40 protein-coding genes (1 of these 40 running past the window's edge) are annotated in these 57,671 nt (G+C 55.8%); 21 read left to right on the plus strand and 19 right to left on the minus strand.

The annotated features are described in order from the left end of the window. Positions 1-740: 740 nt before the first annotated feature. Positions 741-1,205 carry a hypothetical protein gene (locus Pla52o_RS24445; RefSeq protein ID WP_146597269.1) on the minus strand — a complete coding sequence of 155 codons (465 nt, stop codon included), beginning with the start codon at positions 1,203-1,205 and terminating at the stop codon, positions 741-743. Positions 1,206-2,258: 1,053 nt separating this feature from the next. On the opposite strand from Pla52o_RS24445, the gene Pla52o_RS24450 reads away from it, so the two are divergent. The 3 genes from Pla52o_RS24450 to Pla52o_RS24460 all read left to right on the plus strand — a co-directional run bounded on the left by Pla52o_RS24450 (position 2,259) and on the right by Pla52o_RS24460 (position 4,410). Continuing rightward, positions 2,259-2,540 carry a hypothetical protein gene (locus Pla52o_RS24450; protein WP_146597270.1) on the plus strand — a complete coding sequence of 94 codons (282 nt, stop codon included), beginning with the start codon at positions 2,259-2,261 and terminating at the stop codon, positions 2,538-2,540. A gap of 104 nt (positions 2,541-2,644) precedes the next feature. Further along, a complete protein-coding gene (locus Pla52o_RS24455) occupies positions 2,645-2,845 on the plus strand; it encodes a hypothetical protein (protein WP_146597271.1) in 201 nt (66 codons plus the stop codon). Between the two features lie 296 nt (positions 2,846-3,141). After that, entirely contained in the window at positions 3,142-4,410 is a 1,269-nt protein-coding gene (locus Pla52o_RS24460; protein ID WP_146597272.1) for a PQQ-binding-like beta-propeller repeat protein, read from the plus strand. Positions 4,411-4,501: 91 nt separating this feature from the next. On the opposite strand, the gene Pla52o_RS24465 is transcribed toward Pla52o_RS24460, so the two are convergent. Together Pla52o_RS24465 and Pla52o_RS24470 are read right to left on the minus strand one after the other, a co-directional pair. After that, positions 4,502-5,506, minus strand: a complete 1,005-nt coding sequence (locus tag Pla52o_RS24465) for an alpha/beta fold hydrolase (protein WP_146597273.1) — start codon at positions 5,504-5,506, stop codon at positions 4,502-4,504. 649 nt (positions 5,507-6,155) lie between these two features. Further along, positions 6,156-11,204 (minus strand): PVC-type heme-binding CxxCH protein, encoded by a 5,049-nt coding sequence (locus Pla52o_RS24470; RefSeq protein ID WP_197169485.1) that lies wholly within the window; start codon positions 11,202-11,204, stop codon positions 6,156-6,158. 407 nt (positions 11,205-11,611) lie between these two features. Between Pla52o_RS24470 and Pla52o_RS24475 the strand changes: the two genes are divergently transcribed. Beyond that, positions 11,612-13,024: a hypothetical protein gene (locus Pla52o_RS24475; protein WP_146597275.1), complete on the plus strand. Its 1,413-nt coding sequence runs from the start codon at positions 11,612-11,614 to the stop codon at positions 13,022-13,024. On the opposite strand, the gene Pla52o_RS27170 is transcribed toward Pla52o_RS24475, so the two are convergent. After that, positions 13,013-13,171, minus strand: coding sequence for a hypothetical protein (locus Pla52o_RS27170; protein ID WP_197169486.1), 159 nt, complete (start codon positions 13,169-13,171; stop codon positions 13,013-13,015). The two genes, Pla52o_RS24475 and Pla52o_RS27170, sit on opposite strands and share 12 nt — an antisense overlap. On the opposite strand from Pla52o_RS27170, the gene Pla52o_RS24480 reads away from it, so the two are divergent. Next, positions 13,170-14,114, plus strand: coding sequence for a hypothetical protein (locus Pla52o_RS24480; RefSeq protein ID WP_197169487.1), 945 nt, complete (start codon positions 13,170-13,172; stop codon positions 14,112-14,114). The genes Pla52o_RS27170 and Pla52o_RS24480 overlap by 2 nt on opposite strands. A gap of 281 nt (positions 14,115-14,395) precedes the next feature. After that, the gene (locus Pla52o_RS24485; RefSeq protein ID WP_146597276.1) at positions 14,396-14,614 is read left to right on the plus strand and encodes a hypothetical protein; all 219 of its coding nucleotides are present in this window, start codon (positions 14,396-14,398) and stop codon (positions 14,612-14,614) included. 662 nt (positions 14,615-15,276) lie between these two features. Here the strand turns inward: Pla52o_RS24485 and Pla52o_RS24490 are convergent. Continuing rightward, on the minus strand, positions 15,277-16,569 hold the full coding sequence (locus Pla52o_RS24490; RefSeq protein ID WP_146597277.1) for an NAD(P)/FAD-dependent oxidoreductase: 1,293 nt from the start codon (positions 16,567-16,569) through the stop codon (positions 15,277-15,279). A gap of 431 nt (positions 16,570-17,000) precedes the next feature. Beyond that, positions 17,001-17,363: a SpoIIAA family protein gene (locus tag Pla52o_RS24495; protein WP_146597278.1), complete on the minus strand. Its 363-nt coding sequence runs from the start codon at positions 17,361-17,363 to the stop codon at positions 17,001-17,003. Positions 17,364-17,837: 474 nt separating this feature from the next. Here Pla52o_RS24495 and Pla52o_RS24500 point away from each other — a divergent pair, with 474 nt between their 5' ends. Then, complete coding sequence (locus Pla52o_RS24500; RefSeq protein ID WP_146597279.1) at positions 17,838-18,158, plus strand: hypothetical protein; 321 nt, start codon at positions 17,838-17,840, stop codon at positions 18,156-18,158. A gap of 185 nt (positions 18,159-18,343) precedes the next feature. Here the strand turns inward: Pla52o_RS24500 and Pla52o_RS24505 are convergent, their stop codons facing one another. Then, positions 18,344-19,375, minus strand: a complete 1,032-nt coding sequence (locus Pla52o_RS24505; RefSeq protein WP_146597280.1) for a class I fructose-bisphosphate aldolase — start codon at positions 19,373-19,375, stop codon at positions 18,344-18,346. Positions 19,376-20,150: 775 nt separating this feature from the next. Here Pla52o_RS24505 and Pla52o_RS24510 point away from each other — a divergent pair. From Pla52o_RS24510 to Pla52o_RS24520, 3 genes are all read left to right on the plus strand, one after another. Next, positions 20,151-21,809, plus strand: a complete 1,659-nt coding sequence (locus tag Pla52o_RS24510) for a LamG domain-containing protein (RefSeq protein WP_146597281.1) — start codon at positions 20,151-20,153, stop codon at positions 21,807-21,809. Positions 21,810-22,055: 246 nt separating this feature from the next. Continuing rightward, positions 22,056-22,397 (plus strand): 2Fe-2S iron-sulfur cluster-binding protein, encoded by a 342-nt coding sequence (locus tag Pla52o_RS24515; RefSeq protein ID WP_197169488.1) that lies wholly within the window; start codon positions 22,056-22,058, stop codon positions 22,395-22,397. Between the two features lie 518 nt (positions 22,398-22,915). Beyond that, positions 22,916-23,548, plus strand: a complete 633-nt coding sequence (locus tag Pla52o_RS24520) for a hypothetical protein (protein WP_146597283.1) — start codon at positions 22,916-22,918, stop codon at positions 23,546-23,548. A 219-nt stretch (positions 23,549-23,767) separates the two neighbouring features. Here the strand turns inward: Pla52o_RS24520 and Pla52o_RS24525 are convergent, their stop codons facing one another. From Pla52o_RS24525 to Pla52o_RS24540, 4 genes are all read right to left on the minus strand, one after another. Beyond that, entirely contained in the window at positions 23,768-24,232 is a 465-nt protein-coding gene (locus Pla52o_RS24525) for a carboxypeptidase-like regulatory domain-containing protein (protein ID WP_146597284.1), read from the minus strand. A gap of 134 nt (positions 24,233-24,366) precedes the next feature. Further along, positions 24,367-25,422: a DUF1559 family PulG-like putative transporter gene (locus tag Pla52o_RS24530; protein ID WP_146597285.1), complete on the minus strand. Its 1,056-nt coding sequence runs from the start codon at positions 25,420-25,422 to the stop codon at positions 24,367-24,369. 373 nt (positions 25,423-25,795) lie between these two features. Continuing rightward, positions 25,796-25,981: a hypothetical protein gene (locus tag Pla52o_RS24535; RefSeq protein WP_146597286.1), complete on the minus strand. Its 186-nt coding sequence runs from the start codon at positions 25,979-25,981 to the stop codon at positions 25,796-25,798. Between the two features lie 18 nt (positions 25,982-25,999). After that, entirely contained in the window at positions 26,000-26,938 is a 939-nt protein-coding gene (locus tag Pla52o_RS24540) for a DUF1593 domain-containing protein (protein WP_146597287.1), read from the minus strand. A gap of 442 nt (positions 26,939-27,380) precedes the next feature. Between Pla52o_RS24540 and Pla52o_RS24545 the strand changes: the two genes are divergently transcribed. Then, positions 27,381-30,020, plus strand: a complete 2,640-nt coding sequence (locus Pla52o_RS24545; protein WP_197169489.1) for a hypothetical protein — start codon at positions 27,381-27,383, stop codon at positions 30,018-30,020. Between the two features lie 69 nt (positions 30,021-30,089). On the opposite strand, the gene Pla52o_RS24550 is transcribed toward Pla52o_RS24545, so the two are convergent. The 5 genes from Pla52o_RS24550 to Pla52o_RS24570 form a co-directional block, all read right to left on the minus strand. Then, a complete protein-coding gene (locus Pla52o_RS24550) occupies positions 30,090-30,473 on the minus strand; it encodes a DUF6298 domain-containing protein (protein WP_146597288.1) in 384 nt (127 codons plus the stop codon). Between the two features lie 63 nt (positions 30,474-30,536). Further along, positions 30,537-31,340 (minus strand): polysaccharide deacetylase family protein, encoded by an 804-nt coding sequence (locus Pla52o_RS24555; RefSeq protein ID WP_231612630.1) that lies wholly within the window; start codon positions 31,338-31,340, stop codon positions 30,537-30,539. A gap of 514 nt (positions 31,341-31,854) precedes the next feature. Beyond that, a complete protein-coding gene (locus tag Pla52o_RS24560) occupies positions 31,855-32,826 on the minus strand; it encodes a DUF3500 domain-containing protein (protein WP_231612631.1) in 972 nt (323 codons plus the stop codon). A 353-nt stretch (positions 32,827-33,179) separates the two neighbouring features. Then, a complete protein-coding gene (locus Pla52o_RS24565; RefSeq protein ID WP_146597290.1) occupies positions 33,180-34,415 on the minus strand; it encodes an FG-GAP repeat domain-containing protein in 1,236 nt (411 codons plus the stop codon). A gap of 188 nt (positions 34,416-34,603) precedes the next feature. Beyond that, positions 34,604-35,533 (minus strand): LysR family transcriptional regulator, encoded by a 930-nt coding sequence (locus Pla52o_RS24570; RefSeq protein ID WP_197169490.1) that lies wholly within the window; start codon positions 35,531-35,533, stop codon positions 34,604-34,606. A gap of 333 nt (positions 35,534-35,866) precedes the next feature. Between Pla52o_RS24570 and Pla52o_RS24575 the strand changes: the two genes are divergently transcribed. The 4 genes from Pla52o_RS24575 (at position 35,867) to Pla52o_RS24590 (ending at position 47,081) form a co-directional block, all read left to right on the plus strand. Beyond that, a complete protein-coding gene (locus Pla52o_RS24575; protein WP_197169491.1) occupies positions 35,867-36,874 on the plus strand; it encodes a DUF1559 domain-containing protein in 1,008 nt (335 codons plus the stop codon). Positions 36,875-37,154: 280 nt separating this feature from the next. Beyond that, positions 37,155-37,526 carry a hypothetical protein gene (locus Pla52o_RS24580; protein WP_197169492.1) on the plus strand — a complete coding sequence of 124 codons (372 nt, stop codon included), beginning with the start codon at positions 37,155-37,157 and terminating at the stop codon, positions 37,524-37,526. A gap of 201 nt (positions 37,527-37,727) precedes the next feature. Then, positions 37,728-39,383, plus strand: coding sequence for a sulfatase family protein (locus Pla52o_RS24585; RefSeq protein ID WP_231612632.1), 1,656 nt, complete (start codon positions 37,728-37,730; stop codon positions 39,381-39,383). A gap of 2,259 nt (positions 39,384-41,642) precedes the next feature. Further along, complete coding sequence (locus Pla52o_RS24590) at positions 41,643-47,081, plus strand: Ig-like domain-containing protein (protein WP_390620925.1); 5,439 nt, start codon at positions 41,643-41,645, stop codon at positions 47,079-47,081. A gap of 105 nt (positions 47,082-47,186) precedes the next feature. On the opposite strand, the gene Pla52o_RS24595 is transcribed toward Pla52o_RS24590, so the two are convergent. Then, a complete protein-coding gene (locus tag Pla52o_RS24595) occupies positions 47,187-48,521 on the minus strand; it encodes a vitamin K epoxide reductase family protein (protein ID WP_231612633.1) in 1,335 nt (444 codons plus the stop codon). A gap of 757 nt (positions 48,522-49,278) precedes the next feature. Here Pla52o_RS24595 and Pla52o_RS24600 point away from each other — a divergent pair. The 3 genes from Pla52o_RS24600 to Pla52o_RS24610 all read left to right on the plus strand — a co-directional run bounded on the left by Pla52o_RS24600 (position 49,279) and on the right by Pla52o_RS24610 (position 52,495). Beyond that, a complete protein-coding gene (locus tag Pla52o_RS24600) occupies positions 49,279-50,442 on the plus strand; it encodes a sensor histidine kinase (RefSeq protein ID WP_146597295.1) in 1,164 nt (387 codons plus the stop codon). Between the two features lie 173 nt (positions 50,443-50,615). After that, positions 50,616-52,013, plus strand: coding sequence for a sigma-54-dependent transcriptional regulator (locus Pla52o_RS24605; protein ID WP_146597296.1), 1,398 nt, complete (start codon positions 50,616-50,618; stop codon positions 52,011-52,013). A gap of 122 nt (positions 52,014-52,135) precedes the next feature. Then, entirely contained in the window at positions 52,136-52,495 is a 360-nt protein-coding gene (locus Pla52o_RS24610) for a hypothetical protein (protein WP_146597297.1), read from the plus strand. A 25-nt stretch (positions 52,496-52,520) separates the two neighbouring features. Here Pla52o_RS24610 and Pla52o_RS24615 read toward each other — a convergent pair whose 3' ends face one another. Then, positions 52,521-52,763, minus strand: a complete 243-nt coding sequence (locus tag Pla52o_RS24615) for a hypothetical protein (RefSeq protein WP_146597298.1) — start codon at positions 52,761-52,763, stop codon at positions 52,521-52,523. Positions 52,764-52,786: 23 nt separating this feature from the next. On the opposite strand from Pla52o_RS24615, the gene rnk reads away from it, so the two are divergent. The 3 genes from rnk (at position 52,787) to Pla52o_RS24630 (ending at position 57,204) form a co-directional block, all read left to right on the plus strand. Next, positions 52,787-53,200 (plus strand): nucleoside diphosphate kinase regulator, encoded by a 414-nt coding sequence (gene rnk / locus Pla52o_RS24620; protein WP_146597299.1) that lies wholly within the window; start codon positions 52,787-52,789, stop codon positions 53,198-53,200. Between the two features lie 909 nt (positions 53,201-54,109). Continuing rightward, on the plus strand, positions 54,110-55,420 hold the full coding sequence (nhaA, locus tag Pla52o_RS24625) for a Na+/H+ antiporter NhaA (RefSeq protein ID WP_146597332.1): 1,311 nt from the start codon (positions 54,110-54,112) through the stop codon (positions 55,418-55,420). A gap of 620 nt (positions 55,421-56,040) precedes the next feature. Next, the gene (locus Pla52o_RS24630) at positions 56,041-57,204 is read left to right on the plus strand and encodes a right-handed parallel beta-helix repeat-containing protein (protein WP_146597300.1); all 1,164 of its coding nucleotides are present in this window, start codon (positions 56,041-56,043) and stop codon (positions 57,202-57,204) included. A 151-nt stretch (positions 57,205-57,355) separates the two neighbouring features. Here Pla52o_RS24630 and Pla52o_RS24635 read toward each other — a convergent pair whose 3' ends face one another. Next, positions 57,356-57,671, minus strand: partial view of a response regulator gene (locus Pla52o_RS24635; protein ID WP_146597301.1) — the 3' portion only. The gene runs 2,639 nt beyond the window's last position; 316 of the gene's 2,955 nt are visible here — the last part of the coding sequence; its start codon lies off the right edge, out of view; its stop codon occupies positions 57,356-57,358.

Raw genomic sequence — 57,671 nt, forward strand, 5'->3', positions numbered from 1 at the left:
GATCGTTCGAACCGTCAAAAACGAAGCGTCACCAGGAGTGCGGTCGCAGACGGTCTGCGCAGATCGCGAAAAACAAGGCCCGCAGCCGCACTGGCAGACAATCAGGAAACGCACAAAGCGGCCCAGTCGCTGGTTGCAACGTGGCACCCCGGGCCATCTCCGCCACCATCATCAGTCCTGCGGTCACGCGACAAGAAAGCAATACCCTTCTTGAATTCTCTAGGCAATCGCTGAATCTTCAAAGCGTTCCACCGGCCTTCTTGAACCAAGGCCTTGAACATCGGCTCCGCTCGTGCCTCGCTCCGCGATGTCAAAGCCTAAATTGTTCTACGCTTCGTGAGATCGTGAGTGTGGTGCATGCTGAGATGGACAGTGCATGGAATCGTGATGCAGTTCAGCGGGAGCATGTGCATCGCTGGGGCGGGATGCTTCGGGATGCACTAGGGAGTCAGTATACGGATTCGACGTGGCTGAAGTCTATCGGTTTCGTCGAGGATGTGAACAAGCACTACAGGATGAAGAACTGGCTAGTCCTGGTATGCGAAGCAGGGAAGTGGATGGCATACAGCGTCAAGTCGTCGCATTGGCATTTCCTTTGCGATGTTGAACGCAGGGAAGATGTAACCAGTCTAATTAGTGCGCTGAAGTTAAAAGCGTAGAACGGTTGCCATCACCGGGCACGGAGAGTGATGTATCCATTTGTGAAAACGCGCAAGCCGTGCTCCGTGTGAATGGCTTGGTTATCCGATCAATTGATCGAGTTCAGACGTGTCATCCCAGTCATAATTTGCGTATGCAAAATCTGAGTGTGTAACAACGCATATCTTACCGTTCTTGCAAAGGATTGAGACGCCGTGTTCCGGATCAATATCCGATGCGCCAACGAAGATGACATACGTGTCACTTGAATCGCGAAGGCGCGGGACAATTGCCGCATGGATGTCGATAGCAAAGTCCTCATCTTCCATGTCGTCGACTTCGTCGGGACCAAGGTACGCCTGTGCGTACTTGCGTGCAAGTTTCTCTGTCGACGGCAATCCTGTTTTTGCAAACTGCTCCACGACTGCGACAGATTTCAATTGGGAAGCGGTTGGTGGTTCTGGTTCCTCGTCGCTTAAGACTCGTAACTCAAGTTCGGCGAAGTGTTCGGAATCGATGAGTGCAGTCCATGCTTCCTCGTCAGGGCACCACTGAAGTTTCGCCATTTAGAATTGCCTCTCTTTGGCGGAAGATGGATTTCAGTCGGCGAACTATTCTTTTTACACCCGGTCAGTCGGGTGATATAACGGAATTGGACTTAATATCACGGGGTGAGTCAAGCGATTTGGGTTATATCACTCGAAAGCGTGTGACTCGAGTAATCGTCGGTTTTATTGCTCGGGAGCAGAGGGGGGCAATGGGCTGGATGTCCGAGCTGTGTGGACCTTCGGCCACTTGGGTGACGCCCCGATTGACCTCCATCGCAATGATCGCAAACAGATTGTTGGCGATGTGATGCGGAGTTGCAAGCAAATTCTCCGGAAGGTTTTCAGGGGTTGGCGCAGGAGTGGTTGAGCACGCCCGCTTGACGCTGTGCCGGTAGGCTAAAAAAACTGTCAGGACTGAATGGCACAGGCATAAGCGGGCAGAACCCACCTGTAGATGCGGACGGCCGCGACGACACCCACAGGCATCGCTAGTAAATGGTGGCGAATCCTGCTCCGCATTCAGAGTGCCAAGCATGAATTGGAAATTACGGTGAGGTTCCGTTGAAACGGAGATATGACACTTCCCGCTTCTTGGAGAGCTCACCGTGAACACTCCGTTTACGGTTGCCCCGGCAGACATGCGAAAGCAAATTGCGGTCCGCGAAAACGTTTTGCCTGGTTCTACTTCTGCCAAAGTCCGAAGTCGCCAAAATTTGTCGTGAAATCGGGCACCAATTTCGATACGGCACGTACACCCCGATGAATGTCGTTTGGATGTTCATTACTCAAGTGCTTTCAGCAGACTACAGCTGCCAACAAGCAGTCACTCGATTTAACGCATTTCGGGTAGCTCGTGGTTTGCTCAGGGTCATCAGCCAGACGACCTTCTATTGCAAGGCGAGATGTTGGTTGCCGGAAGAGCTCTTCGAGTGACGGTTGGCTTGGACGTCACGTCGATGTGAGGAGCCTAACAATGAGGTATGGTTGTTTCAGGAGCGGATCGTCGAGATGGTTGACGGCTGGATGGTGACGATGGCCGTTCGTTACTACCCCAGCTACCCCAGTTTCTAGTTGCTCGCTGCTGGAGAAATGCGAGGCGTCGACTTGGTCGCCCGCGTGCATCATCTTCGCAAAGTAGACTTTCGCCGTGGTCTCAAACAGGGCGATCTCGATCAACTTGTTGTCGATCGAACACCGCAACAACTAAAGTGGATGAGTGCAGCAGAATACGCAACGTTCCCAGACATAATCTTTGTTCGGCATCTGAAATACAAAGTCGAGCAGCGTGGCTTTCGGACCCGCGAGATCACGCTCGCCACGACATTGCTCGACTCTGAGCCTCTACGAGGCTGAAGAGTTGGCTCTGCTGTATTACGCTCTGCTGGAGCGTCGAGTTACATATCTGCAGTTTGAAGACCCAAATGCAGATGGATCATCTGTGATGCAAGAGTCCGCAGATGGTTCGTAAAGAAATTCACTGTCACATGATCGCTTATAACGTAGTGCGCTGTGTGATGTTTGCATCGGCTTTACGGTTCAAGCTATGCCTCTCGCGGCTGAGTTTCACCGATGCGATGCAGACGGTCGAAGAGTTTGCCGCATCGCTTCGCCTTGGATCGGGCGCCACCTTAAGCAGTGGGGCAATCTGTTGGAGGTGATCGGTGAAATTGAAGCTGGCAACCGCCCGGGCGACAAGAAAAAAGGGAACTCAAGCGTCGGCGGCAGAAGAACTACAAGCTGATGACGTGCCCCCGCAACCCGAACCGAAACCGTTGCGCTACAGCGGCGTAGGATTATGCCCGTGCCATTCAGGCCTGGCACATTTTTTGACACCTTTTCTTCACCATTCAAGCTCGCACCATGGCGGTCTGGTAGTCCGTTTGGTCATTGGTTCAATGCGCTGAACATCTAGGATGCTTCAAATCTCCGCTGTCCCCTACTCTGGAAATCGAACGTGAAAACGACTCACCACACCACGCTAATTCGGTTTGCTTTGGCATGGGGAATCGGTTCATCAATGCTAAACGGTTCATTGCTGTCGGCCAGCGACGTCGTTTGGCCGGGTTTCCTCGGCCCCGAACGCGACGGCTGGGTCGATCATTTTCAGCCGCCCGTTGAGTGGCCTAAATCATTGAACACGGTATGGCAAGTTGAAGTGGGCAAGGGATACGGATCACCACTGGTGGCCAATGGTCGCGTCTATCAGCACTCTCGTGAGGGAGGTGAGGAAGTGCTGCGGTGTTTAGAGTTGGCCACAGGAAAAGAGATCTGGAAGCAGACTTACGCGGTTCCCTTTCAAGCATCATCGGGCGGTGAGCGGCATGGGAATGGCCCGAAATCTTCGCCCATCCTTGCCGACGGCCGCATCTTTACGATGAGTAGCCTTGGTGAGATTTCCGCTTGGGACGCGAAGTCGGGCGATCGGTTGTGGCGTCGTGACCATCGAAAACGTTTCCCGAAGAATCACCCTAACTGGGGCGCTTCCACTTCGCCCATCGTTGACGGGGATCGCGTGGTCGCTCACTTTGGCAATGACGACGAAGGAGCTTTGATTGCGTTGAACGTGAAGACGGGCGAGGAAATTTGGAGTCAGGGTAGCGATGGAGCTTCCTATTCGTCGCCTCTCGCTGTCGAAATTCACGGTGTCCACCAAATCGTCGACTGGAACCATCGTGCCCTTGTGGGGGTGGACAGCGAATCGGGAACGATGCTGTGGGAGTTCCCCCTTCCGCAATTCACCAGCAACCAAAACATGCCAACGCCCACGTTCCACAATGGTCAAATTCTATTGGGCGGCGAGAATCGAGGCATCTATGGTCTGGAACCCGTGATCAAGGATGGCGAGTGGTCGGTGTCGGAACGCTGGTTCCAAAAGGACGTCGCTTTGGATATGAGCACCGCAGTGATCAACGGAGACCTGCTGTTCGGGTTCTCGCACTACAAGAAGGGGCAGCTGTTTTGCCTCGACACGACGACAGGTAAAGTGCGGTGGCGAGGGCCGGGACGAACGGGAGATAACGTCGCGTTCCTGTCGATCCCCGATCACGTTGTGGCCTTGCTGGACAATGGGCGATTGCAGGTGATCAAGGCAACCGAGAGTGCGCTTGAGGAAGTTGCCAGCTATCAGGTTGCCGACAGCCCCACATGGGCACCGCCTGTGCTGTTAGAAAACGGTCTGCTGATCAAGGATCAAACGAGCCTAGCGTTATGGTCATTCGAGTGATCCGGTCTTTGGGGGCGTTGCGTGCTCTACGGCGATGTCGCTTGACCGCGTTGCGGTCCTTAGAACCGCATTCTCTGGCCAATGTGCCGGATCACCGCGGCAACGCTTTCTCGAACTCGACGCGGAAACGGTCAAACGCTTCGATTTGAGGCATGTGACCGAGCCCCTCCAGTTCATACAGCTGACAATCCTCAATCTCCGCCGCGGTCTGCTTGCCGAGATTCTGATACTGGCCCAATTCCCGTTCGACGCCCGGCTTCTTCCAGCCACGCCCTGGCCCAGTTCGATCCCGAGTTCCGATAATCAGCCGCGTGGGAACGTTGATGTCTGCCCATTCGTTGCAAACCGGTTGCGAGAAAATCATGTCGTACGTCATCGCGTTGTTCCAAGCGACTCGCTCCCAATCGGGGCCGTTGATCCAGCCGACGTGAATCTTCATCCATTCGTCGTACGCCGGGTCCCATTTACCGTCGTAGTAGTTCTTTAGCTGGTACGCTTTGATGTCCGCAGGCGTCTTTTTGACTTCGTTCTGGTAGAAGAATTGAACGTCTTTGTACTGCACAAATTTCAAATAGTCTTCCAAACCAATCGGGTTCACCAATATCAAACGTTCGACGTCGCTTTGATACATCAGCGTGTACCGAGCTGCTAACATACCGCCCATCGAGTGCCCGACAATGACCGGTTTTTTGATCCCAAGCTTCTCGATCAACTGCCGTGTGTTGTGTGCAAGTTGAGGGAAACCGAATTGGTAGTAGGCAGGTTTAGACGACTTTCCAAAACCGATTTGGTCGGGAATCAAGACCGAGTAGCCTTTCGATTGCAGTAGCGTTGCTGTCTGCTCCCAATACGATCCCGAAAAATTCTTGCCATGCAGCAAAACGACCGTCGGCATTTCCTCCGATCCCTTTAAATGCATATAAGCCATCTGCAATGTTTGTCGCTGCGAGCTGAACTCAAACGTCTCAACGGGGAATGGATAGGGATAATTATCCAGTTGGGCATTGTAGGAAGGCGATTCTTGACCGACCGCCACAACCGAGGTGACTGCCATCACAAACAGACTGGCAAGTACGCATCGAGCCTTTTGATTCATTTGACGTTTTCCTATTGTGGCACGTTCGTATCGACTTGAATGGAGACATTTCTGGACGCGCTCGCCCAGGCGTTCGGCGGGCCGTGTCGAGCGTTGGCGGGCAATGTCCTTTTGGGTCTAATGACCGCACACGGATGCGCTCCGCCGTCGCTCACTTTCCGTTTTTCCTTTCACGGTGGCATCGTTTTCGGCCAGGGATGGACGCCTACCCCCACGTCGTCGACCTAGGTATCCGTTCGGCATTTCGTCTGCAGCTAAAGGTTGGTTGCCAATGCTTTCCAGGAACATCTGCCTGAATTGTAGTGGATGAGGCAACGAGTCCCTTCACGCCAGTGCGTCGGGGGAAGCTCCGGGGGACATAACAACTCCGGGGGGACATAGCTTACGGTTCAGTCCCTGCCCCCGTGAGCGGGTTCGCACCTCACCCCGCTAGGTGCGATGTCCTAGGTGCGATGTCCTAGGTGCGATGTCCTAGGTGCGATGTCCTAGGTGCGATGTCGCCGTATCCAATGTCGAGTCATTGGCTCGGGCAACGGATCTGCCACGCCTCGCTCCGGCACGTTCGGAGCGAGGTGACTGCGGAATCACTTGGATTGAAAAAACAGCCCGGATTGTCCTTTGTCAACAACGAACGATTAGCAACCCAGGCTTACGGTGCAACGGGCTTTAGCGTGATGCCGCGTAAATCGAGCAGCCAGTTTTTCAAACTAGGATCTGCCTTGAATACCGCGACGCTGGTGTCTTGGGGAAGCGTGATCGTCCCAAGTTTGACTTGTCGATAATCATCCCAACCGTTGGTGCTTTGCACCGTGCCGGTCAACGTTTGCTCGCCGAGAGTGAAGATGAAAGCGTTTCCGGCGGTATTCGCGGGACAGGCATAGTCGAGCCAAACTTCGTATTGACTTGGTTTGTCATTCGCAACGGTCCATTCGACTCGGTCGTTGATATCGCTCCAAAATCCGATGTTTTTATGTTTCGCTTCGAAGTTAATCTTGTCACCAAAAATTCGACATGCGGCGGCGGTCATTTCGAAGGTTCCTCCATCGCGTGCGGTGATCGTGATGGGTTCGTTTCCAGGAAAGGCTTTGGGGGCCGGTCCCAATTCGTCAAGAAACGCGAGCAAGTCGCTCATCTGCGACGGGGAGATTACTTTTTCAAACTCTTCAGGCATCAGTGACGTGCCGACACTTTGGACTTGGTCGATATCGTCTCGCAAGATGGTTTTGGATTTGCCATTTTGCATTGTCAATTCGATTGCCACCGTCGATTCGTTGGTGATGATACCTGCTTCGACGACTCCATCGAGTGTCAGCACGTTGTAGCTGAGGTACTTGTCTTCGACTGCGGCATTGGGAGCCAGGATTGCGGTCACCATCGCTTTAGGGGAGCGATCCTTGAGCCCGGCCAAATCGGGGCCGACTTGATTGCCGATACCTTTGACGCGATGACAGGTGGCACAATGCTGGGTAAAGATCGCTTGTCCGCGGCTCTGGTCCCCGTCCGCGGGATTCACGCTGCGATAGGTTTCGAGCAAGGCGTGTTTGTCCCCCGAGCTCATCGCATCGCCGAATAATTCCGTCGCCGCCGCACGCACTTTCTCGCTGACGTGAGTGGTCATCTTTTGGCGATGTTCCGAGCCTATCGTTTGCAGCGGGATCGTGTTGCTGCGGACGGCCTCGGCTAATTGCAACGCGGTGGATTCACGCGTCATCGAATCGTCTAGGATCGCCGAGCGGACGGTGGGGCTGATCGTGGTCAACCGTGACAACAAGGCGGCGGTTTCTTGACCCGCCAAGGCGTGAATCGCGGCGGTTTGAAGCTCAAGCGGTTCCGTTGAGGTGACTAGGTTAAGGACATCTCCGCGAAACTTAGCATCGATCAGCGTCAGGACGGAAACGGCGGCACGGCGGAGCGTGATCTCAGCGTCCGGGTCGGAGGCTAGCGTCGCAAGTTCGGCACCGAAGTCCGCCAGTTTTTTTTGTAGGTCGGGTTGCAGTGCCACGCCGCGTTTGCGAACGGTGCCCAATGCCGCAGCGAGCTCACCGATGTTCTCGACGCTGGTCTCTTGACGGCCTTGGTCGATAACATTGTAGAACAGCTCCGCCAAAAAGTCACTGTTTTGCATCCGCACGGCCATCTCAAGGACGGCGGCTTCATAAGGTGCCGCAGCCTCCTTGCCGTGAATCGCCGTTCGGAACTGGCGGAGGTTGTGCTCGCCCAGCGAGCTGATCACAGCGGCTTGTACATAGAGATCACCGGCGGAAAGCAAGGCAATCTCGGCGAGTCGATTGATCGCGCCGGTCGACGAGGACGCGCCTAGCGAATAGGCGAGTTGCAGTCGTACATGCGGATCGTTGATGTCACAGGTTTCCAGTGCCGAAATTAAGCGGTCGGAAACTTTTCCCGGTTCGTGAATGAATTTCTCGGCAATGCGAATCGCATGGCGGCGGACGGTGGCGTCCGTGTCGGCCAACGCGATGCGAAGCGTTTCGACGTCCATCTGCAGACCGTCCAAGGTGCACAACGCGTGCAAGCGAGCGAGTGGATTGGTCGATGAACGCACGACCGTTTGCAGCCGAGCAAGGTCCGGCGCCGAATTGCGTTCAATTAATTGTTGTTGGGCAAGATCGCGGACACGGCCATTGGGGGATGCGAGTTGATCGATCAAGGCGGGGCCGGCTAGATCGTTTAGCTTGAGGATCGGTCGTGGTGAGCTGTTTTTGGGATATGCCCGGTAGATCCGTCCACGGTCATGACCTGCACGCAAAAAAAGCTCTTTGGTACGTTCCCCAATCCATTGCGGATGCTCGATCACTAGTCGGTACATATCGGTCACCCACAACGCCCCATCGGGTCCAGTGGTGACGAACGAGGGGCGAAACCAGGAATCGGTCGAGGCCAAAAACTCAATTTCCGCTTCGTCTTCGGGGCGAACGCTCTCGAACGTGACTCCCGTGGCAGTCAATTGCCGGCGTTGAACGAGGTTGTGTACCGGTTCACAGGTGAAGGTGTTTTGTAGAAAGTCCGCGCCGAGCAAAGTGTCCCGATAAATGGTCGTACTGCATGCGGAGGTGAATTCATGTTCCATTCCCGCGGCGGGAGGTTTGTAGCCAGACCAATGGCTCAGTACGCGCGAAACCGGAAACACTTGGGTGTTGTCTAAACGGGCGATATTCCGTTGAGCCGCCGGTGGTGCTACCAATGGATTGCGACGCAGATAATGATCCGCCAAGACGTAATGACGCACTGGAATCGAGTTATTGCTTCCGAACCAATTGCCGTGATCGTCGCGATGACGACCGTATTGCGTTTGTCCCGATTGAGCTTCCAACGCTCCGTCCTCGGGACGGATGCGAACGTCGAGTCCGCGGATGTCGAGCTTCTTTCCTGTCTTCACCGACTCAATCACTCCCCCGCTATCCCCATTGGCGAGATACAACCAATTGTCTAATCCTCGGGTGATGCCATTGAAACGGTGTTGTTGATTGCCTTCGACGAATCCACGATAAAGTTCTTCACGCACTTCGGCTTTCCCGTCTCCGTCGCGGTCGGCGGCAAAGAACAGTGAGGGAGCGGCACAGACGAGCACTCCATCACGCCACGCCATGACGCCGGTGGGAAAGGGGATTTCATCTAGGAACAATGTCGATTTGTCATACTGGCCGTCTCCGGTGGTGTCTTCCAAATAGCGAACGCGACCGCCCGGTTTGCCCTTGTCATCGAGGCCGAGGGGATAGTCCGCCATTTCGACCACCCACAATTTGCCATCCGGGCCCCAATCCAGCGCGACGGGGTCCATCACGAGCGGCTCCGCGACGACCAATTCGATTTCGAAATCGGGACGCATTTGAATCGATTGGTGCGACAACTCCGCCGAGCGTGGTCCAGGCTCGGTGCGACCTAACAATTCCAGGAACGAACGGCGGTCGACGAGATCAGGTAAACGGTGGGTGTCTTCGTTCTGGACCCACATATGGTCGGCGGCGAACCAGACGCCATTGTTGGTTCCCTCACGCACGATCAAGGGGACGTCGTTCAAGTCTTTGACCCGACGGGTGAAACCGCCGGTGTCAACGTCGTAAAGCTGGATCGCGGTGTCCGCGCCGTTAGAAATGATCACATCGTCGTGGCCGTCCTTGTCAAAGTCGACAAACCGCACGCCGTTATCCCGGCCAAGATCATCGACAATTGCAAAGGGCATCGGATCGGGCGTCGATTGCCACGTGCCATCATCACGGCGTTTCAGAATTTGTCGGTCTTGGGAGTTGCCGACAATCACTTCCGAGACACCGTCGCCGTCCAAGTCGCGAAGCCGGACTCCTTGGTCGGCTCCCGCGACGGAGGTGCGAATGTCGAGCAGCGGTTGCGGTAGGGGAGTGGAAGTGACCCCATTGTCGGTCACTTGGTAGAGGCCTTGTTGGGTTTCATTGTTGACGAGTAGTGATACCGAACCATCCTTGGCCAGATGCCCGAACTTGACTCCCAAATCGACTCGTCCTTGGTTTCCCTTGGCGGTGATTTGCAGGTCATGATCAAACTCACGCCATTGTTTCGCGGCCGGTTGCCAAAGGCGTGCGGTTTTGCGAGTTTCGTTGCCAATGATGACGTCGACGTAGCCATCTTGGTTCAAATCCGCAATGCGGACCCCGTGGTCGCCGCCGTCTTTGGGAGCGCGAAGGGGTTGGTCGACTAACAGGTTGTGATTGATGCGATCGACGCATTCTTTGAACGTCAGAAATTTGACGCGTTTACCGTACTTTTTGTCTGCGTAGTCGATCAATTGGACGACTTGGTCGTTGCGGATCCAGCCATGGGGATGGAACACCAAGTTAAACATGCCCTGTTTGATCACCGTCGCATCGAGTGCCGCTTGCATGTCGGTGACGGTTTGCGGATTGTTGGGCTGCTGCAGATTTTGAGCTTCCCAGTCGCTTGGCACCATGCACGGGAACTGCCATCCGAGTTTGCCGACGACATACGGGTAGGGATAGTTTTGAATCTTATTGACGAACGATGGAAACGGAATGTACTTGTTGAATCGCGGGGTACCGTCAGGATCCAAGACGAGTTCACGCGGTAGATCGGGGTCGGTGTCGGTGAAGACGGTAAACACGCTGCTGTCGGCTTGCAGGAAATTGCCGGCTTGGGTGCGACGGTTGAAAATCTCTTCCCACAATCGGGGGCTAGGCGTATTGCGAGAATCGCAACAAGGGGTCCGGAAGGCCACGGGAGCGTTGCCAGGGATCGACGCCATGGTGTCAACACAGCGGTCATAGGTTGATTTGGCTTTTGCGAAATCGCTGCCTTGCAGACAAGGGCAGGGGTGATCGACGGTGTGGACTTCGATCGACAATCCCTCGTCGAGCCAGGTTTGCAACTGAGGATCGTTGGGGTTGACCTTGCACGACATGATGCTGACGGGGGCACGCCCGTCGATTTGTTTCAGTCGCTCGAGGATCGGCCGTAAATACGCTTCGTATTTTGCGGTATCCCCCAGGTCGTCGATCCCTAACGTGATCACGACATCGACTCCCTCGTCACCTACCCATTGCGGCGTCGTCAGCTTGGGAAACGAAGTGCCGGGATAATATCCGTCGGCGGATTCGTCCAAGTAAGTGAGCGTATTGGTCTGGGCCGCGAGTTCGCTGCCGAGGGAGAGGAGTAAGCCTGCGCAAAATAGGAGGGGCAATCGGAACATCGGAAGCATCTTTTTAAACGTTGCAATCAGGGAGGGATGCAGTGGGGGGAGGGCAAGACGCTATCATACACAGTCGAAATGCCGCATGTTGCTGCGAGCATTCGCATGCGATTTCAAATCCTTCGGGTTGAGATCGAGGCGAGCGAGATCATGAGACGGATTTCAACACGGATTTCAACACGGACGGGGGCGGTTCCACGGTCGCCACTGCATCGTCAGGGGCTTGAGCGGCGTTTCCGCCGGGGAATGTGCGGCGGGCTGCCTGCGGTAGGGAACGCTCATGATTTGGATCGCGTTACGGTCCCCATCGGTCCGCATCGTCGTCTACAATGATGCTTCGGGGCACTCGAAGCCTTGCACGTTTTGTACGATCGATGCTGATTTTTACCCACCGGAACATCCCACCTATGAATACGAAGCAACCCCACAATCTGAACCGCCGCGAATTTGTTGCGGCATCGGCAGCGACCGCAGCGACCGTCGCCAGCGGGATGGCGACGTCCGCAGCACTGGCTGGCCCGCGTGCGGGAAACCTTCATCTGGGCACGTTTCGGTTTGATGTCACGCCGCCGATGGGCCATTCGCTGTGCGGAGGCTGGATCAAGCCCGTTGTGGGGGTCGACGATCCGCTCGAAGCGATCGGCTATGTGTTGCTCGGCTCCGGAAAACCGATTGTGGTTTGTGTCGTGGATTGGACGGGGTTGCTCAATTCCGCCCACCTGCAATGGCGACAAGCGTTGGCCGAGGCGGCGGGAACCAGCATCGATCGAGTGACGGTTCATTGTGTGCACCAGCACAATGCCCCCTTCGCGTGTCTGGATTCGGAAGAGATCGTGTTGGCTCAAGGAGATTTGCCGCACATCGTCGAGCGTGAGTTCTTTCTCCGCTGTCTCGAGGCCGGTCGCGGCGCCGTCCGCCAGGCGATGGAGCAAACCACCCCGGTGACTCATGTCGCTCATGGCGAAGCAAAAGTCGAAAAGGTCGCCGGTAATCGACGAATCATAGGGCCCAACGGCAAAGTGATCTCTCAGCGCGGTAGTAGCTCGCGAAATCCCGAGCATCATGCGCTGCCCGAAGGGCTGATCGATCCGATGTTAAAGACGGTTGCATTTTACAACCACGACCAGAAGATTGCCGCGTGCCATTACTATGCCTGTCATCCGATGAGCTATTACGGCGATGGACGCGTGAGTGCCGATTTTTGTGGTTTGGCACGCAAACAACGTCAGCAACAGGAACCCGATTGCACGCACTTGTACTTTAACGGCTGCGGGGGGAACATCGGAGCGGGCAAGTACAACAACGGTTCCAAAGAGATGCGCGTTGTCTTGACCGAGCGGATGCTGGCGGGGATCGTCGCCTCCGAAGAAACATTGGAACGACAATCGATCGAGTCGATTCGCTGGGAAACCCAGGATATTTTGCCGCCCGTCAACCCGAGTTTTGACGAGGAGGCTTTGATGCGTCAGATCAGCGACAGCAAACAGAGCGTGGTCAACCGAAATCGGCCTTCTTATACCGTCGCCTGGATTCGCCGGATGAAGGCAAAGTTGCCAATCACGCTCAGCTGTATGCATGTGAATGATATCTCGTTAGTGCACCTGCCTTCGGAAAGCTTTATCGAATATCAATTGCGTGCCCAGGCATCGGCGCCCGATCGCTTCGTGGCTTGTGCTGCCTATTCCGATGGCGGACCGTGGTACATCCCGACTGCCGAGGCGTACCCGCAAGGCGGTTATGCCGTCAGCGTTGCTCATTGTGCGGCGGGCATGGATCCGATGATGACCGGCGCAATCAAAGGTCTGTTGTCACGCGTCTAATTGCGAAATCGTGATCGCAAAATGGGGTGCGTTGTTCAAAAAGGAAGCGGTCGAAAACTCGACCGTCGGGTTGGATAATCGTGCCCCCATTGTGTTTCCGCCACTGCGTTTCTGAGACGTACCTTCCCCTTGATGAGATTGAGTCATGCATGAATCGAATGATCGCGGCTTGAATCGTCGCCTGTTTTTGCAACGCACGGCGACGACTGCGGCCGTTGCGGGGGTGGCGTCGCCCTTTGCCCCCTCGGCGGCTTGTTGGGGAAGCACGATGCCCTACGAAAACACCCTGCGAGACCGGCTTTGGATGTGGGGGCATGATTCGGGATCGCTGAGGCCGGGCTATGACATTGGTGGCCCCAAAGACGTCGGGCCTGGCGAGGCGATCGAGTACATGGGGATTCCGAACCTCTGCATGGTGCGATTCACCGGCACGCCGCTGCCCCCCTTTGACGACTATGTAAAACAACTTGCTCATGCCAAGCGTTTGACTTGGAGCATCGTCGATGGAGCAAAGAATTTTACGAACGAACAGAAGAAAGATCAGGCGTTGGAGCTCGTCCCCAAAACTCCGAATTTAATCGGGTTCGACCTGGACGATTTTTTTGTCGGCAATGCCGCGCCGCAGACCGAAGGTGGCGAAGCGAATGCTCATCTGAGCGTCGATCAGCTGCGAGGGATTCGGAAGGAGATGGATGCCCAGAAACGAAACCTCGATCTTTCGCTTGTCCTGTACACGAGCCAGCTGAATCCGGCGATCAAATCTCACATCGACGAGGTGGACTCGGTTTACTTTTGGACGTGGCGTGCTAGCGATTTACCCAAGCTTGAGGAAAACTTCGCCATCTATCGTAAGATCGCGCCGAAAAAGCCAACCTTGTTGGGGATCTACATGTGGAACTTTGGGGAAAAGAAGACGATCCCCTTGGAGTTGATGAAACATCAATGTCGTTTGGCGCTGAAATGGCTTCGGGCTGGTGAGGTCGAAGGGCTGATTTTCCACTGCACGCCCTTGTGCGGAATGGACCTCGAGGCAGTGAAGTGGTCAAGGGACTGGATCGCGCGTCACGCCGATGAAGTGGTCCGGGCGTAAGTCCAATGCCATCGAGTTGAGTAGCGCCGCACCACTAAAGAACCACTCCCTCAGTTTCAAAGTCGATTGCATTGGGACGCGTAGATGGCATTGGGTTACAGCCCGGCGGTGGGATATTGCTGCCGATGCAATGAGTCCAGCCGCTGACAGATTCACTGCCGTGGCCGTGTCGAACGAAATTTTGCGATCCGCAAACCCCACTAACGGCCTCGGCATGTGGCCCGCGGTTTGCTGTTGCTATCGTCGCTTTAACAAATCCGCGACGAAGGAGGGACTGTTCGATGAGTGGACTTGCAAATAGGCCGCCAAGTGTACCCGAAGACGACGCTTCGGATCGCGTCGACGATCACGAGGGTGTTCCAGCAAGTGAACGAGGCAAAGAGGAGCGGATGTCGTTTGACGAAACACAACCGAGTGCCGTTTTCGGGATCGTAGGTGCAAGCTATTTGGTCATTTTGTTTTTGGTGTTGATTGCTGCTGCGGTCTATTGGTGGAAATAGGAGTTGCAAGAGAACGGCAGTGCGGTGTCTTCCTACGCAAAAAAGGAAGAGACGGTTGATGATCAGGGGGGGCAGATGCATACCGGTGATGGTATCTCGGTGCCCACGCGGCCATTGATGGAGGGGTCAGATGCAACGTCGTTGGCGCTTCGGACATGGATGGTGCCGGTAATCGTGACCCGCACCGCTGTACGTGAGTCGATGAAGCGGCAACCATTTTGGCGACGACGTATCACAGAGGCTCGAGTGTCTTGCTTGTCGCCTCACGCCGGCCTTTCCCAGAAAGCGTGATCCAAGCGTCACGCTCGGGGACACGATTTAACAGCGATCCATTGATCGCTTTCCACTCTTTTCCGTGCCACCTCCCTACGATTTATAGCGAGGCGATGCACTCGAGTTGGGTGAAGTGTGATGCGAGCATCGGTCGCGTCCAAACCCGAGTGCACCGTCGCCATTGGTATGTGTTTTGTCGATTTCGCGACTGGCTGACGCAGATCGTTGTAGCGTGCCAATACCGCACACAGTGTGACATTTGCGAGGTCGAGTCGACTCATTGCGGCCACGGATGTGCCCCGTCGATCTGCTCGTTCACGCCCTCGATATTCCAGCGAAGTAGGATACGTGTCGGCTGCACCGACGCGGAGAGGCACGCTGCGGAGTCATCACTCCGATGGGCTGGACGGTGTCTTTTTCGCTGAATGAAAATTCTGTTGTGAGTAATCACGACGAAAAAACAGATCGGCGGTCCAGTCCATTGCCACTCGCAGCTTGCGACCGTAGCCGGGCATGATGGTGAGGTAGACGGTTCTCCAGAGGAACCACGCGACGAATCCGGCGAGACGCATGCCGAAGACATTCGCGATCGCTTGTCGACCGCCCAACGGAGCCATGGTGCCCTTGCTGCGATAGTCCAGTGCGTGGGTGGGGCGACCGTCGATTGCCGCAGCCAAATTTCGTGCGGCCATCCGCCCTTCACGCAACGCATGTTGTGCGGTCGGCGGGTACGCTTTACCGTTGGCGTCTAGATTGGAGGCACAATCGCCGATGCCCCAGATATGGTCGCACCCCTTCACACGCAAGTCTCGCTCGCATTGAAGATAACCGTGCCCGTTGAGCGGCAAGTCCAAGTCCTTCAGTAATGGCGGCGGAGCGACGCCAGCAGACCAAATGACGGTATGGGAGTCGATTTTTTCGCCGCTGTTCAGCGTGAAGGCTGTTTCAAAAACTTCCGAGACGCTTTCGTTTAAACGGATCTCCACCCCGTTGCGTTGGAGCACCCCGCTTGCCTTTTCGGACATCGCTTCGTCAAGCATATCCAGGATCCGTCCCGAACGCTGAATCAACATCACGCGAATGTCCGATTCGCGGACGTTACGATAATCTCGAATCGCCTCTTTCAAAAACGCATTGAACTCACCCGCCGTTTCCACCCCGGTATACCCGGCTCCGACAACGGCAAAGGTCAACCAACTTTGGCGGTGTTCGTGATCGGGTGCAATGTTTGCCATTTCTAACATCCCGATCGCCCGATCCCGCAGCGCCGTTGCATCGGCGAGCGTTTTAAGTCCAACCGCATAGTCTTGAACACCGGGAATGACTGGCATTCGCGTGACGCTTCCCATCGCCATCACCAGTTGGTCATAGGGTACCGTCATGGGATCGCCAAACTCCGGCTGAACCGTGACCGTTTGAGAATTCAAATTGATGTTTTCGATTTCGGCCATCAGCAAGTCGCTCGATGATAGGAAACCTCGAAGCGGTACAATTACATGTCGCGGTTCGAGTGCCGACGTGGCGGCTTCGACTAGCATCGGCGTGAATACGAAATAATTCCGATCGTTGATCAGAGTGACGGTAACGTCACGTGCACGTATGTGTTTTTCGAGCTGCTTGACACAGTACGCGCCGGCAAATCCGCCGCCGAGGACTACGATTCTGGTGGGATGATTTGTCATGCATGAAATGGTAAGGGGATGCCTCACGTGAGCGAACGGGTGGCATTTACGGGTGGCATTGATGCCGTCGTGTTCCGCAGTTCAATAGGCAGCCCGAACCGCGACTCGCAAGTTTTAGGTTACATGCTTTTCATAACGCTCTTTGAAGCTGTGCTTTTGTATTGAGGGGCAAAGCCCCGGTAGTTTAGTGACCTCAGCAGAGCGGACTTGGATCGTGAAAACCAATGATTTGTTGGGCCAACGGTTCGCGAATGGTTCGCATCGATTGAGGACGCCTAACCATTGGCGTGTCGTTGGCCCTTTGGTTCGTTTGCATTGAAAATCTGGTCCGGCGCACACCGAATAACGCGACTGCAAAAGGATTCCGTGGCGAGGGACACCGTATGATGTGCATCTGCCTCTGAGGTGCTTCGCCCGATTTCCATCGCGGGTTATTCCTCTAGCCATACCGAAGCATCGTTATACGCAGATTCCGGAAAGTGCTTGACCTCCACATCGATTAATGGGCCGATCATCAGAGGCAACTCAGCCAGCAGTAGGCTATCGCTGACGACCGCCAATTTGCCGACCTTTGCATGGTGACTCTCAACGAACCGCAGGTGGGCGATTGCCGCGGCGAGATTCGCCCATCCGGGAAACGTTTTCGCGTGGATCAAGATTGCGGGTAACCTGCCTCGCTCGGCAATGTAAGGATCGATCTCAGCGGCGACGCTTTCAAAGTCCGCTGCTTCGAGCGGTGCATCGGGTTCGATCAGAAGAATGCCTTCAGGCAAAAGAAGACGGTGTTTTAACATTCCGTGTCGCTCTATGAACTTTCTGCGTGCCTCTTTGAGGCAACGCGATCGGGGTACACGGTCGGTGCTTGAGTGTGCGAGAGGTGCAAGACTTGTGCCACTGGTTCTTATTCGCGTCGCTTGCTGCGCTGGGATGATGCCGGGGACTTACCGTCGGTTATTTTTCCGCAAGACGGAATTTTCATGGCAAGACGGATCCCATTGCCCCCATTGTGACAAAATGATCCACCTCCGTTGGCGCGCCACCGGACGTCACAACGTGACTCGGATTTGCACCGCATCGGTGTCGGTAGAAACGCAACCGCGACAATGTGGCTGCGAACGTGCAACGTGGATCGGGCGGCGCTAAACAATCGGGGCTGAGAGCCGAGTGCGGTATCGATCGCTCGCCGTCCCGCATCGGGCATCTTACAATAGAAAGAGCGGCGTCTTATGACTCGGAAATCGATGTGGTAACGGAAAAGAGAAATCAAGATGTTTCACAAATCAGAACTAGACCATTTTGGCGATCAGTTCCCTCACGATTCGACGGGCTATGTGCCTGCCAAAGGCGATTGTTGGCGGCAAATGCAATTTGATCACGCCGACATGGATCCGAACGAAGAGGGAATCTCTGCGGAAGAAAAGAAACGGCGTCTGGAGTACTTGGATACCGTGTGGTGGCCCAACGTTTTGGAAAAGGTGCACGTCCAACGGCAACAGTTGGAAGCGGAACATGGCGAGACATTTATCAAACATTGGCATCGCGTCATCAATCGCGATCCGGCTCAATCGCACGGTTTTGGGAATGGGTAGTGCCCAATGGTGGGAGATTCTCCGGCTCCCGTAATGGTCACGAGTGAGTTCGCGGAGCGAGCGGCGAGGCGAACGCAATCGCAGTCGAGCGTGCCGGAGACGCACCCTCACCCCCAACGCCATCGGCTGCATGGTCAAACGGATTGAGTGCTAGAGACAAGGTTGTGTGCAAGCGATAGCGGCGTTTAAGACACTTCGACGCTCTCCATTTGGGCATTGTATTCGCCACGCCGCGCCATCCGGTTGCAATGGGCTCGATGCAACAGTGCTTTCTGTGCTGCGCTGCCGTTTGCGTCTTGGCCGGACCAGATTTCCAGAGCGGGTTGTTGGATGGCGCGGGCAAACGAAAACGCCAGCGGCCAGGGCGTTTGCGACGCGAGGCGAACATTCATCGCATTCAAGCGGGCTGAGGCTAACTCCGCGGGCTGCCCTCCCGATAAGAATGTGATTCCTCCGATCGCAGCGGGGACGGCCCGACGGAAACATTGAATCGTGGCCTCGCACACCTCGTCTACTGTGTCTTGCTGCGGACAAGCCAATCCCGGCAGCACCATGTTGGGCTTGAGCAGCATTCCTTCCAACATCATCCGTTGGACGTAGAGTTGGTGGAAAACCGTTCGCAAGACTTCCTCGGTGACCTCTCCACATCGCTGCATCGTGTGTTCACCGTCCATCAACACTTCCGGTTCGACGATCGGGACCAGTCCGGCTTCTTGACACAACGCGGCGTAACGAGCCAGTGCATGGGCGTTGGCTTGAATCGCAGATCGACTGGGGATGCCATCGCCGATCACGATCACCCCGCGCCATTTGGCAAAGCGGGCTCCCATTTGAACATACTCAGCCAACCGCTCGCGCAAGCCGTCCAGACCTTCGGTGATTTTTTCACCGGGAAACCCGGCCATGTTCTTGGCGCCAGTATCCACTTTGATGCCGGGAATGATGCCCGCCTTAGTGAGAGCTTGGGCAAACGGGGTCCCGTCTTTCAGCTGCTGGCGGATCGTCTCATCGTAAAGGATCGCCCCTGAGATGCTCTGGTCAAGTCCCGGTGTGCTGACGAGCAATTCACGATAGGCGCGGCGGCGCTCCTCGGTTTGCGGAATGCCCCACGCGGCAAAACGGCGGTTGCAAGTCGAGTTGCTTTCGTCCATCGCCAATATCCCCTTGTCGCCTGCGACTAAAGTCTGCGCCGTGTTCATCAATGTGTCGGAATTCATCTTTTGGATTCGCTTTCATGTTGAGGAATGGTCAGGAGGGCGGATTCAAGTCTCGTTTCGATTAGCTGCAAATGGCTCACGCCGAGGTTGGACATGGCGTTTGGATTTTCATGTCCGCTAATTCGGTGACCAACCGCTGCGTCTCCGGTACAGCAAGTGTCTGCGACTCAAGGAAGCGTCTTTTACCACGCAAATGATGTGCGACTTCGTAGCGATGGCGCCGTCGTGCGATGGCGATGCAAGCGGTGTGCCAAATGGTTCCTCTGCGCCGCGGCGGTATCGGGATGCTCGTCGTTCGGTATCGCCAACTCGTCGCGTTCGGGTTTGATTGACCTTCGTTGAAGACTCCAGCCAAAATGGAACCCGCCGTTTGATTCGGCTAAGCTGTCGGCGCTCATGCTTGCTGGCGATTCGGGCCGCGGTGATCACGCACCGCTAGCCTTTCGTTGCTTACCCTTCTCGTGTGTGTCGTGAACATCCTCGGGACCAACCATCCGCTGTTTTCATTTGGTGCCTATGGCGCGAGCTGGCCTCCAGACGACCGGAAATTGACTCGCTTCACGATAGGATGCCCTTGCCGAAGAGAATGGTGGTTGGTTTTAGGTGGGAGCACGCGCAGCTTGTCAAAGTGGCCGGCCCAAAAAATATCGACGGATCGTAATACGTGAGCCTGCAGTCTTTAGTATCCTGGTGCGTGGTCACGGCATTCGTTCGTGGTTATTGCAAACGCCCCTCGGAACACTTTTGGCCCGTCATTTTTGGTTAGGAATCGGTTATGAATCTATTGCGGTTTGGTTTGCGATTCGCCTCGCTTGCGTTGGTGTTGATCGGCTCGTCGCGGCTTCCTGCCGATGACGGTCTCGTGGCGCATTGGAAGTTTGCGGGCGATGCCAAGGATTCCTCTAAAAATGCATTGCACGCAAAAAATCACGGCGTCGACTTCGTTTCATCGGGGCCCAATGAAAACTCCCACGGCGGCGCACGGTTTGACGGTCGTGGTCAATACCTTGAGGTGGATGATGCGAAATCTCTCGATGTGGGTACCGGTAATTTCTCAATCGCGGTTTGGGTGCATACCGAACAATCGCTCGATGACTTGCCGGGAAACCTGCTCTCAAAATACGATCCGCAGTCTCGTCGTGGATTCCAATTGAGTATCGACAGCCGGCCGGGGGTGACCTCGAGCCAGTCCAATGCTGGTCAACTGCACTTTGGTATCGATAACGGCAAAAGCGAAGCAAAGTGGACCGATCATGGCCGTTTAGGCAATGCCGTGTTGGTTTATGGGATGGCGGTGCACGACGGTCAATTGTTTGCTGGCACCTGTGTGCCTGGGAATGAGGCCGGGCGTGTGTATCGATTCGACGGTGAGTCTTGGACCGACTGTGGCGCCCCCGACGCATGTAACGCGGTTTCATCGATGGCCGTTTTTCAGGGAGACCTGTACGTCGGCGTCAGCAAGTATCGTCTGGGCGGTTCGTCGTTGGCCGAATCGGAAAACCCCAATCTCGGTGGCAAGGTCTACCGTTATGTTGCCGACGGGAAATGGGAGTCGTGCGGCTCGCTTCCCGACGTCGAGGCCATCAACGGGATGGTCGTTTTTCGCGACAAACTCTATGCCAGCTCGATGTATGCACCGGCTGGATTCTTCCGTTACGAAGGAGGCACGCAGTGGACGTCATGTGGAACGCCCGATGGCAAGCGTGTCGAAGCGTTGGGCGTCTATAACGGGCACATTTACGCGAGTGGCTACGACGAAGGAGCCGTCTACCGCTACGATGGCCAGTCGTGGGCGCATATGGGACTAATTGAAGACGCGACACAGACGTACGGGTTTGCCGTGCATCATGGCGAGTTGTACGTCAGCGAATGGCCTCACGCGAAAGTCTACCGTTTTGCCGGGCCGGACAACTGGGGCTTTGCCGGACGGGCGGGTGAGGAAAAAGAAACGATGCCGTTGGCGGTCTATAACGGAAAAATGTACGTCGGCACGTTGCCGACCGGGGAGGTGTACCGCTTTGACAATGGGCCCACATGGACCCAGGTGGGCCGACTCGATTTTACCCCGGACGTGCGTTATCGCCGCGTGTGGTCGATGGCCGTTTTCCAAGGCCGGTTGTTCGCGGGGGCACTCCCTTCGGGACGCGTGCATTCGATCGAAGTCGGCAAGAATGTCACCCATGACCACGCCCTGCGTCCCGGATGGAGACACATTGCCGCTGTGAAAGGGGACGACCAACTCAGCTTGTTTGTGGATGGAAAGTTGGTGTCACGCTCAAGCAAGTTTGACGCGACCGACTTTGATCTCTCCAACGATCAACCCTTGAAAATTGGTTTCGGTGCCCAAGACTATTTCAACGGACGGCTCCGCGATTTGCGGATTTACAGCCGTGCGGTCGACCCTCAAGAGATCGCGGAGTTGGCGGGGAAGTGAAACGTCCTCGGAACGACGCGCAAGGTTTGGATTGTTTAGATACTCGGTTTCGGCAGGGGAACGACAATGTGATGGGGGTAATTCAACTGCGAGTCTGCTCTAAAAACTAAGCACCTCGGCAGAAGTCTTTCGGCATAACTCCTCAAAGCGGCGAAACTGCAAATCGTAGCCTAGGCTACGTAAAGCCCAATGAGTTGTGCGGAGGTGCTTACCTCCATCCTTTTTCATTTCCTGTCGACGACTGTGATGTCAGAACCATCCTTGATCCAGCAACGCTACTCGGTCACGATCATCCTGCTCGATGGTACGAAGCATGTCGTTGAATTTAGGCGGCACGCCTACAACAATCTGATGGAAATGATCGTCAACGAGTTGTACGAAAACATTGGCGATTGCAAAGGACACGCGTGGTGCGGAACGTGTCACGTCGAAATCGTCTCAGGCATGCTACACGAAGAGATGAATCGCGACGAAACCATGACATTGGATAAACTGCCCAACGCGGCCGCTTCGAGTCGGCTGGCTTGTCAGATCATGACGGACGAACGGATCGACTCGATGGTGTTTCGCGTGCTCGGCGACGTCTAATGAAGATAATGTGACGGGGGTAATACAACTCCCCGACTGTTCTGAAACCCACATCCGTCCCATCGGTTTCCCCACGACGCCCGGTCTTTGCGACCGGCCTACGGTGTGGGTTCTGTTGGGTCGCTACGCCCCGGCTAAGGCATTCGTTACTTAGATAGTTTTTTCGCAGAAGCGTCGCTTGCTAGCCCGGATAATGCATCCGACCGAGCAAAAAGGTCTTAACCGATTCATCATTAACGTGTTACGCATTTTGAATGATGTACGCAAACAAAACCATACCCCGAAGTGTGAGCGAGGGATTTTACGAAGGGTCCCTCGTATACGCGTCGGGTTATGAAATATCCGCGTCTAGTAGATCGCTCTCCTATTAACGCAGTTGATCCTGGGCGTCCTGGTAGGGGCCCCACACTGAATTCGGTGCCGTGAAACTGGAAAGGTTGATTTCGTAAGTTGACTCTCTTGATGGCGACGCGAAGAATCGATTCGGTTCGAACGGATTCCCTTGAGAGGTACTAAGTATGTTGGCTCGATTGTTGTATGGCGGTGGACTCGCGTTGGTGGCTGCCCAATTGTTTGCTCAGGGGCATCACTGTGGCCCGGGTTGCTCGGGATCGGGATCGGGAAATTATTATCAACAGGCACCTCACGCTGCGGACATCGCGCCGCTGCCATCTGATTTTGGCGCGGGTTACTCACATGATTATCATTCCGGTGCGTTGATTGACCCGCGGATGATGCGGCCCCCTGTGGACGCTTATTCTCAATCGCAACGGTCGCGATCGCCGAGGTCGTTTCGGTCGCCGGCGGCGGGCTATCAGTCTCCGGTGCAAGGCCACCTTGGCCACCACGATCACTGGGGTGAAGGGGATCTGCATCGGCGTCGTCCCGGGGGACGGCATGCCGCAACAGCCCGGCCGCAGGGAAATGACGCTCCGTCGGGAGCAAGTCAATTTCCCCCACGCAACTTCACCTCGCCACCAATGCAGTCGCCGAGCAACGAAGACATGCGACCGATGCCACAGCCGTCCTGGACGCCTCCATCGTCAGTTTTTCGTGAGCTAAATCCAGCACCGGAGACGTTACAGCAACCTTGGTCGTCACAACGTCCGGCAACGTCCCTGGATCGACCGATCCAGGCTTGGAACATCTAAGCATGATCCGAGAGTTGGCGGCTCTCGGATCATGGCGTCGGATGCTTCGTTTTACATTTCACTTCCGACGCGATCGGCGATGAACAACACAGCCCAGAGGGAAGGTTCTGCGCGTGAAGCGTTGCAATCCGTAACCCCGGTTTTGATTATCCCCGGGGGAAGATGAATCTCGCTGGATGCAAACGCCGCGCCGTTACGTGCGGCTCGCAATCCTTTCGATCACTCCGTCAGATCGAATGGGAACTGATTTTCGCCGCTGACGGATACTTCTGCGGTCAAACCCGATTGGTCCGGTCGCTTATATTTCACTGGCAGCAATTCCTTCTTGGAGACGGTCGGTGGTTGCCCGTGCTTTTCAAAATAAGCCCTTGCTTCTTCGGAGGACATCTCGGTCCCGTCCACCTCCGATTTTGAGATGGTGACGGTGTAGCTACCGGGCATCGCGCCGTCGTTCGCCTTGAGAGTTGTCAGCTCAAATTGGCCGCTGGCGTCAGTTCTGCCACTGGCCGGCCGGCTGCCATCGGTGGGGATGAACGCCACGACCGCGCCTTCGACTGGCTGGCCTTGCCAGGTCACGGTGCCGGCAGCGGGAATGGTGCCATCGAGCCCTGCGTCTGTACCACAGCCAACGAGGGAAGCAATCCCGGCCAGGAGCAGCACGTGCATTAGATTAAGACGTTGCATTATCAATCGTTTTCTCGTCGTAGTAAGTAGGAGCAAAGTCAGGAGATGACTAGCAAAAGCAGCGGATGGCGTGAGTGACGATTCGTTTGTCCCGACTCGTCACCGTGGTTATCAATTGCCGAGCCTCCGACACGTTACGGTAAATTGGCAACTTCGCCGCCCTGCTTCGATCCCAGGGCACCCCAGACGCCGTAGGGCGTGAGCCCACTACTCGTTGGAGCTGCGTAGATGTTTCCAGTATCGATCGAATCCGTGATGAATGCGACAGATCCGTCGCACATCAGCACTTGCACGCCTCCGGGGTGGTAGCTTGTGGGTGGCGCGAGCGTACGTCCGGAGTCCCATGTCGCCTCGGCACAGGAAGGGCCATTGGGAGCCAGGATGGTGTTGAACTGCGTGAATCCCGAAACGCCGTTGCTCCAGTACACTCCCGCCCATGCACGGGTGGTCAAGCTATCTAGATAGAAACCACTGACCCCCAGCGTGCTCATGCATGTCCCGGGGCTGGCGGGATCCAGATAACTCATCACGGTTCCGCCTTTGACTCTCTCACCCGCGCCGTTGGCGATGGCCCGTTCGCTCATCGCGATCGTATTGCTAAGTCCATCGATAATGGCGGAGAAATTGAAGGTCTCTAAATAGCCAAACGGGCCGCGAATGGTTTGCTTTGCGGTATAACCGGTCGGCATCCAGTCGCCGGCGCTGAAGACGTAATTCGTGCGACCGTTGTCCGTCGGTCCTTTTGTGCCTGCGCCTCCGTCCGAAGGGCATAGAAAAGCGGCGATTTGTACGTTCCACGGGTCATAGGTCGAGGTCGACCAGGGAATTGGGCCATACGGATTAAAGGCAACGCCGTTGAAGGTGTTGGGCGAACGGATCTGATCGTACACGGTGCCCTGCTCGATGAACGGCAGGATGGGTACCAAGCCGCTCACATACGGGTTGTAGCTCGGCCCCATCATCAAAGCAGGCAACGCCCTGTGAGTATCATGATAGTTGTGCAGCGCCAGTCCCAACTGCTTGAGGTTGTTCGAACACTGCATCCGTCGCGCCGCCTCGCGAGCAGCCTGGACGGCCGGCAGCAGAAGCCCGACGAGCACTCCGATGATGGCGATCACCACCAACAATTCAACGAGCGTGAATCCACGTGGGCGGGTCCGACTCTTAAAGACAAAAATTTCGTGACTCATGGTGGGGGTCCTTTCAAAAAAGGAACGAATAGGCAGGGGAATGCAGCAAAGACAAAATGGTGCTAGCGCATGAGGTCGCGGAGTTTAACGACGGGGAAGGCAAGGTTGCAACCACATGCCGTGCTCTCGTCAGATAGGGGGCGTTCAAAGCGGATGGGGGGCGAATAAAGGTGGCAGACACCAAAAGGAGGGTCGCCCAAATGCCAACGGTGTCGGACACGGAAATGGCACAAAATACGGTGCAATCGCGTCCTTGAGAGTGTGATTGTCCTGGCACATTTTCTGGCCCGTAGCCCCTTTGTTTCTCCAGAAATTCAGCCAGATTATCTAGGCTGTCTATTCGACTCCCGCGACTTTCCACCGCAGTCCTAGCTCAATACGTGGCGAGAAAGTCAGCCAATAGAATGAACCGCCATGGCCCCGCTCCGGTGGGGAACGATTGCTTTCGTCGGCGAAAAAAGCGAACGGTGACGGGCTGGAAATTGATCAAATACGCTGGCCGAGCATTCCGTCGCTTTGGCAACGATCGATTGCGAGTCCCTGCAGCCAAATACTGCATGATGACTCGGTCACTCGGTTACTCGGTTACTTGGTCCATTCGCTGCTTCCAGTCTTCGAGGAACTCGCGGCGCCATTGGCTGACGGTTTTGGCTCCGGCCCGTTTGCTGGTGGACAAACTGGGATCGGGGTTATCGGTCCAATAGTGTTTGCCGTGATCGGTCGCTACGAACGCGCCGCCCCAATGCGGCGCCGTGGGGTCATCGGGGTTGCCGCGAAGCAAGTACAAAAATGACGGTGTATCCCCCATCTTGATGTCGCGTTTTTTCGTAAAGAATAGATCTCCAAGCGATCCGTGTCCCTTCACGTGCTGTTGGACGAAACTTAGGTTGCCCCACTCGCCGTCCTGCACTCCGCCCATGTACATGCCTCGAAAGGAGGTGTCGCTCTCGATCCACCACAAATCCGCATGATGGTTGAACAGGTAAGCACGTGCCGCAGAATCTTGCGAGGTATTCCATGAGCCGATCGAATACACGCGGATATTGCTTTTAATCGAGGGATCGTCGTGGATCGCTTGCGCCACGTCGGTGATGCTGCCCCAAACGAGAATCCACAACGGTCGTTTGTCATCGGCTTGCGCCCGCTGGACAATCCATCGCGAGCCATCGGTGGGTTCGCTCCAACCTTGTTGCGGTGCCTTTTCGAGAGCACCCTGCTTTGCGACGCTACGCAACGCATCCGGTGCGGGGTAGTCTTTTGAGTGGCTGTGTAGATGCGAGTAGTCGTTGGCATAGGCATCGATCACTTCCATGATGTGCTGGGTGCGACCGGCGTCCGGCGGCGATGAAATAATGCCTTCCACATCGATAACGTCGGAGTAAAGAAGCAAATGGATCAGAGATTGAAAGTCGTCTGGATCGGATCCGCCAACATCCGACGAAACAATCACACGCGGCTTGTCGCCGTCCAAGGCGCCGCCCGGCGGTGAGGCGGTTACCGTTGTGCTATCACCCATAGCGAGAACAAAAAGAACCGTCAGCAAAACGATCCGATGATGGAGGTTGGTCTTCAATGCATGCTCCTTGGTGTGGTTTTCGATCGGTCGATAGTTTTAAGGCCATGCCTTGATTATCGCTGTGTTGAAGTCGTGTTGACAGAAAAAATGGCGACTAAACTCGACCTCCTCTGGGCACGTGCCTGTACGAGCGACTCGCGTCCCAATGTATCAAGCTCAGTCGCCATCATTGGTCCTCGGAACGAGTATTCGTGTTGGCTCACTCCATCACGCTTCCCAAGTGGTGAATCGTCGCGAATCAAGTTCATCTTAGTTTGTGCGGACATCGGAGGTTGGGGCCGCGGATGGCTATACTCAATCGTTGGGCGAATCACCCGTGCGGAACAACATGAACCGCGTTTGTTCGTTTTAGGTTTGTACTCCTGAGTAGGTAAGGTTATCCGTGGCAACAAAGATTTTCATGATCGGCTTGTGCAGTCTATGGGCGGGCCCTGCGTTGGCGGAAACGCTGCGGTTGGCCGCCACGCGGGACAATTCGATCGTAATGGTCGATCGAGAATGGACCGTCAACGCAGGGCAGAACTCGCGCATCCGCATCAAGGGAAATCAGCATATCGTGGCAATGGGCTTCGATGTGACGCCGCTCCGTGGTCGTCGGGTAACGCGGGCGGAATTGGTGTGCCAGGCATCGCAGGAGACGATCTCGGGTGTCACGATCTCGACGATTGCGACAACGTGGGACGAGAGGAAGTCCAACGGGGTGACCGCCGGTGTGGAGGGGTTGGATGGCTGGGGATACGCGGGGGCTAAGTTCCCGGCGGTGTCAGGCGGGAATGCGTTTACGTTGGTGCATCAGGCCGACTCCAACGTTCGCGATGGTGCGTATCACTGGGAAGTTCCCGCCGATATGGTCAATGCGCTGGCCACGGGGGTCGCGTTTGGGTTGGCGATCCATGAGCATGATGTGGACTACAGTCGCAACCCGACCATCTTTGCTCGCGAGCAATCGGGCAAGCAGCCGTATCTCAGCGTAGAGGTGACCGATGAGCCCGATGCAGCTCCCGCACCTCCCACCGATCTCAAGCTTGTGCCCATTGATGGATCCAGCGCACGGCTGACACTACAGGCACCCGCGAACGGCTTCGCGTACGAAATTGCGATCGACGGTCAAGCGCTCTCGCGTCACAACATCCCGCGGGTCCAGCCGGGGGCGTCACAATCGATTCCGCTGCGCGACCTGCCTGGGGCCATCGCTCGTCCAGGAACCCATCAAGTTAAAGTGGTGACGATCAATCGGACCGGTCAACGCTCGATGCCAGCTGCCATCACGTCGGAACTGTTTCACGTCGAGCCGCCCGTGTATCCAGAGGTCAGACTGCCGCCGGCCTCAACAAACCCAGTGGACGGTTTGGACGTTATTCCAGTCACCGACAAGTACGACCGGGCTGGTAAACCGGTGGGGGAATTGCCGACCGACTATCGCAGCCATAATGCGTTATTTGACGGCCAGCGTATTCAATTGACGGCTGCGGCCGGAGAAGTTGTGGGCTTCCAGGCACTGCTACGCGGGACCGGGGAAGTCGCCGTGTCTTTGCAATTCGATGGTCCACCAATGCGGGTTGATCTGTTTCGGGCGGTGTACGTTTTGGCGAACGGTCGACAGATTCCGGATCCATTATTGCCTCTGCCGGAACGCATTCGTTTGGTGCCGCACGCTGACGAGGCGTTGTTTGCCGACGTCTACGTCCCGTTCGACTCGGCGCCAGGCGTCCGTCGAGGAAAATTGACGGTCTCGGATGGTCGCGAGGTGCCGGTGGTGTTGACGATCCTGCCGATACAGCTGCCTCGCCAAGCATCCTTTCTGTGCGAGATGAACAGCTATGGACTGCCGGACCATGTGGACGACTTTTACGCATTGCAGCAAACGGCGTACGACCATCGCGTGCATGCCAACATCCTGCATTACTCGCACCACACCGCGGAAGCCGGTGCTCGCAAAAGCAACCTCGATATGCGGCTGCGGTCTGGTCGTCGGATGGACAACAAGCGGTACGATGATGTCGCTCCGGGAGCCACGCAGGCGTACTGGGACGATTTCGTGGAAGCGTTTGGGCCCTATCTGGACGGATCGTACTTTCGCGATGGTCATCGCGGTCCGATCCCCGCACCGGGGTTCTATCTGACGTTTCATGAAAGCTGGCCGTTGAACTGTCGGGCGTACTTCAACGGCGATCCCGACGCCTACCGGGCGTTCGCGGACAGTCCCGTCTACTCGGAAACGTACGTCAATGTGCTGGCCGATTTCTCCCGCATGGCAAAGCATCAGGGCTGGACCGAAACGGGTTTCCAGGTTTACTTCAACAACAAAGGATCTCTCAACGAGAAGACCAAGGCACCATGGATTCTAGACGAACCCACTGCGTACTGGGATTACCGGGCCCTGCAATACTACGGAGAACTAACGGACCGTGGACGCCGCGAGGCGAAGGATGTCCAAATTGACTATCGGATCGATATCTCGCGACCGGAATACTGCCGCGGACAACTCGCCGGACGAAACGATCTGTGGGTCGTCTCTTCGTGGGCGTTTCAGCATTATCGTCGGCTCGTCACCGATCGCGCCGAACGCGACGGGCTGAAAGTGTGGGTCTACGGGACCTCGAACGCGGTCCACGAAAGCAATCGTCAGGTACAAGCGTGGGCGCTCGATGCATGGCAATACGGAGCCACCGGTATCGTCCCGTGGCAGACCGTCGACAAAACGGGGAAGGCGTTGAAGAAAGCCGACCCGTTGGGGCTATTGATCTTCGACAAAGACGAACAAGGGAAAACCGTCATTCGCCATTCGACGCGACTCAAAGCCTATCGCGAGGCTGAGCAGTTGATTGCGTACCTGCAAATGGTGGGCGCCAAGCATCACTGGAATGCGAATCAGATGCGCGACTTTATCAGCCATTACACCAAGTTGACCGGCTCTGTCCGCAAGCAAAATGACGCGGATGCAGGCACGAGCGAATATGATCGCAACGGCTTGTTGGGCATAAGCGAACTTCGACAAGCAGCGATCGAGTTGTTGCGATAAGTGACGAAGCAGATAGGGAGGAGTCTTTCGGTAGATCGGCCGTTTTGGCGCTAGCCACGGCTGCAACGTTCAACCGGGGCTAGCCTGGAGATTACATCCGAACGTCCAAGAATGTCTTCGCCGTTTTCTCCAAAAGTCGTCTTGGTGAGCATGTGTCTCCAACAACGCATGCTGCATGTCGTGGTTGTGGAACAGAATTGTACCTTTGCGGTCGCAATAGCCCGCGAGCTGTTTCAACCGCTGAATGTACCCATCGTTGTATTGCGAGAGATCATACTTCGGCAGTCCGTCAAACATCTTTCCTTGTCCGCTGCGAACCCACGGTTGCTCGAGAAACGGCGGCTTGACATTGACGCTATTCCGTTGCGTATCGTTGTGCGCATCACGTCGCCGGATCGTACCACAGACCAAAATTGTGCTCGAAGCCAGGGCAGCCGAAACGGATGATGGCATCAATTAATTGTCGGGGCCCTCGGGCCGATTCGGGCCGATTTTTAATCTACCCCAAAGGCAATGCTACGGCAGTTCGTCGAACGTGTAGAACCGTAGTCCCAGTTCCTTGGCTTTGCCGAAGACGCGAGCGAGCGCTTCGGGAGTCACGAAATGCCCCGTGCCGTTTTCGCAAATGCGGTGCGCGTACAACACGATGATTTCTCGATTTTTGGCGGCTCGTTCAAACGCTCCGTCAATCTGTGCGTACGTGCGATCCGGCCGCAATGGGGCGTAGTCGATTCCCTTGCCATACAGGCATCCGTGCTCGGCGATTTTCGCAGCCGGTACAAAAAAGGCATCGTCTTCGCTGAGCCGTTTGTCGGCAGCGATCCCCCTGCCTGTTCGCACGTGCCGAAACACTTTTAGTAGCGTCTCGTCGGTCGCGGCGTTGTTGCGGCTCATTGGGTACGCGAACGACATCGCATGCACGTCTGCTGCCTGGAGCTTTTTCAGCTGGGGCGCGATCTCACGCTGCAGAAACGCTTCAGGCGAGTTTTCTTCGAAGTACTCCACCGCTTTGAGATGGTTGACACTGTGAGCCCCAATCGCATGCCCGTGAGCTCTGAGTTGTCGAATCGCGTCCAGCGCCGGGGCATCAATGTTCCCGCTGATGAAGAACGTTGCTTTGACTCCAAATTCGTCGAACAGCGGCAACGCCTTGATCCAGTCCTGGAAGTTCCGGTCGTCGAAGGTCATCACGACACCGCCTTCGGTTAACGTCTCTGGCGTCCGCGAACGAAGTTCATCGATCGTTGACGGCAGCGGTTCGTCTGCGTAGACGGACGCCGTTAGCAAGGGCATTAGAAACGCGAGGAGCAATCGATGCACGATAATATCTTTCGGTTTTTGTGGGCGGACGTTAGGGGGTGTGATTCTACGGTGTCGCAGTATTCGTCATCGGTTTCGATAAAGCGATAGGAGAGCGGGGACGCCACGGCATTAGGATTCGTGTCGGTGCCGAATCTACTGCGGCCCTGATCATTGATGAAGAACGTTCAACAGCTATCCGGTTGCCGCCCCAGTTCTGCGATGCGTGCATCAATATCGACGTCGACATTCGGGGACTTGTCCAACGATTGCCCCAGGGTTTCCTCGTTCATCCGGGACTAACGATGGACCGCCAAATCTTTGGGCTTGTCGTGGTTTTGCAGTTGCGCTGGCATTTTTGCCACTTCTCGCCCCCGACTTCGTCGAGGGCGAGACAACTGACGAATTTGCCGGTACAAACACTTGCCACCGAAGTCCTTTGTCATCCTCAAACTTTTAGCGGTCCGGCCCTAGCGTCCAAAGGGGGCATGAGAATTCATCCAATGATTCCTGCCTGCCTGGTTAGTGCGGGCGTTTACGACTTCACGCCGATGTTGACGTAAGCGTGAACGTGCGGGGCCCCGCGGAAATGCCAAACCAGCGACGGGCCTTCCACCCGCCAAATATCCCAGACCCGGTCATCATCGAGGTCCTCTTCTTGATAGAACGCCATGTGCAGTTGATCGAGTCCCCCGCTGCTTTTCAGGATCTCCATCACCTCATCAACATCGCCTTCTCGATAGGGCGCTAACAAAACCTTCAGTGTCGCCTCGACCAGTTCCTTTTGGTCACTGGAAAGTTTGTTGACGGCGATCCCTGGGAAATGCCCGCTAGCCCCTTGCAGCTGCACGGCTGCTTCTTTGGGAGCCTTCTTTTGCAGAGCCTGCTTTGCTTGGCCGGCATCCAGAGCCTGGAAAACCTTGTTCGTCTGTTGGGTTTGGTAATAGAAGAGATTGTCTGTGGGATTCTCTTCACCGTGCCCGTAGACAAGGGGGCCGCCGAACGCCGCCTTGTCGACTCGATTTCCGTCGGCGCGCATCGTCAGGTGCCGTCCAGTCATTTCAAATTGGAACTGGTCCGTTCCGGGTTTTCCAAACAGGGCGAAACTATAGTTTTCCATGCCACCGTCATCATCATCCATTTGTTGGATTAAACGCTGGTAACCGTCCTTCGTTGTGATGTTTCGAACGATCTGGTCGATCAGCGTCTTTTGCTGTTTGGAGAAAAGATCGTCCCCGATGGTCGCTTTGCTGATGTGCCAGTTCGCATTGATTTTGCCACGGTCGGCGTGATCAAACGGTCGCCAGACGGCTTCTTTCTGTTTCTCCGATAGGGAGGCATACAATTCTGCGACGACTGTCTCCGCGGATGTCTCAGACGAGCCCGCAGCATGAGCAAACCGAGCGTCGAATAGGCCAGCCGACGCCACGCCGACTGCGGCGGCCCCGCCAAGTTTGACAAATTCTCGCCGAGCAACTCGCTGGCCATGGGGGCGATTCATGTTCATCGTAAAGCTCACTGAGGGTATGAGGGAGGATCCTGGCGGGGGCCGCCTGAACGTGACGGTCGACACGCAACCATCTTACCAAATCCGCCACTTCGCAACACGGATTTGAAACCCTAACTCCGAAATGCCATTTTGAAGCAGCATGGACCGCAGCGGCGTGCTCTTGTTCCAGCCTCCTGTGACCCCATCTTTGTGTTAAAAATCTTGCAGCAAAACTCGACAGGAAGACGGGGGCTTGAATATGTCCAATACGCTGCTTCCCTCGACGGGGGATCGTCACTCGTAGCGATTGTCACTCGTAGCGATTGTCACTCGTAGCGATTGTGCAAGCCCGCGTGTTCGAGGATCGTTTGCTAAGGCTTCTGCAGAAAGACGAACGTGCCCAATTTGGATGCCGTAGCGACGTCGATACGCCCGTCTTGATTCAGATCGGTCGCCAAGATTTGAACGCCTACCCCTGATGCGTCATCAATCATGTGGGGAACATAGCGGACCCCACCCGCTTCGCGTCGCAGCTCGAACCAGTAAACAACCGGAAGCGCTGCCGGTTCGATATCACCATCGGGGCCATGAGCCCAGCGACGTTTGCCGGTGACAATATCCGGCAATCCGTCACCGTTGATGTCCGCCAATGCGAGCGCATGCGGCTGAGTGAATGCGACCCCATACTGCTTGATCGCCGAGCGATCGCCCATGATCAAGTGTTCTTTAAAAGTCGGGTCTGTATCGGTTTTGACATGCTCGTACCACGCCAATCCCCAGCCGTGGGCGTCAATGGCGGAAATAACGTCCTGATCCCCGTCACCATCGATGTCTTGCGAAAACATTTGCGCGCCTCCTCGACCTTGTGAGAACCGGCCGCGATGAAACTTCCACTGGGGGTTGCCTGCAACGATTTGGGGTTGTTCGTACCAACCGTCGTTGAGAATCAAATCCAATCTTCCATCGTGGTTGACGTCGCCGACACCCTGGCCGTGATAAAACTGTGGCCAGTCTTCGGGGGCACCAATCCGAATGAACCGCCACGGCTGAGTCGGCTGGGAAGGATCCGGTTGAATCGATCCCCAACACCCATCCCAGTGACAGATGACCTGTGGCACGCCGTCACCATCCAAATCGATCATGGTGGGTGATTCGCCTCGGACGCGATGAAAGGCAACGTGTTTCTGCCAAAGATCATCCGTCGTTCCCGGATTTTCATACCACACCGCTTCGTGCTTATGGACCCGACCGAGAACCAAGATGTCTTGGCGGCCATCGCCGGAAAAATCCGCGACAAAGCTGAACATGCTATTGCTAGGGCTTTCAGCCGGCGGCAATGGGACCGGTTCATAAAAAGCGTGCGACACTTGAAATTCCGGTCCCTCATACCAGAACGGTCCAGCCACAATATCCAGATCACCATCGCCGTCGATGTCGCCCGACGCAACCCCATCACAATAGTATTGGTCGCTCAGGACAAGGCGTTGAAAACCAATCGCGTCGCCGGTTGTGTCTGGCGACCCAGTGGACACTTCCTGAGCACTGGCGAAGGTCCAAATCGTCAGGGAGCAAGCGATCGAAAGCGTGACTGTTACCCAATGCGTCATGTCGTAACCCGTGTGGTAGAAGTTCAGGAACGCTTGATTCTACACACCCACGAGGGAGCGAAGGCATGCTTGTCGGACCAAACCCCGTTCGATCCACATCCTCGACGTTCGTTGTGTGGTTGCTGGGCACCTCGATCGGTCGTGTTTGCGTTCCATGCATGCGCATTGGATCACTGTTATGCCGAGCACTATGGGGCTGAGCTGAACCTCGCACGCACGAGTCGCACGAAATCTTCGGCTGCGGGTGGCCAATGAGCACCACGTCGGCGGATTAGTCGAACCGGGACTTTGGCGAAGCTCCCGTTCAGTGAACGCTCGAAGAATTCGGGATGGGGGGCGGTGGAGGAGGCAACGGCGAGCAGCGCAAGGCCGAAACCAAGCCGTACCAACTCGCGTTGGGATGATGCAAAGACGGCGGTTGCCTGCGGCACGATCCTCGGCCCCGTGGTAACTTGATCAAGCAGGCTTTCCAAATTCAGCCCACTGAACCCTTTTCCCGGTGCGTTGACAATGGGGTATTTTATCAAATCGTTGGGACGGATGACCCGCCGCCGAGACAACGGATGATCTTTGGGGCCGACGATTCGTATCTCAAGCAAGTAGCTGGCTTCTGAATCGAGCGTGCGAATTTGGTCTTGAGCAAGAGGCACCGGCGTGAAGCCGAAGTCAGCACGCCGCGTTTCAACCGCTGTGGCGATCTCACCTGCGTCCATCTCTAAGAAGGTGAGTCGCGTTTGCGGCGACTGTTTGCAGAACTCTGCCACCACTGGAGCCAGATCCTCGAGGAAAATACGCGGCGTTATCGCAATGGTGAAGTTGCAACCGAGGTCCGCCAGTGTGGTAGCGAACGTTTGTTGAAGACGGTCTGTCGTTTCGAGAACGGCATTGGCGAGTTCCACCAGCAGCCAGCCGGACTCAGTCATCGTGCATCCACGCTCATGGGGGTCGACAAGCTTCACCCCGAAACTCCGTTCCAATGCGTGAACATGTTGATGCACTGTTGCATGGCTGCTGTCCAACGCCGTCGCTGCTGCGGCAAAACTACCGCTACGGGCCGTCTCACAGAGGCTTCGGAGTTGCTGCAACGTGAGTTTTTTGTGCTGGCAGGCCTTGGACATAGACAACAATCGCAAGCGGAGTTTGGAACCAGCATCGGTCGTCATCTCTGCTGGCACGACTTTGGGATGTCTAGTCCAAATAGGGGAGGGGAAACGCGGATTGCAATAAGATAAATCGATTCCGCAGCGTTTAGTTACTTAACATGGGGTGCGAGAAGATTGACTATCAGAGAAAATTAGATCTCTCCGGTGTCTTGTGTTATAAACGTATTTCCTTGAGCGTCAAACTAATCGTTTCTGCGTCAAGGAAAGCTTGCGACGAGCGTCCTAGGAACTGCGATGATTTCGTCTGTTCCAAATTCTCTTCTACTTGATCTTATCGGAGAAAACACCATGCAGTGCCGTTCCAATCGTCTCGCATTCACCCTGGTAGAGCTGCTTGTGGTCATTGCGATCATCGGTGTCTTAGTTGGTTTGTTGTTGCCCGCGGTTCAAGCGGCCCGAGAGGCAGCACGCCGGATGCAGTGCTCGAATAACTTGAAGCAGCAGGCTTTAGCGTTGCACAATTACGAGAACGCTCTGAGGTCCTACCCGCCGGCGCTCCACGGTTCGGGGCGGTACAACAATCCCACCTATCACGCGGAAAACGGTGGTGTGAAGAACACGACGGGCTGGGCCATGTTGCTGCCCTATCTCGAGTCGTCTGCGGAGTATTCAAAGTACAACTTTTCGGTTGCCTCGAGCACGTCATCCCCGTATGGGATCACGCCCGTGGGTACGGACCTTATCAACGATGGCATCTATAACGCTCGACTACCGTATCTGGAGTGCCCCTCCCATTCGGAGGCTGGGACAACATATAGCCGAGACGCTGGGACAACCGAGTTTTACTCGATGCGCAATGCCGTTCGCACGAGTTACTTCTTTTCAACCGGGGCGTTTACCGACTATGACGCGCCGTTCGATACGAAGTCAGACAGCGTGAATCAAGGGATGTTCGGAAACGAGACTGGGGCGAAACTTCGTGCTGTATTGGACGGGCTGAGCAACTCCATCGCCATTGGCGAAGGTGCGGGGGGACAATGGAAAACGTCGACTCTCTTTGGGCCGTGGGGGATGACCGGCGCGCACACCTGCTGTCACGGGAGAATTGTGTCTACTATCACCAATGGGGTCCCAACCCCGACTGCTGCGGAAGCTCAAAGTTGGTCGATCAACACGACCTACCCGGGCCAAGCTCCAGGGAAGACCTATGCGTGGGGATTCAACAGTTATCATCCTGGAGGAGCTCAGTTTGCGTTCGCTGATGGGTCCGTTCACTTTCTTTCTGAAAACATGGATTATGCGACGCTCGCCAAGCTGGCTTACATTCACGATGGCAGTGTCGTCAGTGAATATTAGTAGCCTTGATCAAAGTGGCTGAGCCCTCCAACTCCCCCTGGAGTTCCGGAGGGCGCCAAGGTCTGCAACAGGGTTCACAAGACGCGTGGGCTCTGTTCGACGACTCGTGTCCATTCCGTTTCTACTGTGTTATCCAAATCCCGAGCGTTTTATGTTTGTTCAATGTTTTGCAAAAGTTATCCCTAACGCCTGTGCTCGAACCACGTTTTGCAGCCTGGCATTATCGTTCTTGCTATGGGTTCCCGGCTGCGGTGGGTCTGGCTTCCCGCAGACCGAGCCAGTGTCCGGAACCGTATCGCTCAATGGCAAGCCAATCGAAGGCGCTGAAGTGTATTTCGTCCATGAGCAATTGGTGACGGTGGGTAAAACGGACAATCAAGGTCGTTATGAGTTACCCCAAGGAGCGGTGGCTGGCGAAAACAAAGTCTACTTCAGCAAAATTGACGGCGGCCATCTGGCGGGAAGTCAATTTGAGGCGGGAGACGGGATGGACGATTTGCAACTGGCGGAGGCAGCGAAATCCGGTGTTGGAGCTAGGCAAGCCAACGCGGCGAAACAGGTCATCCCGCCGGAGTATAGCGACGCTAGTGATCCAAAACTGAATTTCCTAGTCCCAGATGGGGGTACCCAATCAGCGGATTTCAAGCTCTAACGTTTCTGACCAACGCGATGGTTTTGCTCGACGAGTCCTAGGCTTAAACCCCATCGAATGAAACTACTTCAACACGCGGATCTTGGGTGCGGTGCGCCGTGATCCGCGTGGTGAAAGGTGTTGGGGACAAGCGTCCCAGGCCTTTGAGTTTAAGGCCGTTGAGTTTGAGAACACGCTATCGAAAAAACGTTAGGAATCAACATGAGTTCCACCTTTGCTAAGAACCAGGCTGGCGATCGTGGGTGGTTTTGTCGCCATCCACGCGGCTGTCCAACGAACGATGCCTGTTTGTGGATTGCGGTGTGCATGTCAGCGTTGGTGAGTGCGTGTCCGGTTCAAGCCGAGTCACGCGAACTTCCCAACCTAATCTTCATCCTGGCGGATGATCAGGGCTTTGGCGATGTTTCGGCTTTGAATCCCGATTCGAAAATTGACACGCCCAATATTGATCGGCTCGCGAAGGAGGGAATGATCTTTTCGGATGGACACTCTTCCTCGTCCGTTTGTACACCGACACGGTATTCAGTGTTGACAGGGCGTTACCACTGGCGCACCCATCTGCAACAGGGTGTGCTCGGCGGGTTCTCGAAGCCGTTGATCTCTCCAGGGCGTTTGACGGTCGCATCGCTGTTAAAGCAACATGGCTACTCGACCGCATGCATTGGAAAATGGCACCTCGGTTGGGATTGGCCGTTGAAGAGCGGAGGCACGGCGAATGACTTCGGCGATTTCTCGGGCGGTTTCAAAGGGGGATGGGATGTTGATTACACCGCAGAGATCCAAAATGGTCCGTGCGACGTCGGCTTCGATTCGTTTTTTGGAATCAGTGCGTCGTTGGACATGCCGCCCTACGTTTACGTGCGCGATCGCACCCCGATCGAACCAGCGACGGTCGAGAAGGCATTTCATCGTCCTGGACCGGCGGCGGCTGGATTCGAAGCGGTTGATGTGTTGCCCAGGATCACTAGCGAAGCGGTTCGCTTCATCACGGACAATTCAAAGTCGGATCGCCCCTTCTTTGTCTTTTTTCCACTCAACGCACCGCACACACCGATCGTGCCGACACCTCAATGGAAAGGGAAGAGTGGAGTGAATGCTTACGGCGACTTCACCATGCAGGTCGATTGGACGGTGGGCGAAATTTTGCGAGCACTCGACGACAACAGGATCGCCGAAAATACGCTCGTCATTTTTACCACTGACAACGGTTGCTCTCCCGCCGCCAACATCGCGGAACTCGAAGCGGCCGGCCATGACCAAAACTACATCTACCGCGGCCACAAAGCGGATATCTACGAGGGAGGCCATCGGGTTCCCTTCATCGCTCGTTGGCCAAAGCAGGTGCAGGCGGGATCGCGAACGGATCAATTGGTGGGGCAAATCGACCTACTGGCGACCGCAGCGGAGATCGTGGGAGCCAAGGTCGATGAACACGGCGGCGAGGATAGTGTGTCGTTTCGAGCGGTATTGTTGGGCGAGGCGAAGCAGCCGATTCGGAGCTCCATTGTGTCGCAATCCATTGGCGGGCAGTTTGCGATCCGCGATGGCGATTGGAAACTTTGTCTGTGTCCCGGTTCGGGCGGTTGGAGCGCACCGCGGCCCGGTCAGGCGGACATGTCAGGGTTGCCAGCGGTGCAGTTATTCAACCTTGCCATCGATCCAGGCGAAACCAACAATCTCGAAGCGAAGCATCCCGATCGCGTCGCCAAAATGACTCAGATGCTGCGGGCAATCATTGACCAGGGACGTTCCACGCCCGGCCCCCGGCTGGAAAACGATGCCGAGATCGTGATGATCAAGCCGATCGTGAAGCCGCGGAAAAAGAAAGCGGTGAGGAAGCCGGCGGCGGGGGGCTGATTCAGAACACCGTGTCACGGTGTGATACTTCCTGCTGCCGAACCGGATGCTCAGAGAGGGGCGCCCCCGGTAAAAGGAGGCCGCTGCCACCCTTTCGACGCAGCGAAGTGGCTTGGCGGCGGTTCCAGCAGAGCCAAGCGTCGAAACGACGCTAAGTCACATGCTCCGAATGCTTGCATTCAGTATCTCCAGATTTATGCTTGCGTGGGGGCCCGAGTGGTGGGAAGATCGTGTCCGACGGAAGGGGTGCGTGAGGTGGGCAGCAAAATCAACTCACGAGTTTGATTCCACGCGGTGAGTACCAACTCGACATCGCGTGAGGTTCTGAAACACATCGGCATCGCGTGGTCGACTTCCGCAACTCGGTCGTCGTCGCCCATGCCGGTAAGGAGAGGAGAACCGATCATGGCTACGCGACCATCACGCTTGATTTTCGGTCCCAAGAAAAAGAACGGGAATTCGCGAACGCGAAAGAACCGGCTCCATTTCCGGTTTCCGTTTCTCCCCTGTTTCGAACGACTGGAAGCTCGGCATTTGCTCGCCGTCGATCTCGTCAGCGTGACGCCTCCGCCTGCTTCTCCATTGGCGGGTAACGATTATTCAAGCAACCCGGCGATCAGTGCAAACGGTCGCTTTATCGCCTTTCAAAGCTATGCTTCGGATTTAGTCGCAACGGACACGAATGTTCGGCAAGATGTGTTTGTGCGTGATTTGTTGCTGGGGACGACGGCGCTGATCAGTGTCAACGTCGATGGAACCGACAGCAGCATTTGTGATGCCAGCGTGGGGTGCAGTGCGTCGGGCTCGTTCGCTCCCGCAATCAGTGATGATGGTCGTTACGTAGCCTTCCTCAGCGATTCAACGGATCTTGTCAAAGGGACTCTCATCGACGTGGTACCCAACGTCTACGTTCGCGACCGTGATGCGGATGGGGACGGTATCTTTGACGAAAGTGGCGACGAGGAAACGTCAACGACCCTGTTGAGCCTCGGTTCAGACTTAACGGCGGCGGGCGTGGTGGTAGGATCGGCGAACCGACCGGTGATCAGTGGTGATGGCAAGTTCGTGATCTTTACGAGCTTCGCTGTGGATATGTTGGTCGACGATCCGACGATCGTTGACACCAATGGTTTTGGTGGCGATTTGTATCGCGCCAGCGTCGAGGGGGGGGCGGTGACACGGATCAATGTCGATGGCAGCGGATTGGGAACAGGATTTGCCAGCGGGACGACGTTTGATTTTACGACCGACCGCAGCGGAGATACGGTCGCCTTTGCAACCTCGAACAATGGGCTGGTCACTGCCGCGACGGGCGGTGTCAACGATTCTGGACGCATTGATGTCTTCGTCGGCAGCGGCAATTCACCCGTCGATTTGGTTTCGATTAACCGCACGGGAACCAACTCAGGCAATGGGAACTCGCGGGAACCACAGGTCAGTCGCAACGGGCGGCACGTGGCGTTCTTCAGCCGTGCAACGGACTTGGTCGCGGGAGCCAGCGATAACAATGTTGCAGAGGATCTATTTGTTCGCGATCTGAAATCGGGGACGACGACGTTGGTTAGTCGTAGTCGCGAGGTGGCGGGATTGGTGGCCGGTGACCGCGCGACTCCTCCGTCGCCTTTGCTCGACAGCGAAGTGAGTGCCGGCCCGGCGATGAGTGATGACGGTCGCTTCATCGTCTTTCGTTCCCTCGCTAGCGATCTGCTTGACCCAGCTTTGGGGATCACCGATGGCGACGCATTCTCGGACATTTTTGTGCTTGACCGCGACTCCGATCTCGACGGGATTTTTGATGAAGCTGGCGAGACGGAGATGATCTTGGTCAGCATAAACGCCGCTGGCACGGGGGTGGGCGTGCATACGGATGTGGGCATTAGCGTTGCCGGTTCGACCGCGCCTTCGATTAGCAGCGAGGGGCGCTACGTGACCTTTTCCAGCACGGCGAGAGATTTGATTCCCGCGGGCACCGCGTTTCCCGGCGGTCATGTTTATGTGCGTGATTTGTGGACCGGTGTGACTTCGATGGTGAGCAAGACCAGCAGTGAATCCGGGATCGGCCCCAATGGGATTTCCGGCACACGATTTTTGGCCGCAAGCCGCGATGGTTCCCGAGTCGCGTTTCAAAGCGATCGCGATGCGAGCGACTTGGATCCCTCGGTGACCGATCCTCCGAGCGGTTCGCCGGTTCCGTTTGGTGAGGTCGATTTGTTTGCCGGAACTCCCGACGCCGACATCGTGTTGAGCCGGAATTTCGCCATGGGATCCGACTTGCATACCCAGTCTTATCGCATTTTGTTTGAAGATGCATCGCCGTTCGATCTGGGATATTATCGGTCGCAGGATGCGGAATTGAGTGCGAGCGACACGTTATTGGGGACAGTGCCGGTTAGCGATTACGATGACTTGAGGGTCGGTGGAAATCGATTTCTCACTGCGACGATTGGATCGGACGTCGGTGAAATCGCGTTTCCAGGAGTCGAGGGCGACGATCCGTTGGAGGATTATTTCATTTTGGCCGTGGGGGACAATACGGACGTGGTCAGTGAATTTGATGCCGACCCGTTCAATGAAGACAATACCCGTGCGCTTCGCGGGCTGTATCATCTACCGGGCGGACCGGTGTTCATTCACGGCAGCGATTCGGCGTCGGCAGATACGATCACCGCCACGGTGAATGAAGACACGTTGGTGGTGGATTACGGCAGCACCAGTTTTGGCCTCCCGGCTACCTTTCGATACGACGTGGTGGACGTCACCACAGTCAACATCCGCACGCATGATGGTGACGACATCGTCGTCGGTAGTGAGCTAGCCGAAATCGTTTTTGGAGGTTTTGGCGCGGATGATCTGCGAGGCGAACTTGGCGATGACAGATTGTTCGGTGGACCGGGCAACGACCGCATCGACGGGGGCGAAGGGGGGGATCGGGTCGATGGTGGCGAAGGCGCTGACGTCATTTTCGGCGGGCCCGGCGCGGACATGCTTTTCGATGGTCCCGGGGACGATCGTGTCGATGCGGGAACCGGCGACGACACGCTGTTCGCCACCCCAGGTGGCGCGGATGTTTTCATCGATACCGGTGGCGACGATACACTCAATTTTTCACTCGCATTGCTTCCTATCACGATCGATTTAGATTCGACGGCGGTCCAGACCGTTGATTCGGCGGGCAACACGATTCGGCTAATTGGCCAATGGGAAAATCTGGTGGGGTCGCCCTTGGACGACGATTCGACGATTTATGTGAAACCGCTCAGCGTCCCTCGCTCGCTCGACGGGGGTGGCGGGACCGATCGTTTGATCGTGGACGCAGGTGGCGCGGTGGTGGTCGATGATGGAACCACGTTGTCGTTTCCCGGAACCGGGCTGGGAGACGTGTCGTATGTCAATTTCGCGGAAGTCCGTGTAGTTCGTGCGGCGGCGGAGATCATTGACGACGGGGATTCAGGCTATGCTGCGGAAGGCTTTACTCGTCAATTCAACCCAGGATTCTTGCAAGGCTTTGATGGCGACATTGAATTCAGTGCCGCCAATGCGGGCAACGTGGCGAGTTGGACGTTTCACGATCTCACTCCGGGGCCGTTTGTTGTCTCGGCGACCTGGACGCACGCCCCAGACCGCAGTGAGAACGCGCGGTACGTTGTTCGTGATGGTGATTCCACGGGACCGATCATAGCCGATCTCCGCGTGAATCAAGAGCTCGCGACAAGGGAGCTTGATGTCGATGGAATCTTGTTCAACCATCTTGCGGTCGCACCCATTTCGGGCCATACCCTGACCGTCGAGTTGTACGATTCCGGCGCCGAACTCGGTGACGACGACCCAGATTCGTTTGTGATCGCCGATGCAGTGCGTATCGAGCCGGTTTCCTCCACGCTGATCATTGACGATGGCGATTCCGAGTTTTCCTCGTCCGGCAATCGAAGCGTGGAATTCGGGGCGTTTGGCGATCTGACCCGCACGCCGGCGAGCGGAAATACCTCCGGCGGTGTTTGGGATTGTACGCTCCCGGAATGCCGTACGGTGATTCCCGACGGCCGCTATTTGGTCTCCGCCACCTGGGAGGGATCGCAACCGGGGGCGGCAACGAACGCATCATTTACGGTCCACAGCGGAGCCAACTCCTTTTCCAAAAACGTCAATCAGTTTATTGCTCCGAATGACTTTAGTGAGTTCGGGATTGATTGGCAGCGTTTAGGAGTGATTGAGGTGGTTGGTGGTGCCGGGATCCGCACGGAGCTAACCGGTACGACGGGCGTGTTGTTGGCTGATGCGATCCGGATCGATCCGGCCGCGACGTTGGCGGTTTACGATCAATCCGGTGCCTCGGTTAACCATGGGGACACCGTTGATCTCGGTCAGACCGCGTTGGATTCTCAAACTGGACGAGCCACGCTGCTGAATCGAATCAAGATTCAAAACACAGGAATCGCTGACCTCGTGTTGAGTAACTTGAGAGTCAACGACGGCGTCTTTTCGATCATCGATCCTGGAGTGGACGTTTTACCCGCGGGTAGTTGGACCGAAGTAGCGTTGGGGTTTGACGCTGATTCATTGGGCACCTTCAACGGGCAATTGGCGTTCGAAACGAACGATTACGGCAGCAGTAGCTCCACCTTCACGGTGAACTTGACCGCCGCCGTGATGGTCGATGAGACGCCACCTATGGTGAGAATTGTCTCGCCCGACAACGGGACGACGTTGATTGAAGGGACAACGATTCGGATTCCTGTGGAGGTCAGTGATGATGTCCAAGTTCGAGCGGTCGACTTGCTCGTCAATGGAATCGTTGTGGAAACGGTTAGTGAAGCACCCTTTGTTTTTGATCGGGTGTTACCCCGTAATGTGACGAGTGTCGAGATCGGCGCAATCGCACACGACATCGCCGATAATCGCAGTTCCGCGGCGCCGATCACATTACAACTTGTTGGGGATCAAGCTCCGACCGTCCGCATCCTCAGCCCAGCGGACGGACAAGGGGTGGTCGAGGGGACACGCGTACGGGTTGCGGTAGAGGCGGAAGATGATGTCGCGGTTCGTTCGGTTGAGTTGCTTGTGGACGGGCAATCCGAGGCGACGCTGCGATTCGATCCGTTCGTCTTCGAATTTGAACTTCCCAATTCTGCAGGGGATCATGAGGTCGAAGTGCGCGCTACCGATTCGGCGGGCCAGATTCGGTCGCATGCCATCGAGTTGACCTCGTTTGCACTTCCGATTATCGACTTTGGATCCATCGTGGTTGGAGCGGATGCAGGTAATCCAGCCGTGGTGAGAGTGTTTGATGCGGGTGGCGAGACGTTTCGCTTTCAACCCTACGGTCCTTCATTCACCGGCGGCGTGCGGGTTGCCAGCGGCGATGTCAATGGCGATGGGACTTCCGATATCATCACGGGGGCGGGGCCAGGCGGTTTTTCCCATGTGAAGGTGTTTGACGGCGCTACCGGCAACCCGCTGCATGGTTTCCAGGCCTTCGATCAAAATATCGGTGGCGGGGTGTTTGTCGCAGCGGGGGATGTTTCGGGCGATGGGTTTGATGACATTATCGTCGCAGCGGGGCAGGGGGCGGCTCCCCAGGTCAAGGTCTTTGACGGGATTACCGGAGCGGTGTTGGCGAGCTTCTTCGCTTTCGATCCGCAGTTTTTCGGCGGCGTTCGCGTTGCGGCGGGAGATCTCAACGGAGACGGTCAAGCCGAGATCATTACTGCGACCGGAGCTGGCGGCGGACCTCATGTGCGAGTGTTTGATGGACACACCGCCAGTCAAATTCCGCGGTCCGGCTCGCTACCTCCTGAGTGGATCCAGTCGGACTTTTTTGCCTTTGGCCCTTCGTTTAACGGTGGTGTTTTTGTTACCGCGGCTGACTTCAATGGGGATGGACTCGATGACATCGTCGTCGGAGCGGACCAGGGTGGTTCCATTGGTGGCGGTCACGTCAAAGCGATCGATTCGGCGTTGTTAGCGGGGATCGGTCGCGCTGCGGTTGTGCCCGACCCCGTTTTGCTTGCCAACTTCTTCGCCTACGATCCGGGCTTTCTTGGCGGGGTGCATGTCGCCGCAGGGGATGTCACCGCGGACGGGATTAGCGACATCGTCATTACCCCAGGGGTGGGCGTGCCTGCGGAAGTCAAGGTGTTCGATGGCACTAATTTCACCGAACGCGGAGGATTCGAGCTGGGCCCCGGTTTTCTGGGGTCGGCGGTCGTCGTATCGAATCAACCGATCGCCGCGGTGGTGAACCTTCAACCCACAGGTCTGCGGCACATCGTAGAGCTTGATGCCGGCGGAGTTGTAGTGCGAGATGAAAGCGGCAACATCATCTATCGGCCTGGAACGCTTGCCCCGAAAACCATTCGGCTCAATGGAACGCCCGATCTCGATGATTTGCTGATCTTTCGCACCTTGGGGACGAACGGTTTGCCCCGGTTTGTTTTTGATGGAGGCGTTGGGGGCAACGATGCACTGCGGTTGGAAAGGGGAAACCCAGATGGTCCGCCACTGGAGTTTCTGAAGACGAACTTCCAATCGATCCTGAGCACCACGTTCTCAACGAATCGCAACGGCGGGGTCAACGACTACGACCTCAACGCAATTGATTTGGAGCCGATTGAGGACACCTTGGAGGTCGTGGATCGTGAGTTCGTGTTTGCCGATAGCGACGACAACATTGTCTACAACACGGGATCCGACGATGACGACACCGTCCTGCGGATCGATAGCAATCACAGTGAAGTGGTCGATTTCCAACAGGCGAGCGGGACAACGCGGGTGAACCTCGGTGACGGAGCGGACGTGTTTCGGTTTGATTTGCCAGTTGATTTGTTGCCAATCTTGGACGGTCAAAGTGGCAACGACACGTTCGTGCTCGGCGGGAGTGGTCGCCATTTGGATCTCACCAATTCGAATCAAAGCCGGCTGTCGAATTTCGAGCGGATTGATATCGTTGGGAACAGTCCGAACGAGTTGACGCTCGATGCCCAGAGCGTGATTGACACCACGGATCTCAACAACGTTTTGACCGTCGTGCATGATGAGGACGATAAGGTGAACTACGTGGGTGACGGTTGGGTCGTACGCAAACCCATTTTTGACGGCGTGGGGCAACGCCATGTTTTGACCAATGGACTAGCTCGAGTTGAGACCATCAATACTCGGCCTTGGCAAAACCCGTTTGCACCTACCGACGTCAATCGCAGCGGTGCTACAACGGCGTTGGACGCACTGCACATTATCAATTTGTTGAACCGCTACCAAAGCAGTGTGGTGATGCTGGCCACGCCGAGTTCACAAGCTGAACTGGCCAATTTTTATTATGATGTGAACGGCTCGGTGGATAACTTTGGGATCGCCAAGGTGACCGTGCTGGATGCGTTGGACGTGATCAATTTCATTGAGCGGCACCCGCGCGGATTAACGGTCGACGAATTGTTAGAGCCGGAATCCCCGCCGACCGAAACATTGGCCTTGGCGATCCTACCGACGCCCAGGGTGGAGGTTGGAGCGGAGCGACCAAGAGAGCAGGGTGTTGGCGACGTCACGCGCGAATCGTCGGCCCGCATTGCGATTCCCAATTCCGCTACCAATCCAGAGCAAAACGCCGTTGTCGTGATTGACGGCGAGATGACTCGTCACAGCGACGCCACATTGGAAGCACGGGACCAGGCGTTGACGGAACTGTTCCTGCAGGCGGATTTGTAATATCGGTCGCCCCTTTTTAATGCGTCCAACGCTCGCGTTTTTAATGCGTGAAAAACGACGGGGCGAGCAGGAAAGGGGACACGCAGCCAATGGATAGCGTGCCGATCATGGTTTTGCGGGGATACGTCCAAGATGTTGCGTGATCAATTGCACCAATCGCTCGCTCGAAGCCACTTCCCCTACCGTGGTGCTGCGTGGAAACATCAGCTTGGGAATCACCCCGCCGCCCGCCCTCTCGTATAGCGAGACATGTTTAGTGATGTAAGCTCCCGGCGTCGAGCCCGCCATCGTTTGACGTAGTTTCGCAGCATCAACGAGTTCCGACGCATGCTGCAACGCATCCGCATAGCGAGGTTTGGCTTCAAAGAGATAATCGTGGAAGGAGTTGAACGCTTTGGAGTCGACAAGCCAAACCGAGATCGCCAGTCGAGCCAAGTCACAGGCCTCGACGTGAGCGGCGCCGGTTCGTTTGACCGTGGGGTTACAGGCGCGGTCCAGCGGTACCGGCAAGCAAACAATGGCTAATGAATCGCCGTAACGTTTCTGGGCCTCGGTCAATGCGGCGTGGGTCCGTTGACAATGAGGACAGGTGTAATCGAACATTTCGACGAACACCAGCTCTGCATCTGGACGTCCGATAATCGGCCACTGAGACGTGTCGAGTTCGATGCCACCCAGAATTTTTGCGGTGTGTCGTTGCTTCGGTTCGCTTCCGGATGCTCCCGCCGCGATTTGATCCACTTGGGCGTGGACCAACATTCCCGGAGAGAACATCGCCATCACGATCGATTGGGGAATCAAGCTTGGCTGTGACGCACGAGTCGACGAGATCGGGGCTTCGAACAAGCTGGCATCCTCGTCGATCGCAGCCTCAGGAGTGGGTTGGATGGCGGACGGCACGGTGGGATAATTGATTGTTTCAAACGTATCGGGAGCCGGCGTAGCAAGCTGAATCGCGATCAACACGGCGACCGATGCGATTGCAGCAGGGACGATCTTCAATAGCGGTGCGATACCAAACGGACGGTGTGTTAGCACGATGGCGGCGGCGATCCCTCCCGCAGCGTGGGCGACGAGACAATAGGGACACAGATGCTCAAGCCAGAACAGTTGCAGCCCGGTGAACCAAACTGCGGCGGTTCCTGCCGTAATCGCAGCAAAGCTGATGGCGGACCATCGATAACGCTCCATCGGCATCCGCAGACGCCCGACCATCAACAATCCAATCAGGGTCGCGTGTGTCAGCATTGCCGGGATGCTAACGGGAACGGACAAAATCGTTGCCCAACGACTGTGCAATACGTGGTCGCAATTGAAAAGCGAACCACTGCAACCCGCGACCGAGCCAGACGTCAACGAGACCCAGGCGAGGTAGCCGCTACTTAGCAAGGCGACGCAGCTGCATGCCAACAGCATCCATTTCACGGCAGGACGACGCATGGGACGGGATCGATGACGCGTTGGGCGACTTTGTACTTCACGTTGAAAAAGCGACCAAGGGAACGACGGGCGGTCAAGGAGATCGGCGGCGGACATGGATTTCTCGTCGAAAAAAGGGGGCGCGTCATGATGGTAACTCAAGTGCTGCGATAGCAAACGCAGTTAGCGTGCCACGTCGTGGGGGCAATGCGGCCCCATTTAAAATATGGCTTGAATCGCGGATGAGATTGAGCCAAAAACGCGCCACGCCCCCCTTTCGAGCTGGCCCTCGCGTCGCATTCTTGAGAGATTTGCGATCACGTTGAACGAAAAGGGCTCACGCATCGCGCGACCGCGGCAATCGTGAACCGACTCGGGCAATTTGACCCGGCAAGAGTCTGGTGTCGTACGCCACGAGGGCTATTGAAAATTGTCGCACCGCGAGATCAGCGGAGGCCACTTTAAAATGAAAATGAGGAGGGCAGACCTGGGCCGACGACGATCTTCGCTCGAGTGGATTTCGACGGGTGATTTCAACCGAGGATTTTCTCTGTGAGTTTCTTGCAACGCGATACTTTTCGGTGAGATGATGGCGTCGGAGAGCGAGGGTTCGGATCGAACCATTTGAGCTGGCTCTCGTTCCATGGCATATTGTCCAAGGCATTCCATGGCATATTGATTGCGTCCCACGGTGAATTGCATTCCACGGTGAGACGTGGGGCGAAAGGTTTAAAGACCGACTGCTACGAGTCGGGGCGGCGATGGTAGAATGGCTCTCATGCGAATCAACACTGAAACCAAAGACGAAATCAGTAACGATTGCTTCCGAGCGATCGCGAATTACACCTATGACTGGGAAAGTTGGCACTCACCCGATGGGCGGTTGTTGTGGGTCAATGCGGCGGTCGAGCGGATGACGGGGTATCGACCCGAAGAATGTTTAGCGATGGCGGATTACCCCTTGCCTATGGTCGCCCCGGAGGACCGCGATCGGATGGCTGAGGTGATGCGCGAGGCCAAGGCGGGAAATTTTGGGAACGACGTCGATTTTCGCGCCATTCATCGCGACGGTAGTGATCGCTGGATGGCCGTTTCGTGGCAACCGATGTACGACGAATTTGCCCAGCACCTGGGGTTCCGTGCGAGTGTGCGTGACTTTACCGAACGTCACCAACTTCGCGAACAGTTGCGGTTGCACGCGGAGCATCTCGAGCAACTCGTACAAGAACGCACCGCTCGCATTGCCCAGCTTGAAATGCATCGCCGAAAAATGGAGAAACTGGCTGCTCTAGGGCAACTTGCCGCGGGCGTTGCACACGAAGTAAACAATCCGCTGGCGGGAATTCGTAATGCATTCGCGCTGTTCAAAGCCGACCTGAAGCCGGAGCATGAGCATTTTGAGTTGCTCGAATTGATCGATAGCGAAATCGAACGCATCAGCTCGATCACCCATCAGATGTACCAACTGTACCGGCCGGGACCGCAGCACCGAGTTCCCTTCACGATCGAAAAGGCGATCGTCGATGTGGTTTCATTATTGGAACCGTTGATGCACGAAGCGGAGGTGACAATCGATCTGCAGTGCCGTGATTCGTCGACGCAAGTGACTCTGCCCGAAGGCGAGGTGAAGCAAATTTTATTGAATCTGATTCGCAACGCGATTCAGGCGTCCAGCCCAGGTCAATCGGTTGCAATCGACGTGGTCGCTTCGGAGCAATCGGTACGAGTGGTGGTCACCGATCACGGTGAAGGGATCGACAACGAAGCGCTGCCGCATATCTTTGACCCTTTCTTCAGCACCAAATCGGGCCATTTGAAGCAAGGAATGGGATTGGGGTTATCGGTTTCGCGGAGTTTGATTGAAGCGATGGGAGGTTCGATCGAGGTCGAGAGTCGGTTGGGTGAAGGGTCGGAGTTCGGTGCCGTATTTCAGAAGATTTAGGGTGCCCCAGATCGGCCCCAGCGTTATTGATGCAGCGACAATTTCGCCACGTTCGGTTGCCGAGTGATGCTCTCGCGTTGCCGCGATATTGGTTTTCTAATTCTCTGTGATTCGATTTCGTCGATTCACCGTAAGTCCACGTGACGTTAGCTACTAAATTCAACAAATCTGCTATGAACGATACACCTCTTGCCCGAATTTTAATCGCCGATGACGAGCCGCTCTATTTGCGCACCACGGGGGAATTGCTGCGCAAGTCGGGTTATCGATGCGTTTGTGTTGCGGATGCCGATGCGGCGCTCGCAGCGCTCAACAGTGAGCCCTTCGATCTCGTCCTTTCGGACCTCAACATGCCCGGCAACTTGAAACTGGAATTGCTCCGCGAGGGACGCCGGAATTGGTCTCATATTCCTTTGATCGTTGTCACCGGAGTCCCCTCGGTGCCGACCGCGATTGAGAGCATTCGGCTGGGGATTGCGGACTACTTACTCAAGCCGGTCAAGTTCGAAGATCTGCTTAGCAGCGTGCGACGCGCCCTGGCGTTACCCTCCAACTCGCTGCCTGCGGTCGAACGCAGCGAAATCGAGCGGGTTGGATTGACTGAGAAATTCCCTGAAATAATCGGGCGCAGCGCCGCGATGCTGGAGTTATTCGACATCATCGATCGAGTGGCCGAAACCGATACCAACATCTTGATCACGGGCGAAAGTGGAACGGGGAAAGAGATTGTCGCCAAGGCGATTCACCAACATAGTCAACGTCGCGATAACAATTTTCAAGTCATCGATTGCACCGCGATCCCCGAATCGTTGTTCGAATCGGTTTTGTTTGGGCACGTCAAGGGTTCCTTTACCGGTGCGGTGAAGGACCAATCCGGTTTGCTCAGTCATGGTCACCGAGGAACGGCGTTTTTTGACGAGCTGGGGGAGTTGCCCGCAGCTTCTCAGGCCAAGCTGTTGCGAGCGATCCAAGAGCAAACATTTACCCCGGTGGGCAAAAATACTCCAATCAAAGTCGATACTCGGTTCATTTGTGCGACGAACCGCGATTTGGAGTTCGAAGTCAGGGAGGGACGGTTCCGCCGCGACCTGTTTTATCGCCTTGGTGTGATTCACATCATGTTGCCACCGCTGCGCGAACGTGGTGACGATGTGATCCTGTTAGCTGAGCGATTCCTGCCGCAACTGCGCTCGGCTAGGTCATCGGTGGTTGGTTTCTCCGACGAGACGCTCGATTGTTTTCGTCAATACGATTGGCCTGGCAACATTCGCGAACTTCGAAATGCGATTGAGCGAGCGGCGGCGTTGTCTCGATCGGAGTTAATCCAAGTCGCGGATCTGCCCGAACCGCTTCGGCGTCCCCCAACCGATGGCAAAGCGGCGGGCTCGGTGATTGGCAATGCCTCGCGCGACAAAGCTTTGGGGAACGCGGAGCACTCCTATCTCACATCCCTCCTTGAAAAACACAGCGGAAACATTTCGCAAGCGGCACAACAAGCGGGACTCTCGCGTCAAGGAATGCATAAGCTGTTAAAAAAACATGAGATCGCTGCGGCGGATTATCGCCAATAGAACACTCGGGAACGCGACATGGCGATGAATCGGATGGCGGCGGCATCGGAATTGCACGACCGCAGTGACATGGAGAACGCGTGTCTCCGCATTCGGTTCATTCTCATTCAAGGACGGTTCTTGTGTCGATCGATCAATGGAGTCAGCAAAACGAATGGCTCAATTCTTATCAAACGGCGTTGCAAACGGTGACGCATGGTTTGATTCAAAACCTTTGCGTCGACGCCGAAGTCGAAGCGGTCAGGGTTCGAGGGACGGCAACGTCGTATTATGGCGTTCAGCTTGCGATTCACGCCACGCGGCAATTTAGCCGCCAACACGCCCTGTTTGCCTGGACGGAGCTTTCGCTGGAGGTTCACGGGCGATCGTTGCGGCTCGTCGTTCCTCACCCACCCAAGCGAACTCGATTGCACGCAACGTTAACTCCCCGCGACACGCGACAACGGGCGTTGACGTCGTGGCGGCAGCACGAGCGTGTTTGAGCTCTCGTCTTAGCCGTCGTCCTTTTCAAAAAAAGTTCGACAACTTCCCTGTTCTTGGCAAATTACGATCACTTCCCCGCTCATCTTCGTGTCTAGCCAATGAGTTTGGTCCAGCGGTTGCAATGGGAAGCAACGGCCGTGGGGCATTGACGCGATTGAAAGAGGAATGCACCGCTTTGTGCGCGTTGATCACTGTGGTCGCGTCTTCCGTTTTGATGTTGCTGAGCTGCTTGGCGACCCCCTTTTCAGTTTTCTTTTTCTTCAACATCACCCCCGATATGGAACACTCCCGTGGCCACTAAGAAAATTGTCATCACTCGCAATGACTATGAGCGACTCGATAAAGTTCTGGCCAGTGCCTTCACTCGAGCGATCAGTGACAAGACTAGCTTGAAAGATTTGCGCGGCGAATTGGATGCTGCCAAAGTCGTTGAGTCGCAGAAAGTGCCACCGGACGTGGTGACCATGGATTCGATCGTAAAACTCCTCGATTTGGAGACCAAAGAGATCGAAACTTATACCCTCGTTTATCCTGAAGAGGCTAACATCGCCTCCGGCAAGTTGTCGATTCTGGCTCCGATCGGTACTGCGATTCTTGGCTGTCGGACCGGTGATGTGGTGCGTTGGAAGGTACCAAGCGGGGAATGCAAAATGCGGATCGAAGAGATTGTGTTCCAACCCGAACGCGAAACGATGCCCACCTAGCAGAGCGGTCCTTCGCAAGCCAAAGCAGGGGCCGTTGGCCCCGTGGTGAGGTTCATCCGGCCGCTGGATTGTGACTGATAAACCAGACCAACCAAATCACGCATCTCTTCATCCGGCGGGACCGGTTTCTCACCGCCCTCGCTTGGCGAGTTGGTCTTAGACGAGTCCCAGAGCCGAGGCGTTAGCGGCAGCGTCGATTATGTGAACCGCGTTGGTTTTCTGCGATCCTTGCGGAGGGCCGTGACGAGCGGGCCAACGGACAACCCGACGGTTCGTAAAATCGCTGTTGCGTGCCCCGCCGAATGTTTTCATAACGATGGGAACCAGACTCGTTGGTGGCGATTGGGATAAATCAGCTACCCCTTGTGAGGTGAGCGTTTATGGGGTGTCGGTGAGCGAGAGGTGCAAAACGGGCGCAGCGAACCAGCGTTCGATTTTGCGGTCACGATGCGCCACTGATGCGATGCGCCCCATGAAACACGCCCCATGAAACACGGGCGATGTAACGCGATGCGTTGCCTAGTGTGTGCAACCCGAGGGGGACCGTTACGACCATCCGTCAGGGGAGTCCAGACGGCATTGCCAGATCCAACGGCCCTGATCTAACGGCATCGTCGCATGTGGGTTTTGATGGTACATTGCCACCGTCAATCCGATCCGCACTAGCGCGTGGAGGTTGGCGAGAAGGGTGCAGGGGATTTCGTAGAGCAGGGTGAGACCGACGTCAAAAAAAGCCTCGTTGACGCGGATTAGCGTTGACGGCAATCAGCGTGCTCCGCTGATCCATCCCGATTTCATTTACAGACAAGTGTCCGAATTCACGAACCAAGTTTGAGTATGATTGAATCAACAGTGCACGACGGTGAAGGTCGTGATCCAAAGGTGCCCGTTCGTGACGCTTCCACGCTAATGCCCAAGCAACCGATTGACCGTCTGGTTCGTCCGGTTGCTCATTTTCTACATATCGAAGCCACCAGCGGCATCGTGCTGATGATTTGTACGGTGGTCGCAATCGGTTTGGCGAATTCGCCTTGGGCGGACTCTTATTTGAGCGTTTGGAAGACGGAGGTGGGCTTCTCGTTCGGATCCTGGGAGTTCCAACATTCGCTGCGTCACATCATCAACGACGGCTTGATGGCACTCTTCTTTTTCGTGATCGGATTAGAAGTCAAACGCGAACTCGTGCATGGCGCTTTGGCCGATATTCGCAGTGCGATACTGCCAATTGCAGCGGCGTTGGGTGGGATGGTGGTCCCGGCGGGCATTTATTTGGCACTGCAATACGATCAACCGGCCGCGCGTGGTTGGGGGATTCCGATGGCAACGGATATTGCGTTTGTGGTCGGCTGTTTAGCGTTGTTGGGTTCGCGGGTCCCGAATAGCTTGCGTGTGTTATTGCTATCGCTTGCGATTGTTGATGACATCGGAGCCATTATCGTGATTGCGATTGGATATACAAACGATTTGGATCTTCGGTTCTTGATGCTCGCGGGTGTCGGTATTGGGATCGTTCATTTCTTTTCGCGGGTTGGTATTCGCCGGTTTCCTCCGTACATCGTCGCGGGTTTGGTTGCTTGGTTTGCGTTCCACGAGTCGGGCGTTCATGCAACCTTGGCTGGGGTCATTTTGGGATTGATGACTCCCGCTAAAGCAACGATTGTGCCGAGCCATTTTTATGAGTACTTGAACAGCACAAGCGAGTCGTTTGGAGGCGGAGATTGGACGTCATTCAAGGGCCGGGCTGCAAAGGTACGCGAGGTTCAACGTTTGACGCGTGAGACGGTTTCGCCACTGGAGTACCTCGAAACGACGCTCCACCCGTGGAGCAGTTTTCTGATCATTCCCGTCTTTGCACTGGCCAATGCCGGCGTGCCGTTTGAATTGGCAAATGTCAGTGACCCGGTCGCCATCGCGGTGGTTTTAGGATTGCTGGTCGGCAAACCGGTCGGAGTGCTGTTGTTCAGCGCGGTGACGGTTTGGTTGGGATGGGCCAAAATGCCCGAGCGACTGACTTGGCGAATTTTGACGGCAGGCAGCTTTTTGGCGGGCATCGGATTCACCATGGCGTTGTTCATTGACGGTTTGGCGTTCGGTGACGAAGGTTTCGATACGGCCAAGACCGGCGTCTTGATAGGATCAGGTCTCAGCGCCGTGTGCGGTATGGTGCTGTTGCTGGTGATGCTTCCCAAAGCGGGCGTCTCTCGTTCCGAGGCGAGCTAGAGGTCGCTTGGGGTCGCCGGAATTTGAGTGCCCGCGACCCGCCGTGGTCGAAACGAGCTCGTTGTGTTGGCTTAGCCATGCCGACGATAGTGCCCTAGGGAGTGTTTTTCTACGCCTGGTTTGATGTCGCAGGATTCCCCAGCGACGCGCTGCGGTGGATTGCGCTGCGGTCAATTGGCACGCGCCAGCGATTGCCTCGCTGGCCGTTTGGCTCAGCAAAGGCGGGCCGAAGCCGGCGGGGTGTCGTGATCGACGCGCCAGCCTGTTTGGCGGACGAACGAGTGGAAAAGTCGCTGCGGTTTACGTATGCTGTAGCGCAGAGGGGCGAGCATGACTTCGGCTCTCGACAAGTGTCCCGCCGTCACCCTGTCCTTTGTTTCCGTGTTTACTAGCCTTCGGTTGGTCCGGATTTTCTTTGCGTCTTCGTTGTTTCCGTCTGCACGTCGTTGGGCGGTGCGATTAGAAGACGCTGTATCGAGAGCCATGGACCGTTAGCAAACTCGTTCGTCTTCGGGAATCGTCTTCGGGAACGAACGATGTTGTCACGCGCATCGAGCGGCCACTTGTGAATTCTAAATGGACACCGTGATCCTTCCTTCACCCTGCAAGAGATACCATCCATGCGATTGACCCTGCTCATTTCCGTTTTTACCGTCGGTTGTCAGCTTGGCCTGTTTGCCATCGAAGCAATCGCCAACGAAGCCATTATCGACGCCAGCAAGTTTTCCACGCTTCAGGAAGCTGCCGATGCCGTTCCTGCATCGGGAGGAGTGCTGCAGATCCCACCGGGGACGCATGAGATTAGCGAGCCGCTGGTGATCAAAACGGGTGACACACGCATCGTTGGGGTCGGCGCCGCGTCGCACATCGTCAATAAGAATACCGAGGGAAAGCCTGCGATTTTGATCCAAAACCCTGCCTATTCGGGTAAAGTCACGCCTTCGAAAGAGCGTTTGTGGCGAGTCAGCGTCGCCGACTTACGCGTTACCGGAAATGAGAAAAGCGGTGCGGGAATTGAGGCTCGCTATATCGAAGAGATCATGGTTCATGGCGTGACAAGCAGTTACCACGGTGGCGACGGGTTGCATTTGTATTTCTGTTACGAAGACCCTCGTGTGAGCGATAATTTGTTCACCTACAACAAAAATTGCGGTGTCTACATCGAGGGCGGACACGACATCATCGTTTCAGCCAATCATTTCGAGGAAAACCAGGACGGAGTCCAGTGTATTGATGCCTACAATTTGACGATGACGGGGAATAATCTCGATGACCATTTAGGCAATGGCGTTGTCATCGAGAACACCTATGGATCGGTGATCACGGGAAACATGATCGAAGAATGCCAAGGTTGGGCAATGGTGCTGGACCGCGATTGTTATGGCATTACGCTCTCGGCCAACGTGATCGCGCACGATTTCGCCGGAGGCATTGATCTGCGCGACGCGCATGGTTGTGCGATTTCAGCCAATACCTTCACGATCGTCAAAAATGCGGCCGTCGCGGTACGAAGTCACTCCGCGAGCATCACGATCAGCGCTAATAATTTTTGCGACACCTGGATCGGAAACGACGCCGAGGGTAAGCCGTTGCAACGACGAAAAAACAAGCCGACCAAGTTGGAAGCGAACCCCAACGAAGCGACTGGGATTCTATTGGAAAATTGCAAGTCCGTGGTGATCTCAGGCAACTTGTTTTCGCGACTCAGCAGCGAAGCGGTGACTCAAGTGGGTGAGTGTAAAAAAATCCTGCTCAACGGCAACGGCATGTTCACGGATGAGTGAGCGGTTGTCATCAGAACGGTCGACGAAGAAACGCTGGCAGGTTAGTGCGCGATGCGGTCTGCGTAGGAGAGCTCACGCGGACCGGTGAACTCGCTTGGTCCTGCCCTTTTAGGGTGACAGCGTTAAACGGGGGCACACCCGCGATTGACTCTTAAGCGGGTAAATCATTCAGTTTGAGTTTGAGTTCCTCCGCTAATCGCTCAGCCGCTTCGACAAGCTGAGCGTGGACTGGTTCGATGTCGTGTTGATCGGTCGAGTGCCCTTGATCTTCGAGTTGTTGAGCCGATTGGACGACCGTGGGAGCGCCGAAATATCCAGCGGCACTTTTCAGCGTGTGGGCCGCACGCGAGAGTGCATCGGCATCGCCGGAGTCCAGTGCCGCTTGGATTTTGCCGAGCAGTTGTTGTGATTCTGCCAAGTAAACATTCGCCAGCTCGCGGGCCATTTCCTCGCTATCACTGGTTTGT

Source organism: Novipirellula galeiformis, assembly GCF_007860095.1.
Taxonomy (GTDB): Bacteria; Planctomycetota; Planctomycetia; order Pirellulales; family Pirellulaceae; genus Novipirellula; species Novipirellula galeiformis.

What these genes read in the sequence shown, in the direction of transcription:
- Pla52o_RS24445 (WP_146597269.1), bottom strand. Translation starts at nt 1,205, where the DNA reads ATGGCGAAACTTCAGTGGTGCCCTGACGAGGAAGCATGGACTGCACTC.
- Pla52o_RS24455 (WP_146597271.1), top strand. Translation starts at nt 2,645, where the DNA reads ATGGTTCGTAAAGAAATTCACTGTCACATGATCGCTTATAACGTAGTG.
- Pla52o_RS24465 (WP_146597273.1), bottom strand. Translation starts at nt 5,506, where the DNA reads ATGAATCAAAAGGCTCGATGCGTACTTGCCAGTCTGTTTGTGATGGCA.
- Pla52o_RS24470 (WP_197169485.1), bottom strand. Translation starts at nt 11,204, where the DNA reads ATGTTCCGATTGCCCCTCCTATTTTGCGCAGGCTTACTCCTCTCCCTC.
- Pla52o_RS24475 (WP_146597275.1), top strand. Translation starts at nt 11,612, where the DNA reads ATGAATACGAAGCAACCCCACAATCTGAACCGCCGCGAATTTGTTGCG.
- Pla52o_RS24480 (WP_197169487.1), top strand. Translation starts at nt 13,170, where the DNA reads ATGCATGAATCGAATGATCGCGGCTTGAATCGTCGCCTGTTTTTGCAA.
- Pla52o_RS27170 (WP_197169486.1), bottom strand. Translation starts at nt 13,171, where the DNA reads ATGACTCAATCTCATCAAGGGGAAGGTACGTCTCAGAAACGCAGTGGC.
- Pla52o_RS24485 (WP_146597276.1), top strand. Translation starts at nt 14,396, where the DNA reads ATGAGTGGACTTGCAAATAGGCCGCCAAGTGTACCCGAAGACGACGCT.
- Pla52o_RS24490 (WP_146597277.1), bottom strand. Translation starts at nt 16,569, where the DNA reads ATGACAAATCATCCCACCAGAATCGTAGTCCTCGGCGGCGGATTTGCC.
- Pla52o_RS24495 (WP_146597278.1), bottom strand. Translation starts at nt 17,363, where the DNA reads ATGTTAAAACACCGTCTTCTTTTGCCTGAAGGCATTCTTCTGATCGAA.
- Pla52o_RS24500 (WP_146597279.1), top strand. Translation starts at nt 17,838, where the DNA reads ATGTTTCACAAATCAGAACTAGACCATTTTGGCGATCAGTTCCCTCAC.
- Pla52o_RS24505 (WP_146597280.1), bottom strand. Translation starts at nt 19,375, where the DNA reads ATGAATTCCGACACATTGATGAACACGGCGCAGACTTTAGTCGCAGGC.
- Pla52o_RS24510 (WP_146597281.1), top strand. Translation starts at nt 20,151, where the DNA reads ATGAATCTATTGCGGTTTGGTTTGCGATTCGCCTCGCTTGCGTTGGTG.
- Pla52o_RS24515 (WP_197169488.1), top strand. Translation starts at nt 22,056, where the DNA reads ATGTCAGAACCATCCTTGATCCAGCAACGCTACTCGGTCACGATCATC.
- Pla52o_RS24520 (WP_146597283.1), top strand. Translation starts at nt 22,916, where the DNA reads ATGTTGGCTCGATTGTTGTATGGCGGTGGACTCGCGTTGGTGGCTGCC.
- Pla52o_RS24525 (WP_146597284.1), bottom strand. Translation starts at nt 24,232, where the DNA reads ATGCAACGTCTTAATCTAATGCACGTGCTGCTCCTGGCCGGGATTGCT.
- Pla52o_RS24530 (WP_146597285.1), bottom strand. Translation starts at nt 25,422, where the DNA reads ATGAGTCACGAAATTTTTGTCTTTAAGAGTCGGACCCGCCCACGTGGA.
- Pla52o_RS24535 (WP_146597286.1), bottom strand. Translation starts at nt 25,981, where the DNA reads ATGCAGTATTTGGCTGCAGGGACTCGCAATCGATCGTTGCCAAAGCGA.
- Pla52o_RS24540 (WP_146597287.1), bottom strand. Translation starts at nt 26,938, where the DNA reads ATGGGTGATAGCACAACGGTAACCGCCTCACCGCCGGGCGGCGCCTTG.
- Pla52o_RS24550 (WP_146597288.1), bottom strand. Translation starts at nt 30,473, where the DNA reads ATGCCATCATCCGTTTCGGCTGCCCTGGCTTCGAGCACAATTTTGGTC.
- Pla52o_RS24560 (WP_231612631.1), bottom strand. Translation starts at nt 32,826, where the DNA reads ATGAACATGAATCGCCCCCATGGCCAGCGAGTTGCTCGGCGAGAATTT.
- Pla52o_RS24565 (WP_146597290.1), bottom strand. Translation starts at nt 34,415, where the DNA reads ATGACGCATTGGGTAACAGTCACGCTTTCGATCGCTTGCTCCCTGACG.
- Pla52o_RS24570 (WP_197169490.1), bottom strand. Translation starts at nt 35,533, where the DNA reads ATGTCCAAGGCCTGCCAGCACAAAAAACTCACGTTGCAGCAACTCCGA.
- Pla52o_RS24575 (WP_197169491.1), top strand. Translation starts at nt 35,867, where the DNA reads ATGCAGTGCCGTTCCAATCGTCTCGCATTCACCCTGGTAGAGCTGCTT.
- Pla52o_RS24585 (WP_231612632.1), top strand. Translation starts at nt 37,728, where the DNA reads ATGAGTTCCACCTTTGCTAAGAACCAGGCTGGCGATCGTGGGTGGTTT.
- Pla52o_RS24590 (WP_390620925.1), top strand. Translation starts at nt 41,643, where the DNA reads ATGGGATCCGACTTGCATACCCAGTCTTATCGCATTTTGTTTGAAGAT.
- Pla52o_RS24595 (WP_231612633.1), bottom strand. Translation starts at nt 48,521, where the DNA reads ATGCGTCGTCCTGCCGTGAAATGGATGCTGTTGGCATGCAGCTGCGTC.
- Pla52o_RS24600 (WP_146597295.1), top strand. Translation starts at nt 49,279, where the DNA reads ATGCGAATCAACACTGAAACCAAAGACGAAATCAGTAACGATTGCTTC.
- Pla52o_RS24605 (WP_146597296.1), top strand. Translation starts at nt 50,616, where the DNA reads ATGAACGATACACCTCTTGCCCGAATTTTAATCGCCGATGACGAGCCG.
- Pla52o_RS24615 (WP_146597298.1), bottom strand. Translation starts at nt 52,763, where the DNA reads ATGTTGAAGAAAAAGAAAACTGAAAAGGGGGTCGCCAAGCAGCTCAGC.
- nhaA (WP_146597332.1), top strand. Translation starts at nt 54,110, where the DNA reads ATGCCCAAGCAACCGATTGACCGTCTGGTTCGTCCGGTTGCTCATTTT.
- Pla52o_RS24630 (WP_146597300.1), top strand. Translation starts at nt 56,041, where the DNA reads ATGCGATTGACCCTGCTCATTTCCGTTTTTACCGTCGGTTGTCAGCTT.